Origin of the sequence: Intrasporangium sp. (assembly GCF_030452765.1) — a bacterium.
Taxonomy (GTDB): domain Bacteria; phylum Actinomycetota; class Actinomycetes; order Actinomycetales; family Dermatophilaceae; genus Intrasporangium_A.
The window spans coordinates 1-51,099 of record NZ_JAKDLO010000006.1 but is presented as its reverse complement, the minus strand read 5'-3'; the positions used below and the strand labels follow the sequence as shown (position 1 = coordinate 51,099).

At 71.0% G+C, this 51,099-nt stretch carries 37 protein-coding genes; 11 read left to right on the top strand and 26 right to left on the bottom strand.

Annotated features, from left to right (window positions below; genetic code table 11):
• The first annotated feature begins 90 nt into the window (after positions 1-90).
• The 4 genes from L0H79_RS01665 to L0H79_RS01650 all read left to right on the top strand — a co-directional run bounded on the left by L0H79_RS01665 (position 91) and on the right by L0H79_RS01650 (position 2,991).
• Positions 91-1,164, top strand: coding sequence for an alpha-ketoacid dehydrogenase subunit beta (locus L0H79_RS01665; protein ID WP_301482799.1), 1,074 nt, complete (start codon positions 91-93; stop codon positions 1,162-1,164).
• Positions 1,157-1,486 (top strand): biotin/lipoyl-containing protein, encoded by a 330-nt coding sequence (locus L0H79_RS01660; RefSeq protein WP_301482797.1) that lies wholly within the window; start codon positions 1,157-1,159, stop codon positions 1,484-1,486. The genes L0H79_RS01665 and L0H79_RS01660 overlap by 8 nt, the downstream gene beginning before the upstream one ends.
• Positions 1,479-2,291: an alpha/beta fold hydrolase gene (locus L0H79_RS01655; protein WP_301482796.1), complete on the top strand. Its 813-nt coding sequence runs from the start codon at positions 1,479-1,481 to the stop codon at positions 2,289-2,291. The genes L0H79_RS01660 and L0H79_RS01655 overlap by 8 nt, the downstream gene beginning before the upstream one ends.
• 175 nt (positions 2,292-2,466) lie before the next feature.
• Positions 2,467-2,991 (top strand): hypothetical protein, encoded by a 525-nt coding sequence (locus L0H79_RS01650; protein ID WP_301482795.1) that lies wholly within the window; start codon positions 2,467-2,469, stop codon positions 2,989-2,991.
• A gap of 99 nt (positions 2,992-3,090) precedes the next feature.
• Here L0H79_RS01650 and L0H79_RS01645 read toward each other — a convergent pair whose 3' ends face one another.
• Complete coding sequence (locus L0H79_RS01645) at positions 3,091-4,236, bottom strand: N(5)-(carboxyethyl)ornithine synthase (protein WP_301482794.1); 1,146 nt, start codon at positions 4,234-4,236, stop codon at positions 3,091-3,093.
• A 176-nt stretch (positions 4,237-4,412) separates the two neighbouring features.
• On the opposite strand from L0H79_RS01645, the gene L0H79_RS01640 reads away from it, so the two are divergent.
• Positions 4,413-6,386: an OPT family oligopeptide transporter gene (locus tag L0H79_RS01640; RefSeq protein WP_301482793.1), complete on the top strand. Its 1,974-nt coding sequence runs from the start codon at positions 4,413-4,415 to the stop codon at positions 6,384-6,386.
• 338 nt (positions 6,387-6,724) lie between these two features.
• Here L0H79_RS01640 and L0H79_RS01635 read toward each other — a convergent pair whose 3' ends face one another.
• The 3 genes from L0H79_RS01635 to L0H79_RS01625 form a co-directional block, all read right to left on the bottom strand.
• Positions 6,725-7,882 (bottom strand): class I SAM-dependent methyltransferase, encoded by a 1,158-nt coding sequence (locus L0H79_RS01635; RefSeq protein ID WP_301482792.1) that lies wholly within the window; start codon positions 7,880-7,882, stop codon positions 6,725-6,727.
• A 68-nt stretch (positions 7,883-7,950) separates the two neighbouring features.
• The gene (locus tag L0H79_RS01630) at positions 7,951-8,754 is read right to left on the bottom strand and encodes an AfsR/SARP family transcriptional regulator (protein ID WP_301482791.1); all 804 of its coding nucleotides are present in this window, start codon (positions 8,752-8,754) and stop codon (positions 7,951-7,953) included.
• A 30-nt stretch (positions 8,755-8,784) separates the two neighbouring features.
• Positions 8,785-10,056 (bottom strand): histidine kinase, encoded by a 1,272-nt coding sequence (locus L0H79_RS01625; protein WP_301482790.1) that lies wholly within the window; start codon positions 10,054-10,056, stop codon positions 8,785-8,787.
• A gap of 232 nt (positions 10,057-10,288) precedes the next feature.
• On the opposite strand from L0H79_RS01625, the gene L0H79_RS01620 reads away from it, so the two are divergent.
• Positions 10,289-10,933: a response regulator transcription factor gene (locus tag L0H79_RS01620; protein ID WP_301482789.1), complete on the top strand. Its 645-nt coding sequence runs from the start codon at positions 10,289-10,291 to the stop codon at positions 10,931-10,933.
• Here L0H79_RS01620 and L0H79_RS01615 read toward each other — a convergent pair.
• From L0H79_RS01615 to L0H79_RS01555, 13 genes are all read right to left on the bottom strand, one after another.
• A complete protein-coding gene (locus L0H79_RS01615) occupies positions 10,914-11,636 on the bottom strand; it encodes a 4'-phosphopantetheinyl transferase superfamily protein (protein ID WP_301482788.1) in 723 nt (240 codons plus the stop codon). The genes L0H79_RS01620 and L0H79_RS01615 overlap by 20 nt on opposite strands.
• 29 nt (positions 11,637-11,665) lie before the next feature.
• Positions 11,666-12,712 (bottom strand): ATP-binding cassette domain-containing protein, encoded by a 1,047-nt coding sequence (locus L0H79_RS01610; protein ID WP_301482787.1) that lies wholly within the window; start codon positions 12,710-12,712, stop codon positions 11,666-11,668.
• A 113-nt stretch (positions 12,713-12,825) separates the two neighbouring features.
• Positions 12,826-13,062 (bottom strand): MbtH family protein, encoded by a 237-nt coding sequence (locus L0H79_RS01605; RefSeq protein ID WP_301482786.1) that lies wholly within the window; start codon positions 13,060-13,062, stop codon positions 12,826-12,828.
• Between the two features lie 139 nt (positions 13,063-13,201).
• Complete coding sequence (locus L0H79_RS01600; protein ID WP_301482785.1) at positions 13,202-15,370, bottom strand: MMPL family transporter; 2,169 nt, start codon at positions 15,368-15,370, stop codon at positions 13,202-13,204.
• Between the two features lie 120 nt (positions 15,371-15,490).
• The gene (locus L0H79_RS01595) at positions 15,491-23,752 is read right to left on the bottom strand and encodes a non-ribosomal peptide synthetase (protein ID WP_301482784.1); all 8,262 of its coding nucleotides are present in this window, start codon (positions 23,750-23,752) and stop codon (positions 15,491-15,493) included.
• A complete protein-coding gene (locus tag L0H79_RS01590) occupies positions 23,749-30,459 on the bottom strand; it encodes a non-ribosomal peptide synthetase (protein ID WP_301482783.1) in 6,711 nt (2,236 codons plus the stop codon). Before L0H79_RS01590 ends, L0H79_RS01595 begins: the two co-directional genes overlap by 4 nt.
• On the bottom strand, positions 30,456-31,454 hold the full coding sequence (locus L0H79_RS01585; protein ID WP_301482782.1) for a pyridoxal-phosphate dependent enzyme: 999 nt from the start codon (positions 31,452-31,454) through the stop codon (positions 30,456-30,458). Before L0H79_RS01585 ends, L0H79_RS01590 begins: the two co-directional genes overlap by 4 nt.
• Entirely contained in the window at positions 31,451-32,509 is a 1,059-nt protein-coding gene (gene sbnB / locus L0H79_RS01580) for a 2,3-diaminopropionate biosynthesis protein SbnB (protein ID WP_301482781.1), read from the bottom strand. The genes L0H79_RS01585 and sbnB overlap by 4 nt, the downstream gene beginning before the upstream one ends.
• Positions 32,510-32,660: 151 nt before the next feature.
• Positions 32,661-33,860, bottom strand: a complete 1,200-nt coding sequence (locus tag L0H79_RS01575) for an acyl-CoA dehydrogenase family protein (protein ID WP_301482780.1) — start codon at positions 33,858-33,860, stop codon at positions 32,661-32,663.
• Positions 33,857-34,339 carry an acyl-CoA dehydrogenase family protein gene (locus tag L0H79_RS01570; protein WP_301482779.1) on the bottom strand — a complete coding sequence of 161 codons (483 nt, stop codon included), beginning with the start codon at positions 34,337-34,339 and terminating at the stop codon, positions 33,857-33,859. Before L0H79_RS01570 ends, L0H79_RS01575 begins: the two co-directional genes overlap by 4 nt.
• Before the next feature lie 9 nt (positions 34,340-34,348).
• A complete protein-coding gene (locus tag L0H79_RS01565; RefSeq protein ID WP_301482778.1) occupies positions 34,349-35,263 on the bottom strand; it encodes a hypothetical protein in 915 nt (304 codons plus the stop codon).
• A gap of 8 nt (positions 35,264-35,271) precedes the next feature.
• Positions 35,272-35,541 (bottom strand): acyl carrier protein, encoded by a 270-nt coding sequence (locus L0H79_RS01560; RefSeq protein WP_301482777.1) that lies wholly within the window; start codon positions 35,539-35,541, stop codon positions 35,272-35,274.
• A gap of 564 nt (positions 35,542-36,105) precedes the next feature.
• Positions 36,106-37,035 carry a 3-oxoacyl-[acyl-carrier-protein] synthase III C-terminal domain-containing protein gene (locus L0H79_RS01555; protein ID WP_301482776.1) on the bottom strand — a complete coding sequence of 310 codons (930 nt, stop codon included), beginning with the start codon at positions 37,033-37,035 and terminating at the stop codon, positions 36,106-36,108.
• A gap of 526 nt (positions 37,036-37,561) precedes the next feature.
• Between L0H79_RS01555 and L0H79_RS01550 the strand changes: the two genes are divergently transcribed.
• The 5 genes from L0H79_RS01550 (at position 37,562) to L0H79_RS01530 (ending at position 41,562) form a co-directional block, all read left to right on the top strand.
• A complete protein-coding gene (locus L0H79_RS01550) occupies positions 37,562-37,696 on the top strand; it encodes a hypothetical protein (protein WP_301482775.1) in 135 nt (44 codons plus the stop codon).
• Between the two features lie 156 nt (positions 37,697-37,852).
• A complete protein-coding gene (locus tag L0H79_RS01545; RefSeq protein WP_301482774.1) occupies positions 37,853-38,509 on the top strand; it encodes an ABC transporter permease in 657 nt (218 codons plus the stop codon).
• Positions 38,506-39,720, top strand: coding sequence for an ABC transporter ATP-binding protein (locus L0H79_RS01540; RefSeq protein ID WP_301482773.1), 1,215 nt, complete (start codon positions 38,506-38,508; stop codon positions 39,718-39,720). Before L0H79_RS01545 ends, L0H79_RS01540 begins: the two co-directional genes overlap by 4 nt.
• 104 nt (positions 39,721-39,824) lie before the next feature.
• Positions 39,825-40,520, top strand: a complete 696-nt coding sequence (locus tag L0H79_RS01535; RefSeq protein WP_301482772.1) for an ABC transporter permease — start codon at positions 39,825-39,827, stop codon at positions 40,518-40,520.
• Positions 40,521-40,584: 64 nt separating this feature from the next.
• Complete coding sequence (locus tag L0H79_RS01530) at positions 40,585-41,562, top strand: glycine betaine ABC transporter substrate-binding protein (RefSeq protein WP_301482771.1); 978 nt, start codon at positions 40,585-40,587, stop codon at positions 41,560-41,562.
• Positions 41,563-41,608: 46 nt separating this feature from the next.
• Here L0H79_RS01530 and L0H79_RS01525 read toward each other — a convergent pair whose 3' ends face one another.
• The 9 genes from L0H79_RS01525 to L0H79_RS01485 form a co-directional block, all read right to left on the bottom strand.
• A complete protein-coding gene (locus tag L0H79_RS01525; RefSeq protein WP_301482770.1) occupies positions 41,609-42,760 on the bottom strand; it encodes an AAA family ATPase in 1,152 nt (383 codons plus the stop codon).
• A 195-nt stretch (positions 42,761-42,955) separates the two neighbouring features.
• A complete protein-coding gene (locus L0H79_RS01520) occupies positions 42,956-44,353 on the bottom strand; it encodes an amidohydrolase family protein (RefSeq protein WP_301482769.1) in 1,398 nt (465 codons plus the stop codon).
• A complete protein-coding gene (locus L0H79_RS01515) occupies positions 44,338-45,168 on the bottom strand; it encodes a uracil-DNA glycosylase family protein (protein WP_301482768.1) in 831 nt (276 codons plus the stop codon). The genes L0H79_RS01520 and L0H79_RS01515 overlap by 16 nt, the downstream gene beginning before the upstream one ends.
• Positions 45,169-45,249: 81 nt before the next feature.
• Positions 45,250-46,461 carry an RNA polymerase sigma factor gene (locus L0H79_RS01510; protein ID WP_301482798.1) on the bottom strand — a complete coding sequence of 404 codons (1,212 nt, stop codon included), beginning with the start codon at positions 46,459-46,461 and terminating at the stop codon, positions 45,250-45,252.
• A gap of 52 nt (positions 46,462-46,513) precedes the next feature.
• The gene (locus L0H79_RS01505; protein ID WP_301482767.1) at positions 46,514-46,951 is read right to left on the bottom strand and encodes a YciI family protein; all 438 of its coding nucleotides are present in this window, start codon (positions 46,949-46,951) and stop codon (positions 46,514-46,516) included.
• Positions 46,952-46,990: 39 nt separating this feature from the next.
• Positions 46,991-47,965, bottom strand: coding sequence for a hypothetical protein (locus L0H79_RS01500; protein WP_301482766.1), 975 nt, complete (start codon positions 47,963-47,965; stop codon positions 46,991-46,993).
• Between the two features lie 14 nt (positions 47,966-47,979).
• Positions 47,980-48,837, bottom strand: coding sequence for an HAD family hydrolase (locus tag L0H79_RS01495; RefSeq protein WP_301482765.1), 858 nt, complete (start codon positions 48,835-48,837; stop codon positions 47,980-47,982).
• Positions 48,838-48,857: 20 nt separating this feature from the next.
• Positions 48,858-50,099 (bottom strand): ABC transporter permease, encoded by a 1,242-nt coding sequence (locus L0H79_RS01490; protein ID WP_301482764.1) that lies wholly within the window; start codon positions 50,097-50,099, stop codon positions 48,858-48,860.
• Positions 50,096-50,977, bottom strand: a complete 882-nt coding sequence (locus tag L0H79_RS01485) for an ABC transporter ATP-binding protein (RefSeq protein WP_301482763.1) — start codon at positions 50,975-50,977, stop codon at positions 50,096-50,098. Before L0H79_RS01485 ends, L0H79_RS01490 begins: the two co-directional genes overlap by 4 nt.
• Between the last annotated feature and the right edge of the window lie 122 nt (positions 50,978-51,099).

The following is a 51,099-nucleotide window of genomic DNA, read 5'->3' as shown; positions in this document are numbered from 1 at the left end:
AGCATGCCTGAGACCCTGACCCCAGACGCGATGACACCAGACGCGATGACACCCAAGGCCATGACACCAGACACAGTGACCCCCGAAGCCATGACCCCCGCCACCTCGGCCTCCCCGACCGACGCCGTGCCCGCCGAGGCGCGCAACCTGTCGCTGCAGGGCGCCCTCAACCTCGCCCTCGACGAGCTGCTCGCCGAGGACGAGAACGTCCTCGCACTCGGTGAGGACGTGGGCACCCTCGGCGGCGTCTTCCGCGTCACGAACGGCCTCGCCGCCGCCCATGGTTCCGACCGGGTATTCGACACCCCGCTGGCCGAGTCAGGCATCCTCGGGATGTCGATCGGGCTCGCCATGGCCGGCTTCCGGCCCGTCCCCGAGGTCCAGTTCGACGGCTTCAGCTACCCGGCCATGAACCAGATCGTCACGCAGCTGGGCCGCATGCACTACCGCTCGCGCGGCGCGCTGCCGATGCCGGTGACGCTGCGCGTCCCGAGCTTCGGCGGCATACGGGCCCCGGAGATGCACGGCGAGAGCCTCGAGGCGGTGTTCGCCCACGTCCCCGGGCTAAAGGTCGTCTCCCCTGCCGACCCACAGCAGGCCTACACGCTGCTCAAGACTGCGGTCCGGATGAACGACCCGGTCATCTTCATGGAGCCCAAGTCGCGCTACTGGCAGAGGGGCCCGGTCGTCACCGAGTCCGAGGGCGCCGAGTCCGAAGGCATCAAGCCTGCCGACTCCGCGGACGGCGCGACCCCATGGGGAGCGCGGATCGCCCGCGAAGGTCGCCACCTGACGCTCGTCGCGTGGGGCGCCATGGTCGCACGGTGCCTCCAGGTGGCCGAGCTCGCCGCCGAGGACGGCGTCGACATCGAGGTGCTCGACCTGCGCTGGCTCAAGCCCATCGACGCGGACACCCTCGCTGCATCCATCTCGAAGACCCGCCGCGCCGTCGTCGTGCACGAGGCGCCGCTCACCGCCGGCCTCGGCGCCGAGGTCGCCCAGCTGATCACCGAGCGCTGCTTCGGCACCCTCAAGGCCCCGGTCGAGCGTGTCACTGGCTTCGACGTGCCGTACCCCTCCGGTGACCTGGAGGATGAGTACGTCCCCAACGTCGACCGCATCCTGTTCGGCATCCAGCGAGTATTGGAGTACCAGCGTGGCTGAGCTGTCCTTCCCCCTGCCCGATCTCGGCGAAGGCCTCATCGAGGCAACCATCCTCGACTGGCTCGTCGCCGAGGGCGACCAGGTCGAACGCAACCAACCGATGGTCGAGGTCGAGACGACGAAGTCGACCCTCGAGCTGCCCTCACCGCAGGCCGGCGTCGTCAAGAAGACGTATGGCGCCCCCGGCGAGGTCATCAAGGTCGGCGACCCGCTCGTCGTCTTCGAGGTCGCCGACGACACCGCCGGGATCGTCGGGACCGTCCCGGCCGAGGGCGCACCGAAGCGGCGGGTCCGCCTGAGTGCCAACCTCGACGATGACTGAGGCCGCGGCGACGACAGGACGATCCGTGGTGCGGGTCGAGCACGGCCTCGTCGTGGTCGTCGCCGAGCCCGAGACCCCGGCTGCCCTGCCGCCGGTCCTGCTCGTCCACGGCTTCGGCTCGTCGGTCAAGCTCACCTGGGAGCAGACCGGGTGGTTCACGGCACTGCTCTCGGCGGGCCGTCGCGTCATCGCCGTCGACCTGCCCGGTCACGGCCGGAGCCCGGCCCCCGAGGATGTCGCGGCCTACGCGCCGAGCCGGATCCGCAGCGCGCTGCTGCGCATCGCGACCGACGCGGGCGCCCGGCCGATCGCGAACGGTGACCCGGTGAGCGGCCTCGACGTCGTCGGCTACTCGCTGGGCTCGCGACTGGCGTGGGAGCTCGGCTCGGCCCACCCGGAGACTGTACGGCGCATCGTGCTGGGCGGCCCGAGCCACGACGACCCGCTCGCCCAGCTCGACCTCGCCGCCGCGCAGCGCTTCCTCGCGGACGGGACGCCGGTCGAGGATGCCTCCACCGCAGCGCTCGTCACGATGATGCAGACCTCGCCCGGCTCGCCCGCGCAGACGCTGCTGCATCTGGTCGCCGCGGTCAAGCAGGAGCCGTACGACGCGGCCACCGCGGTGCCGTCCCAGCCCGTGCTCCTGGTGTCGGGCGAGAAGGACGACCTGGTGGACTCGCTCCCTCTTCTCGAGAAGCTCGTCCCGACGGTCGAGGTACTCACCCTGCCCGGCCGCACGCACGTCAACGCGGTGTCGGCCCGTGCCTTCAAGCAGGCCGCGGTCGAGTTCCTCGCGCGGGACTGAGTGGGCGCTACCTGACCGTAGCGTTCTCCCGGGTCGAGTACAGGCTGCCCTCGATGTCGTAGAACGGCTTGCTCATCTTCTTGCCCAGCCGAGAGCGCCACGGTCCGGACCACCCTGGCGGCAGGGGGCAGTGCCACCTCGGCCAGCCACCCGAGCATCTGGAGCACTGTGCACGGTGCCGTCGATCCTTGGGGATCCCGCCACCGGCGCTGAAAGTACTGGCCACAGTCGGTCCTGCGACGACCCGGAGCTCGCCACCGACATCCTCACGACCACGGCCCTCTCCCTGTGGCAGACGGGCCGGATCGACGAGGCGACCGCCCTGCTGGCCGCCCGAGCGCCGGCCCACCTGGTGACGCCGTGGGGAGCAGACCTGGTCGCCGTCCGCGGGATGCTGCGTCTCTACGCCGGCGACCTCCGTGACGCCCTCGCCGATCTCGACATCCGCGTGCAGCTCGCCTCGGTGTGGCAACCGTCGACCTTCGAGAGCCGCACCCACGTCCTGCGCGCCCGGGTGCGCGGCCTGCTGGGGGACTGGGACGGCGCCACGGTCGAGGCCGCTTGCGGCCCGTGCGTTGGCTGGACCGGGTCCGAGCGCGGCGCGTGGGAGCAGAGCTGTTCATCACGCCCAAGACGGTGGGGTTCCCACCTGCACAACATCTTCACGAAGCTCGACGTGCAGAGCCGACGAGAGCTGTAGCGAGTTGCGTCGCCGCCATCCATCCACCTGAAGGTATGCCGCTCAGCCGGCTGAGCGGCATACCTGCTGTTGGGCTGGTGGCGCAGTCGGGTTCGCGGGCTATCGGGTGACCGGGTGCGGGTACTCGGGCGAGCGGGACTGGAACGCAAGGATGTCCGCGTTGCGGATGACGCCGTCCTGGATCTCGATGGCACGGCTGACCGTCGGGTCGGCTGCCCACGCGTCGGGGCCGGCCAGCACCGTGCCCAGGTAGGGCAGCAGGGCCTGGCTGATCTCCCAGGTCGAGGAGTTCCACAGGTAGGAGGGGCTGTGGTCGACGGCGTAGTACCGGACGCGGTCGCCGACGGTGAACATGGGCTCGGCGAAGCTCGTCGGCCGTGCCCACGTGAAGCCCATCCCCGCGTCGCACGAGACGTCGACGACGAGGGTGCCCGGAGCGAGGCTGGGCAGATCCTGATCGGTGAGGAACATCATCGGGTTGTTCGGGTCCTGCAGGACACAGTTGACGATGAGGTCGTGGCCGGCGAGGAACTCTGGCAGCGCGACCTCACCGTGCGGCCGGACCACGACGCCTTCGGTACCGTCGCGCCGACCCGGCTCGAAGCGGCTCATCACCGCCGAGTGGATCGGCGCCGCGACCGCGCTCGGGTCGCGCTGGGTGAGCACGTCGACCTCGGTGATGCCGAGGGAACCGAGCGCGGTGACCGCCCCGCGTGACGTCGCCCCGAAGCCGAGGACAGCCGCCGTGAGCGGCCGGCCGTAGTGCCCGGTCGAGCCGACGAGCGTGAGGGCGTGCAGCACCGAGGCGTAGCCGGCGATCTCGTTGTTCTTGTGCAGCACGTGCAGCCCGTAGGACCCGTCGGCGTTCCAGTGGTTCATCGCCTCGAACGCGATGAGGGTCAGCCGCTTGTCGATGGCGAGCTGGCTGATCTCGGCGTCCTGGACGCAGTGCGGCCAGCCCCAGAGGATCTGCCCGTCGCGCAGGTCGGCGAGGTCGGCGGGAAGCGGCTTGGGCAGCATGACGACGTCGCACCGGTCGGCGAGCTCGTTACGCGAGCACAGCCCCGCCACATACGGTGCGAGGTCCGCGTCGGTGACGCCGAAGGGCTCCCCATAGCCGGTCTCGAGCCAGACCTGGGGCTGCAGATCGGCGTCTATCCGGGAGACCTGCGCCGGGTGGATGGGGAGGCGGTGCTCGTCGGGTTTGCGCGACGTCGCGACGATGCCGATGCTGAGCAGGTCCACGGTGAGGCCCCCTTCGGTTGTGCCCGTTTCTAGCACAGTGGCCCGCGCTCCCGCGTGCGGACGCTGCCCCGATGTGCGACCGTGGAGAGGCTTCACGTTGCCGAACTGCCGCGTTGTATCCCGACCGCGACTGCCGCGGTCGGGCAGATTGACCGCACGGGCAGGAGGTATCAGCGATGTCGAGCGTCACCCCCACCAAGGCCACGACTCCGCGCGAGCTGACCATCCGGGGCATCATCATCGGCGGCGTGATCACGCTCGTGTTCACGGCGGCCAACGTCTACCTCGGTCTCAAGGTCGGCCTGACGTTCGCCACCTCCATCCCCGCAGCCGTCATCTCCATGGCGGTCCTGCGTCGGGTACGGGACACGAGCGTGCAGGAGAACAACATCGTCCAGACGATCGCCTCGGCCGCAGGCACGCTCGCGGCGATCATCTTCGTGCTGCCCGGCCTCATCATCATCGGCTGGTGGCAGAACTTCCCCTACTGGACGACCTTGGCCATCTGCGTCATCGGCGGCGCGCTCGGGGTCATGTACACCGTGCCGCTGCGGCGGGCGCTGGTGACCACCTCCGACCTGCCCTACCCGGAGGGGCGAGCCGCCGCCGAGGTGCTCAAGGTCGGCGTGAAGTCGGGCGGCGAGAGCGACAAGGGCAGTCTGCGCACGATCATCGTGGGCGGCATCGTCTCCGCCGCGTTCGGGATCCTGACCAAGCTCAAGGTCCTCTCGGACGGCCTGTCCGCGGCCACCCGCATCGGCTCGGGCGCCATCGGCGGCTCGGTGAGCCTGTCGTTGGCGCTCGTCGGCATCGGGCACCTCGTCGGCCTGTCCGTCGGCATCGCAATGTTCGTCGGGCTGGCGATCGGCTGGGGCGTCCTCGTGCCGGTGATGAGCTGGGGCCAGGCCGGTGGCGCCACCAGCATCTCCGACCTGGTCGACACGACCTTCACCTCGGACGTGCGGTTCGTCGGGGCCGGCACGATGGCGATCGCGGCGATCTGGGCCCTCGTCAAGATCGTCGGCCCGATCGTGCGCGGCATCAAGGACGCCGCCGTCTCGTCGAAGTCCCGCCGCGCCGGCGAGTCGGTGAGCCTGCAGGAGCAGGACCTGCCGATCAGCATCGTGGGCGGCTGGATCCTCGTCTCCCTCGTGCCGATCGCCGCGCTGCTGTGGTCGTTCCTCAACGACACCCACCTGCAGGACGACAAGGCCGGCACGATCATCGTCACGGTCGTCTTCACGGTCGTCATCGGGGCCATCGTCGCCGCCATCTGCGGCTACATGGCCGGGCTCATCGGCTCCTCGAACAGCCCCATCTCCGGGGTCGGGATCCTCGTGACGCTCCTGCTGTCACTGGTCATGGTCATCCTGCACGGTGCCGGGGGCAGTCCGCAACGGATCACCGAGCTGGTGGCCTACACCCTCTTCGCGACGGCGATCATCTTCGCCATCGCGACGATCTCCAACGACAACCTGCAGGACCTCAAGACCGGGCAGCTCGTCGGCGCCACGCCGTGGAAGCAGCAGGTCTCGCTCGTCATCGGCGTCGTCTTCGGCGCCCTCGTCATCGCGCCGGTGCTCGACCTGCTGCAGGAGGCGTTCGGCTTCGTCGGCGGACCCGGGGCCGGACCGAACGCGTTGCCCGCCCCGCAGGCCGGCCTGATCTCGGCGCTCGCCGTGGGTGTCTTCGGCGGCCAGCTCGACTGGGGCATGGTCGGCCTCGGCATCCTCATCGGTGCGGTCGTCATCGGGGTCGACGAGTGGCTCGGCCGCATCGGCCATCACCGCCGGCTACCGCCGCTCGCCGTCGGGATGGGCATCTACCTGCCGATGTCCCTCACCGTCATGATCGCGGTCGGCGCCGTCCTCGGGCACCTCTACGACGGGTGGGCCGCCAAGCAGGCCAACCCGGACCGGGCCAAACGGCTCGGGGTGCTCATGGCGACCGGCCTGATCGTCGGCGACAGCCTGTGGGGCGTCGCCTACGCCGCCATCGTCGTCGCCTCCGGCAGCGGCGAGCCGCTGGCGATCGTCGGCGAAGGCTTCGCGCCGTGGGCCAACGCGCTCGGCGTCATCGTCTTCGTCGCCGTGCTCGTGTGGATGTACGGTGCGATCCGTCGCCGCGGCCGGGAGGGCGAGTCGGGGTGAGCGGCATGCTGCACGACGGTCGGGGTGTGTGGGCCGCCGGAACGCTCGCGGCATCGAGCGGCTGTGTGCACTCTTGGCTGTCACGGCGACGAAAAGTGCACACAGTCCAGTGGTAGCGGGGCCGGGTGGGTTCTCTCGACCCACGCCAGCCCACGTCGCTGAGCCGCGCGTCCGCCGTCCTGTCGAACGTCGGCTTCGCTGCGGTCTGCGCGGCGGCATCGTGGCTCGTCGCCATCGAGGTTGGTGTGTTGCTGCCGTGGCACGCAACCGTCGCTTCCCGCTGTACGAGCTGGGCGGCATACGGCATCTTCGGGGGGGGGCGCCGCGATCCAGTGCCCTCAACGAGAGTGTCGGGCGATCAGGATCCGGTGCATCGGCGCGTCGACCAGGCTCACTCGGGCCAAGCCGGCGTCGCGCAGCCAGCGGTCGTACTCGGCCAAGCGGTAGGTGTCCCCGCCGCCGGTCGCGAGCATCGATGCCGCGAAGAGCACCGCGAAGCGGTCCTGGGCCGACTCGCGCTCGGTATCGCCGACTCGGATCTGGTCGACGATGACAACGAGGCCGTCGTCGGCCAGCGCGTCGGAGGCGAGGCGAGCGAGCTGCTGGGCGCGGCCACGCGGCTCGAGGTGGAAGATGTTGCCGAAGAAGACGAGGTCCTGCTCGGCGGGCCATGGAGTGGACCAGAAGTCACCGTTCATCGGACTGAAGCGGTCTGCGACGCCGTACTCGTGCGCTGTTGTCGACGCGAGCCCGACGACGTCCTCGACGTCGAACCCGAGACCGCGCCACGTCGGGAAGCGGCCCAGCAGCAGGTGTGTGTAGATACCGGTACCGCACCCCACGTCAAGCATGCGACGTGGGCCGTCCACGTCCCAGCCGAGCACCTGCAGCTCATGGCTCAACAGCTCGACGACCGGCGGGGCCCAGAAGCTGATGCCCTTGGCGAGGGCGAGGTAGTCGTGGGAGCTGATCTGGTTCTCCGACCATCCGCCGTCGGCGCGATGCGCGCCGTGACGCACCGTCTCGGCGAGCCCACGCCAAGCCGGCCACGCGACGTGCCGGTCGTGGAGGAACTTGCCCACCAGGCTGAAGGCCCCCTCGTTCGTCGACACCTCCGCGAGGTGACTCGGCAGCGCGTAGGTGTGCCCGGTTCGCTCGGACCCGGTGCGGTCGAGCAGGCCATAGACGTGTAGGGCGTCGAGCAGCACCCGGGTCGCCTGTGTGTCCGTGCCGAGCGCTGAGCTCACCCCCGTGGCGGCAGCAGCCCCCAGCCGCAGCTCGGCAAAGACCCCGAGGTCGTGGGCCGCCTCGATGATCGCCGGCGCCCAGAGCCCCACGAGTAGCTCGTAGACCTCGTGAGCGCTGTGCACGGCGAGCGCGTCGCCCTGGATCCCCATCGGGATGCGGTTGAAGTCGACGAGCGGAGCACGCAGGGCTCGTACGCCGTCCTCGTCGGCACTCGTCGTCAGCTGGTCGGCCGCTATCTGCTGTGTCATGGCTGTGGTTCTCCCCGTTCTCGTGATATGCCCACGCTAGGGGCGCCACGTGACGGGACACTGACACGCTACTGACGAGTCGCCGACACCGTCGCCTGGCCGAACGCGACCGCCAGATCCAGTGTCCGGTCCTGCTCGAGGATGGCCTGCTGGATCGTCCGCAGAGACCGCGAGGGATACATGCCGAACTCCGTGTTCAACCTGGAGCGGAGCCGGTCGAAGGCGTCGAGGGCCTCGGTCTGCTGTCCTGAGCGATAGAGCGCAAGCATCAGCAGCTCGGTGAGCCGCTCCCGGTCCCCGTGGATCTCGACCAGGTGGCGCAGGTCGCCGACGACCCGTCGCGTGTGGCCCAGTCGCAGCCTGGCCTCCGCCACCCCCTCGAGGGCGGTGAGGCGCAGCTCGTCGAGGCGCACCTTCTCGGCGCGCAGCTCGGTGCACGAGGCCACGTCATCCAGGGCCGGCCCAGACCACAGGGCCAGCCCGGCCTCGAAGTACTCGAGCGACTGGAGCGGATGGGACGGCAAGGTGGTCTCGGCCTGACGCACCAACGAGCGAAAGGTGAGCGCGTCGACGCATCCGGGCGGCACGTCGAGTCGGTACCGTCCCCCGCTGGAGTGCAGCGTGACGCCCTCGCCCTTGGTCCCGACCTCGGCCAGGAAGCGGCGCAGGCGAGAGACGGTGGCATGAAGCGCGTTACGCGTATTCTTCAGCTCCTGGTCCGGCCAGAACTCCTGCTCGAGCGCAGCCGGAGACCGCGTCTCTCCCGAGGAGAGCGCCAGGACCGCGAGGAGCGCGCCCACCTGTCTGGACCTGAGGTAACACGGTCCCGTCTTGCCGAGGACGACCATCGGCCCCAGTAGGTTGATCTGCATGATCGACTGCCTTTGACGTGGCTCACTGCACTATGAGAGTGGCGCCAACGGCGCGCTGGCCGTCACCACCGTTGGACCTCCCGGCGTTTGCTGGATGCTCAGCGAGCCGTCGAAGACGGCTAGTCGTCGTTCCACACCGCGAAGGCCAGAACCGTGCGACGGCGCGACGCCCCCTCGCCCGTTGTCCTTGACCGTCAGGGACAACAGTCCATCAGCGTCGGTCACCATGACCTCGATGTGGTTTGCCCCCGAATGCTTCATAGCGTTACTGAGCAGTTCGGAGCCCGCAAAATACATGGCGGCCTCGATCGGCAGGGGAGCGCGCCCGGACATGTGGGCGATGACCTCCACGGTGGCGGGGGCTTCGAGCGCCAACGCCCTCATGGCTTCGGCCAGACCTCGGTCGGCGAGGACTGGCGGGTGGACCCCCCGCACCAGGTCGCGCAGCTCGGCCAGGGCGTCGGCCGAGGAGGCCCGTGCGGCGCGCAGCATCCGTCGAGCCGCCTCCGGGTCGCTCCCGATGAGCTGCTCGGCCGCGCCGATGTTCATCCCCATGGCCACCAGCCTCGCCTGGGCGCCGTCATGCAGGTCACGTTCGATTCGGCGCAGCTCGGCCGCCTGCATCTCGACGACGTCGGCACGCGAGTCGGTCAGCGCGACGACCCGGTCGTGCAGTTGCGTGACGGACACCCTGCCGAGGACCGCACGCACCCACCGTGCATGCAGATCCACGAACCGGCCGGCCAGCACGAAGGCGAGCACCACCTCGACCACCCCGAGGCCGGCCGCCATCACGGCCGAGGGGAGGCCGGTCAGTGGGATGACCGTGTACCAGCTGTTGTCCCAGTGCTGGACGACGGGCTGCCACAGCCAGAGCAGGAGGATGCCGAACACGCCATGCAGCGCGAGCACCAGCGGTGCCGCTGCGATGGCGCCACCGACGAGGGGGTTGACGACGACCCACAGCAGGTCGGCCCAGGCCCGCCGGTCGGAGAGCACGGTGCGCACCATGTTGAGTACGCCACGCACACCGGTCTGCCGATCCGGCCACGGCACATCGGTGCGATGGGTGTGGACACCCGAGTACTCGACGGCGAGGCGACGCTGCCGCAGCGACTCCGTCCGCACCACCCGCAGGCTGCCGAGGAGCGGCCAGAGTCCCAGGCCCGTGACGGCCAAGGTGACCCACAGGGCCGTCCACAGTGCGAGGACGGCGTCCCAGAGCGCCAACGCGAGGAGGGTGGCGCTCCGGCGCATGCCGCGCCACCGGCCGGCTGCGCTCGTGGGAGGTTGATTGGCCATGTTTGAATCCTGCAGGGCTGAGGTGGTCATGACATCCATGGTCGACGTGTCGGCACCGTAGCGCAGGGGCGCCAGCACCACTCTTGTCCGCGTATCCTCTCCGTCCGCGTATCCTCCCGTGCGCGACTCCCAGTGGCGGGCCTCGGGTCTGACGCACAGAATGGGAACCCTGCCGCTGCCGCCGAGTGTGCTTCTCCTCGACGGAACGGCCCGACGAGGAGGATCGAAGCACGTGCGGCTCGTTGTCGTGGAGGACCAGTACCTGCTCCGGGAGGGTCTGGTGCGCCTGTTGCAGGGCCACGGCATCGACGTCGTCGCGGCGCTCGCGGACAGTACCCAGGTGATCGAGACGGTCGAACGGCTCGAGCCGGATGTGACGGTCCTCGACATCCGACTGCCGCCGACCTACACGGACGAGGGCCTGCGCCTGGCCAGAGGGCTTCGCGGCCGCACGCCGGGGCGGCCGGTGCTGCTGCTTTCGCAGTATGTCGAGCTGCTCTATCTCGACGAGCTGCTCGAGGATGACCGCGGTGGGGTCGGCTACCTGCTCAAGGACCGTGTGCTCGACGATGCGCAGTTCGTCGACGCACTGCGCTCGGTGAGTGCCGGTGGCACCGTCGTCGACCCGGACGTCGTCAGGAGGCTCATCGCCAGACAACGTCAACGCGGGCTGACCGGGCGACTGTCCCCTCGCGAGACCGAGGTCCTCGCGCTGATGGCCGAGGGCGACTCCAACTCGGTCGTCGCCCGCAAGCTGTTCATCACCGACAAGGCTGTCGCCAAGCACATCAACAGCATCTTCACCAAGCTCGACCTGCCGCCGACGGTTGACTCGTCCCGGCGTGTCGCGGCCGTGCTCAGCTACCTGCGCTCCTGAGCCGAGGGCCCGCCCCGAGCCTGCTCTCCCACGGATCAGGCTGGAGGATGACCTCGACGACGACCCGCTGGGCACCGATGACGGCTACTGCGCCGACATAGTCCTCGCCGACGAACGCGGACGGGAGATCGGCGCAGCCTACCTGCTCGGGGCGTATCCCGGCAGGTGCGGCACAGGACCATGACCGCACCCCCGGGCGGTCGCCGACGTCGCTGATCCGAACGTCCACCGGCGGAGACGCCAGTCCCCACCCGGCCGCCTTCAGCACCGCCTCCTTGCGCACCCACCTGGTCGTCAGGGCGAGGTCGGGACGGGCGCTGCGCAGGTCTGCCGCGAGCTCGCCGGGGGCGCAGAACAGTGCGGCGGCCCGTGGCTCGTGGTGCCGCACTCGTTCGACGTCGACACCGACCCGAGCCTGATCGGACGCGGCGACGACGACCAGCTCATGACTGTGCGAGAGCGAGATGCCGAACCGGTCGTGCGGGGCAGCGATACGGGGGGCACCGTGCTGCGTCGAGCCGCAGGTAGAGCACCGACGCACGACGCGGGCTGACGGGTCGCCGCTCACAGCCCGAGCCACGAGGGCGAGCAGGCGCTGTCCGGTAGCCATGCGGGCGCGGTCCGCGGGCTGGCGCAGCCGCAGGCAGCGGGCGAGGCTCTGGCCCTGCAGATGGCGGACATCGTCCGGGTCCGGACGAGCCACCCAGACCTTGCAGGGAACGAGGGCCGCCGTCACGGACCCGCCCCGATGGCGGCGCGGTGCTCGGCGGCCCTGCTCCCGGCCGGCTCCTCGCCCACCGGAGCGGACGAGGTGAGGTGGGCGAACGCCTCCTCGAGGGAGGGCTCACGCAGGGTGACCGCGTGCACCGCCAGGTCGGCCGCGTCGAGGGCGGAGGCCACCGAGGCGACCGCCGCCAACGGGTCGGCGGGCGTGAATGACACCGTGCCACGCCGCGGGTCGACGACGGGTGCTTCCGTGGCGAGGCGGCCGAGCAGAGCGGCAGCACGCTCGGTCTCGGCTGGGTCGCTGACGGTCACCAGCAGCCGCTTGCCGCCCGCGAGGGCGGCGACGTCGCGGGCCGCGCCGGTGGCGATGACCCGGCCGTGATCAAGCACGACGACATGATCGGCGAGCGCCTCGGCCTCGTCGAGGTACTGCGTCGTCAGGAGCACGGCGACCCCCAGGTCGGTGAGGGACCTGACGGCATCCCAGAGCTCGGCGCGGGTGGTCGGGTCGACCCCCGTCGTGGGTTCGTCGAGGAAGAGCACGTCCGGTCGGGTGATGAGCGCGGCCGCAAGATCGAGACGTCGACGCATACCACCCGAGTACGTGTCCACTCGCCGGTCGGCGGCCTCGTCGAGCGCCAGGTCGGCGAGCAGCTCGGCCGCGCGGCGTGTCGCCGCGGCCCGGGTGAGGCCGGAGAGCCGGGCCAGCATGACCAGGTTGGCCCGCCCCGAGAGGAGCTCGTCGACGGCACTGGACTGACCGACCAGCGCGATCACCGATCGGACCCGTTCCGGCGCAGCCACGACGTCGTGTCCGCCCACCCGCACCATGCCCCCGTCGAGGCGTTGCAGCGTACTGAGCACGTGCACGAGGGTGGTCTTGCCGGCACCGTTGTGCCCGAGCAGGGCCAGCACCGACCCGGCCTCGACCGACAGGTCGACCCCGCGGAGCACCTCATGCTCGCCGTAGCGCTTGGTCAGCCCCCGCACCTCGACCGGGCGGCCGGCATCCCGGTCAGCGTGTCGATCGGCCCCCGGGCCCGGCTCGGGCACGGTCGCCCGCTCCGCACGAACCGCCGCACCGGTCAGCCTCCCCGATGGTCGACGCGTACTCGACCGATGCCTGCCCTTCGGTCGCCTCCCCGGTCGGGTGGTGCGGCGGACGGTCATCCGCTTGCCCTCTCGGCTTGGCGTGCGGCGCGCCGGGCGCCCTTGAGACCGTCCCGGCTCAGGGCAGTCCAGTGCGCTTCGACGTGCTCGAGCGCCTCGGTGCGCGACACGGAGCCGAGCACCCGGATCCAGCCGGCCGGCTCGGTGGCGAAGTCCGGCCACAGGCTGTACTCGCCGCTGGCGTTGACCAGGACGTGGAACCGTCCGTTCTCGTCGTCAAAGGGGTTGGACATGACCTCTGGCCTTCCGATCGGGTGCTGTCCGACAAGCGTGTCCACCCGGGCTGACCCGGCTCTGACGTGCACCTGACAGCAAGTCAGCGAGTCAGCGAGTGACCATGCTCGGCCGGGGCGAGGGCCCGGACCCACCTCGTCATCGCGCCGGCCACAGCCAGCGCCGACAGACGACCAGGAAGGCGGGCAGTGTGACGATCCGGATGACGGTCACGTCGATCACGATTCCGACGGCCAGTCCGACGCCGATCTGCTTGAGCTCGATGAAGGTCAGCGCACCGAAGATCGAGAACACGCCGATCATCACGGCGGCGGCGCCGGCGACGACCCCAGCCGTCCGCGCGATGCCGTCGCGCACCGCCTGCCGGATCGTCTGACCGTTGGCGACGTTCTCGCGGATCCGGCTGACGACGAAGACGTGGTAGTCCAGCGAGAGCCCGGCGAGCACCACGATGAGCAGCATCGGCACCCACGACACGACGTGGCCGGTCGACGTGAAGCCGAGCAGCCCTTCGGCCCACGTGTTCTGGAAGATCAGGACGAGCACTCCGAAGGTCGCGGTCAAGGACATCGCGTTGAGCACTACCGTGACGAGCGCCACGACCAGCGACCGGTAGGAGCGCCACATGACGACGAAGGTCATCAGCAGCACCATCGCGATGACGATCGGCAGCTTCTGCTCCAGGTTCCGCGTGTAGTCGAGGTCCGAGGCGATGTCACCGCTGACGCCGTAGGTGGCCCCGGGGATGGACCCGAACGCCTCCTGGACCATCCCGCCACGCAACAGCGCGACCGAGTCCCGTCCGGATGCCGAGTCAACGGCGTGGGGCACGGAGGCGACGATTCGGGCTGTGGTTCCGTCCGTCGACGTCCAGACGTGCGACACGTCGGCGAACACGTCGGGTCGCGCCGCGACGTCGGCCGTGAGCCGCTTGATCCCGGACGCGAGTTGGCCGCTGGAGCCTGCCGGTACCTGCGTGACGATGACGTCCGAGCTGGTGTCGCCGGGGAAGGCCGCGACGAGGCGGTCATAGGTCTGCATCGTGGTGAGGTTGCGCGGGAAGTCGGCGACCTGGGTGGCCTTGAGGCTGATCGACAGCAGCGGGAAGGACATGGCTGCGACGACGAGCGCGGACGCGATCGAGGAGATCACCGGATGCCGCACGACCCACCCGACAGTGGTGCCGACGGTGCGGGACCGCGACCCTGCCGACAGCCTCCAGACGATGGGCACGCGTGGCCGGTCGACCCAGCGGCCGAGCACCGACAGCAGGGCAGGAAGCACTGTCAGCGACGAGCCGAGCGCGACGATGACGACGAGCACAGCCCCGGCGGCCATGGCTTCGAAGACGGCGTCCTGAGTGATGAACAGCCCGGCCATGGCGCACACGACTGCGGCGCCGGAGACGATCACCGAGTGCCCAGCGGTGGCTGCGGCGACTCGAACCGCATCGACGGGAGCGGTGCCGTGGTGGCGCTCCTCGCGGTAGCGCCTCATGTAGAAGAGGGAGTAGTCGACGCCGACCGCCATGCCGACGAGCAGGATGATGTGGCCGACCATGCCGGGATCGGGGATCGCCTGGGAGACGACGGACCACAGGCCGAACGTCGCTGCCACGGCGGCGATGCCGAGGATGACTGGTGTCGCCGCCATGGCGAGCGCGCCGAAGGCGACGAGCAGGATCACCAGCGTCACCGGGAGACTGAGCATGGTCGCCCGCTGCAGGTCCTTGCCGAGCCAGTCCTGGAAGTCCGCGTGGATCGAGGCGTCGCCCACCTGCTCCACTCGCAGGTCCGGGTGCGCGTCTTGCACCGTCGCAACCACAGCCCGGATGTCGCCCAGCCGGCTCGCTGCCTCGTCCGACGTCGCCCGCAGCTGGGCTCGCACGAGCACCGCGCTGCCGTCCGCGGCGGCCACCGGGCCGGTCACGGTATCGACGACCGGCACCGCGCGTAGCGCCGTCGCCGCCGCCACCCCGACCGCCGTTGCGCTCGAAGGATCGAATGTCCCGCTCCCTGCGCTGATCAGGACGTTCTCGACGGCCCGGTCGACGTAGCCGGCGTTGGCCGCGACCCGGTCGGCGCGGCCGGACTCACCGACGCCGAGGTCGAGCTGGCTGGCCGTGCGGGGTGCGACGAGGACGCCGAGAGCCGCGGCCAGGGTCATCGCGAGCAGCCAGAGGGCGATCGCCCGTCCCGGACGTCGCGCGCTCCAGATGGCGACCCGGGTCGTGAGCCGTCGCGGGGACCGAGGTGGAGGGACTGAGGTACCCGCACGGCGCGCGGACCTGGTGACGTTCGTCGTCATGATCGCTCCTCGAGTCTTACGAGGCTTCTGCCCCGTGTGTCAATCGTGTTCGTCCCGGGTGGGTCGCCGCAGGGGTGCAGGTACCACTCTTTTCCCCGAGCTGCCGGCTGCGGGCCGGGCTCAGGGGGTCAGGCGCAGCCCCGCGAACCGGCGGGTCGCCGACCAGCAGAGCAGCACGAGGACGGCACCCAGGACGATCGCCACCATCCCGGGCGGGACGTCCACGGCGTACTCGGGGGGCAGCTGCATGCCCCACAGCCGCCGACACTGGTCGACGACGATGGAGATCGGGTTCCATTGGCTGATCGGTCGGATCCACGAGGGCAGTGCGGCAGGGGACAGCACGAGCGAGGAGAGGAACGAGCAGACGACGAGCAGTAGCGCACCGACGGCGTCGATCGACTCGGGGCGGTCCATCGACAGGCCCAGGTGCACGCCCACGAGGACCATGCACGCGACGAAGAGCGTGATGATCGCCAGTCCGGCGAGCACGGCGGCGACGCCGACAGGGCCGGCCGCAGGCGCCCACCCCACGACGAGGGCGACGAGCGCGACCAGGGCGAGTACCACGACGCCGATGAGGGTGTCGCCGATCACGTGGGAGACGACGACCGCGGAACGACGGATCGGCATCGTTCGGAGGCGGCCCATGAGTCCCTGCCGCACGTCCGAGCTCACCGTGATCGCGGACGGGCCGATGCTGGCCAGCCCGACCTGCAGCAGCACGCCCGGCACGAGGTAGGCGAGGTAGTCCGTGGCGCCGGGTGGGAGCTTCACCGCGTCGCGGAAGAGGTATCCGACGGCGAGGAGCATGACGAGCGGGTTCATCAGCACGCCGACGAGGCGTCCGGGTGCCGCCAGGACGTGATGCAGCCTTCTGCCGGTGAGTGTGCTCACCTGGTCCAGGGTGGCCAGGACACCCGTTCGCCGAGGCCCGCGCTCCGGCAGCCTGATCGGTCGGCGCGGTGTCGCGCGGCCGAGCGGGCGGTGGTCCCTGCGCGGCCGCTGTCCGAGGCCCGGCTCCGGCGTCGGAGGCGGGTCGGCCAGTGCCACCCGGACCGCGGCCGCTACGGTCGTGGACCCTTCGTCGTCGAGCAGGTCGTCGTGCGCCAGCGGCGACGTGAGCACGCTCGTGCCTCCCGCCGTGTAGGGCGCCCATCGCCTCGCGCGGCGCTGCGCGCCGTGCTCGCCGACCTCGCTGATCGAGGCGACGACCGTCAGTGGCGCGTTGACCTGGACCGGGCGGTAGCGGTGCACGAGCTCGGCGTGGCGCAGCATCAGCTCCACGATGCGGCGAGCGGCGGGTATGTCGACACCGCCGGGAAGTCGTCCGCGGCTGACCACGAGTTGCACGGCCTCGGCGATGTCAGCGACGGCGGGAGGGTCGGTGACGCCGGCGTGGACCAGTGCCGACGCGAGCAGGTCGGCCTCGGCGGGCACGGCGTCCAACGCCTCCTCGAGCTGCAGGTCGTCCGCAGGGTCCGGGACACGGTCGGGGTCGGGGTGGGGGTCAGGTTCGCGGAATGGCGGGAAGGCATCCACGACGACCGCCGCGCAGACCCGCTCACCCTCGGCCTCGAGCTGGGCCACCACGGCGTGCACGAGCAGCCCTCCGTACGACCACCCAGCCACGCGGTAGGGACCGTGTGGCTGGTTAGCGCGCATCAGGCGGACGCACTCGTCGGCGACCTGTTCGATGGAGTCGGGAAGGGGGCGGTCGGGGTCAAGCGCCAGCGACTGGATGCCGATGACCCGAAGGTCCGCATCGCGGTCTTCCGGATGCCCGGCCCGGCCGCGCAGGTGGGCGGCCAGTCGTACATACGGGAGCGCTGTGCCGAAACCGCTGTGCAGGCAGAACAGGGCCGGCCCGGTGGGCGGGCCGCCGAGTTCCACGACGGGCGCGAACGCCTCCTCGCGTGTTGCGTCACGGGCCGGCCGGCCGCGGACGGTGGTCTCGGCAGCCGAGGGTGCCCCCGGTGTGGGCGGGGGAGCCGGTGGCCCGTCCGTGCGGGACAGCTGGGCGCTCACTGCGGCCGCGGTACGCAGCTGCACGATGTCGGATACCGAGACGTGCATTCCCGAACTGCGTAGTGCAGCCGACAGCTCGACGGCGAGGATGGACGTACCCCCGAGGTCGAAGAAGTCCGCCTCGGGGTCGACGCCGTCGAACGCGAGGGCCGCGGCGAAGGCGTGACAGACCGTGGTCTCGACACCGGCGGATGCGGGTCGGCCCTGTGGGCAGTGGCGGGTCGGCGCGGGTAGCGCGGCGAAGTCCGTCTTGCCGTTGACCGTTACCGGGAGCTTGTCGAGGACGACGACAGCGGCGGGAACCATCGCACTGGGGAGCCGGTCGCGCAACCGCGCGGTGAGGTGGGCGCTGCCGACCTCACCGCCGGGGTCGGCTACGACATAGCCGACCAGTTCCGGCCGACCCGGGATGTCTTCGCGTGCCACGGCCACCGCCTGGCGCACGCCCGGCAGTGTGGCGAGCACAGCCTCGACCTCTCCCAGCTCGACGCGATGTCCTCTGATCTGCACCTGGCGGTCACAGCGCCCCACGTAGGCCAGCTGCCCGTCCGGGAGCCAGCGCACGAGGTCGCCGGTGCGGTACATGCGGCTGCCGTCGCTCGCGAAGGGGTCCGCCACGAACCTGCCGGCCGTGAGTCCCGGGCGGCCCAGGTAGCCGACGGCGAGACCGCTGCCGCCGACGTAGAGCTCTCCGATCGCGCCGGGCACCGCGAGCGTGAGGTGTCGGTCGAGGACGTAGAGCCGGTGACCGGCGCACGCCCGGCCGATCGGTGGGCGGACGCCCGGCACGAGTGGGTCGCTGAAGCTGACGCACACGGTCGCCTCGCTCGGTCCGTAGGCGTTGACCATGGTGCGGCCACGACCGAACCGCTCGGTCAAGGCCGTGGGGCACGCCTCGCCGGCCACGATGAGGGTGCCCGGCCCGGCCGCAGTCGGCTGCGCGACCCCTTCGCGCGGTTCGTCGGGTACCGCCTCGAGCGCGCCGTCGGGCAGGGTGGCCAGGGCGGCCGGCGGCAGAACGCAGAGGTCGACCTCGGCGGTCGTGAGCAGCTCGGCGAGCGGTGCACCGAGACGGGACCCCTCGGCCGCGATGACGGCGCTCGCACCGCTGAGCACCGAGACGGCCAGCTCCCAGAAGGCCGCGTCGAAGCCGATCGAGGCGAAGTGGAGGGCTCGGGTGCGCTCGTCGACGGCGAACCGCTCGGCACTGCTGACGACGAGCTCGAGCGCGCTGCGGTGTGACACGACGACCGACTTCGGCAGACCGGTCGACCCGGAGGTCTGGATGAGGTAGGCCGGATGGTCTGGTCCGGCGGGCTCGAGCAGTTCGACCCGGGGGTCGGTTCCCGAAGCCACCGGATCCTCGATGTCGGTGACGACGCTCGGCAGGTCGAGGTGCGACTCCACCTCGGAGCGAGACTCGCGAGTCGTGACGACGAGCGCGACCCCCGCCTCGTCGAAGGCCCCCTTGACGCGGTCGAGGGGGTGGGCGGGGTCGACCGGCAGGTAGGCGGCACCTGCGCGCAGGATGGCGAGCATCGCGACGACCGACTCCGCAGAGCGTGGGGCGACCAGTCCGATGATGTCACCGGGACCGATGCCGTGTGCGATCAGCCGGCGGGCCAGGGCTGCCGAGCGCTGCCGCAGCTGCCCGTAGGACAGCTCCCGATCGCCGGCGTCGTCTCGCCACCTGAGCGCTGCCCGGTCGGAGCGGGGCACGGAGACGGCGTCGAAGCGCTCGACCAGGGTGCGCGCCCCGCGCGGGTCCTCGCGCCGGTCCTGCGAGCGGGAGCGCCCTCGCAGTAGGTCTCTCTCGTCGTCCGCGAGCAGGGCCAGCTCGTCCAGTCGGGTGTCCGGGGCGTCCGTGGCCGCCCCGAGCAGCCGGACGAAACGGTCGACGAGCCCTTCGGCGGAGTCGGCGTCGAGCAGGTCGGTGTTGTACTCGAGCGCCAGCTCGAGTCCGTCGTCCCTGCCCGGTGGCGGACCGAGCTCGAAGCCGAGGTCGAGCTTGACAGCGCGGGTGTCGAGGCGTACCGCCTCGGTGGAGATTCCGTCGATGGTCAGCCGCGGGGCGCGGGCGTTCTGCAGCACGATGCCGACCTGGAAGAGCGGGTGCCGGCCGGCGGAGCGGGGCGGGGCCACCAGCTCGACGACCTCGTCGAAGGGGAGCCACTGGTGCTCCAGCGCCGCGAGGGTCCGTGCGTGGGTGCGCCGCAACAGGGTTGCGAAGGTCGGGTTCCCGGAGCAGTCCGTGCGCAGCACGACCGTGTTGGCGAGCAGGCCGACGGCCTGTTCGAGGTCGGGGTGGTCCCGCCCCGCGACGGCTGCGCCGAGCACGATGTCGTAGCCGGCGCCGTGCCGGGCCAGGGTCGCGGCTACCGCACTCTGGAGCACGACGAACGGCGTCACACCGTACTGGTGGGCCTGCTCGAGAACGCGCGCGGCGAGCGTGTCCGGCAGGCACCTGCTCACACAGGCGCCGCGGCCGCTCGACTGCTCGGGGCGGGGGCGGTCCCATGGCAGCTCGATCTCGACGGGGAGGTCTGCCAGCTCGTCCCGCCAGAACGCCCGCTCGCGTTCCCGAGCGCTGCCCGGTCCCTCGCCGAGTCGGACCCGCTGCCAGAACGTGACGTCGAGGTAGTCGAGGCTGGTCCCCGGCCAGGTGGGCGTCTCGCCGGCGTGTCGCTCGGCGTAGGCGAATCCCAGCTCGTCCCCGAGCACCCCGAGGGACCAGCCGTCAACCGCGATGTGGTGGATGACGAGCGCCAGGACGTGTTCGTCATCGGCCCACCGGGCCAGCACGGCCCGGACCGGCAGCTCGGTCTCGAGATCGAAGGTGCCGGCGGCGCGGTCGGTGAGGAGTTCGACGGCAGCGTCGATGCCGGCGACGTCGACGATCTCCAGCGGCCAGGTGACCGCCTGTGTGGGCCGAACGACCTGCGTCGGGACGTGCTCGACGCTCGGGTGCAGGGTGCGCAGCACGGCGTGCCGGGCCAGCAGGTCGCCCAGGGCGAGCCGGAGTGCCGCGACGTCGAGATCGCCCGACAGGCGCACCACGACGGGCACGTTGTACGCGCTGTTGGCCAGGACATGGGCGAGTACCCACATGCGTCGCTGCGCAGCCGACAGAGGCCCGAGCTCCAGACCCAGTCGAGGAATCCGTGCACCCGGACCGGCAGGCGGGAGGTCGGGACCGCCCGCCGAGCGGGCGCCCTCCAACGCCGCCGCGAGGGCGCCGACCGTCGGTGCCGCGAAGACCGCGCGCAGGTCGAGCGAGACCCCGAGGTCCCTGCGCAGCCGACTGATGAGAGTCACGGCCAGCAGCGAGTGGCCGCCCAGGCGGAAGAAGTCGTCGTGCACGGAGTCGACCTGGACACCGAGCACATCCGCGAACATGGCGGCGACCCGACGCTCGAGGGCGCTCGATGGGGCGAGGACCGAGCTGCGGGGGGCCGGCAGCGCGGTCCGGTCGATCTTCCCGCTCGCGGTGAGCGGCAGTGCGTCGAGCACTTCGACGACGGCAGGCACCATGTGAGCCGGCAGTCGTTCGGCCGCGAACGTCGTGAGCCGGGTCGGGTCGATCGGCTCCGGGCCGCCCTCGACATACGCGACGAGGGTCGGCTCCGCGTCCGGCCCGCGCCGATGCGGGAGCACCGCGGCGAGCCGCACCCCGGGGTGCTCGGCGAGTACCGACTCGATCTCGCCGACCTCGACCCGCAAGCCGCGGATCTTGATCTGGTGGTCGACCCGGCCGAGGAACTCCAGCTGTCCGTCGTCGGCCCATCGCACGAGATCCCCGGTGCGGTACATCCGGGTACCGACCGGACTGAACGGGTCGGCGACGAACCGGGTGGCGGTCAGTCCGGGCTGGCCGAGGTAACCGCGGGCCAGCGCCGCACCGCCGATGTAGAGCTCGCCGGGAACTCCCGGCGGGACCAGGTGCAGGACGTCGTCGAGCACCCGAAGGTCGTTGCCCGCCATCGGGCGCCCGATGAGCGGTGCGCCCCGGTCCCCCGGCCGGACGTCGGCGTGGGTGGACCAGATCGTCGTCTCGGTCGGACCGTAGAGGTTGAGCAGTCGGGTGACGCCGTGGCCGAGGAGCCGGTCGGCGAGCGAGCGGCTCAAGGCCTCCCCGCCGGTCACCGCCACGAGACCGCGCAGCGAGGTCGCCCGGCTCTGCTCGAGGGCCCGCCAGTGCACCGGGGTCGCTTGCAGGTGGGTCACCGCCTGGGCTCGGATCAGGCGGTCGATCGCCTCGGCATCCTTGGTCGTCGCCTCGTCGGCGAGCACGGTGCAGGCTCCGGCCAGCGGTGGCGCGAGCAGCTCCAGGGTGGCGATGTCGAACCCGAACGACGTGACGGCGCACAGCCGGTCGTCCGGTCTCAGCCCGATCCGGTGGACGTAGTCGAGAGCGACATTGACGAGGGACCGGTGCGTCACCACGACGACCTTCGGCCGCCCCGTCGACCCGGAGGTGAAGAGCAGGTATGCCGGGTGCTGCGGACGCAGCGGCGCCAGCCGTTCTGTGTCGGTCACCGGCGCAGGGTCGAGCGCGTCCAGCGACGCACGGACCGTCGGGTCCTCGAGACGGACCACGACCGTGTCGTCGAGCGTGGCGGCCCGGGCGAGACGCTCCAGTGTCTCCTCGACGCCAAGAATGACGGACGGGCGGCCGTCCGCGAGGCAGTGCGCCAGGCGCAGTGCGGGCTGGGTCGTGTCGAGCGGGAGGTACGCGCCGCCGGCCGTGAGCACGGCGGCCGCAGCGACGACGAGGTCGCTCGCGCGCAGGCAGGCGATGCCTACGACGCTCTCGGGACCGACCCCGTGCGCGAGGAGCAGGCGAGCCAGCCGGTTGACCCGAGCGGCGAGGTCGGCGCCGGTCAGGTGCTCGCCACCGGCAGCGAGGACGGTCCTGGCGGCGTGCCGGCCGAGGCTCTCGCCGAGCACGTCGGCAAAGGTCAGCCCCGCCCCGAGGGCAGGGGCGCCGGTGCCGGCCGACTGGGCGAAGCGGCGCTGCTCCGCTGTGGTGAGCTCGAGCGCGCCGACCGGCTGACCGGCGATCTCGGCACAGCCTCGGACCAGGCCGAGGACCTGGTGCAGCAGGTGACGCGCGACCTGCTCGGCGACGACGGCCGTCTGATAGTGCAGTCGCAGTCGAAGCCCGTCGGACGGCACGACGGTGAGCGTCGCGGCATATGCGGTGCCGGTGCGTACCTGCACGGACCGGAGCCCGACCTGGTCGCCCGTCCACTCTCCCGAGGTCGACTCGAAGTAGCCGAGCGAGGTGACGAGCGTGTCGAACAGGCCGCTCGCACCAGCGGCGTGCAGCACGTCGGCGAGGCTGAGGTGACGGTGCTCCATCAGGGCGATCTGGTCGGCGTGCACGCGGTCGAGGTGCTCGGCGCAGGTCTGGTCGGGGAGCAGCCGCACCCGGACGGGGACCGTGTTCGCGAAGAGCCCGACCGCCGTCTCGATGCCGGCGACCGGTACCGAGCGCCCGGAGTCGACCATGCCGAGCACGACGTCGTCACCGCCGGTGACGCGGCCCAGCACGATCGCCCAGGCGAGATGGACGAGATCGCTGAGCGTGCGGCCGCGCTCGCGTAGCCAGCGGGTCACCCGGACGAACTCCTCGGGTGAGAGGCCGTCCTCGATCTCGTCAGTCCCCCGCCGCGGTTGGTGCTCCGGGCGAGGCAGGGACGCGAGCATCGTCCGGGCCGGCACGTCGCCGAGCGCGCCGGACCAGGCGCTGCGGGCCTGGGTCGGGTCGATCGAGGCGTGCCAGGCGAGGAAGCTGCGGTGGGTGCCGTCCTCGGTGACGGGCTGGTCCGGGTGGAGGTAGCCCTGCGCGAGCTCGTTGACGAGCAGGCGCAACGACCAGCCGTCGACGACGACGTGGTGCAGGCTCAGCAGCAGACGGCTCGTGCCGTCGGGCCGCCGCAACACGGCGGCACGCACCGCAGGGCTCGTCGTGAGGTCGAACGGCGTGGTCCGGTCGGCCTCGGTGAGCTCCTCGACCCGGGAGTCGATGCAGGCGTCCGAGGCCGATGCGTCCGCTCCGCCGCCCGGCCCGGCCGGCAGGCCGATGTCGACGACCTGCCATGGCACCTGGGCGTCGGCAGGCACGACCTGCACCCACTGGCCGTTCGGCCGCTGACGGAAGCAGGCGCGAAGGTTCGGGAAGCGTCGCAGCAGTCGCTGGCAGGCCCGCCGCAGCCGTGGCAGATCGAGCTCGGCCCCGAAGTCGGCCACGACCTGCATGACGTAGGCATCGGAGGCCGCGCCGCCGATGTCGTCGATGAGGATCGCCTGTTGGAGCGGGGTCAACGGCAGGTAGTCATTCCTCGTGCTCACGGCGGGCCCTCCTGGTAGCCGAGTTCGGCGTCGAGCTGGTCGAGCTCCTCGGGGGACAGGTCGATCGACCTCGGCGGGTCTGGATCGACCGGTGGCCGCCCGTTGGAGGCGCGCAGCTCAGCACCGCTGGTTGCATCCGGGGCGGCTCCCGCCGACCCGTCCTGGTCTGCGGCACGGCGATGCGCGAGCTGCGCAGCACTGGGCGCCTCGAACAGGTCACGAGCGGTGATGTGCATGCCCTGGTCGCGCAGCCTGGCGACGGCGTGGATCGCCGCGACGGAGTCGCCCCCCAGGGCGAAGAAGCTCTCGTGGATCCCGACGGGGCCAGCACCGAGGACTCGCTCGAAGACGTCCGTGACGAGGCGCTGCGCCGGCGTCGGCGCGGGGTCGGCTCGCTCGACGAGCTCGTCGCACGCCGGCCCGGTCGCGGGCCCTGGGGCCGCCTGCCGGCTCCTTGCCACCTTCGGCGCGTGGACCGCCATCGCGGTGGGCAGCCGGCCGCGAACGAGCTGGTGCACGGCTGCGGCCAGCTCGGCGGCGATGCCGTGCGCGAGCTCGGGGTCCACCCGTTCGGGGTCGGTTTCGAGGCGCAGCCGCACCGTGCGGCCGCTCGTGTCGACGACGAGGCCGACGGGTTGGTGGCGGGCCTCGACAACGCGGCTCGCGCCGATGACGAGGCCACCGCGGGCGCGCCACCGGAAGTCCTGGCGAGGGAAGTTCTCGACGACGACGACCGAGTCGAACGGCTCACCACCGTCGCGTAGGTGCGAGGCGACGTCGAGCACCCGGGCCAGCCCGAGGTGCAGGCCGTCACGAAGTCCGGCGAGCTCCGTCTGGGCGCGGCGCAGGGTCGTCGACACGTCGTCGCCGGGATGCCGCAGGACGCGCACCGGCACGGTGTTGAGCATCGGGCCGATGACGGTCGCCATACCGTCGACCTCGTCCGGGCGTACCGTGACCACGAGGCCGAAGACGGGCGTGGGCCCGTGTCCCAGACCCGACAGGACGGCGGACCAGACAGTGGCGACGACCGTCGCAATGGTCACGTGGTGGCGGCGTGCCGTCTCGGCGAGGGCCGCACCGTCGACATCGATCCAGGCCTGATCCGGCCCGGAGCCCACCGACGCCGCCCGTCCGGCGGGACCGACTCGCGCCGGAAGGGACCGCGAGGACCTGGCGGGCCGGCCCACGATGGTCGGCCCCGGCACGTCGGCGAGGTAGTCGTGCCAGGTGCGCAGCGCGCTCTCGTCGTCCCGCCTGCGCAACCAGTCGAGGTATCCCGTGAAGGCGGTGTCCGGTGTCGCCGTGGCAGGGCGCGGCGCCCGCGTCGCGTAGGCGGTCAGCAGCTCGTCGACGAGCAACGGCATTGACCAGCCGTCGACGAGGATGTGGTGGATCGTCAGGACGAGCCTCGTCGGCACGCCCTCGCAACCCAGCACCACCCGGCACCGCACGAGCGGGCCGTCGTCCAGGGTGAAGGGGGTTTCCCGTTCGACGCGGGCGGCGTCCGCGGACGCTGCCGCCGCGGCTTCGCGCGGCAGCGCGCTGAGGTCGGTGGTGCCGATGGGCACCCCGTCATGCCTCCGGATGACCGCCACCGGCTCCCCGTCCAGGGGTAGCTGGAACTGTGCTCCGAGGTGGGGGTGCGCGTCGAGCACCCTCGCGAAGGCAGCCCGCAGCCGCTCGACGTCGACGCTCCCCTCGACGTCCGCCACGACCTGCAACACGTAAGGGTCGCGGCCTGGTGGCGCGAAGCGCGACTGCAGGTACATCCCGCGCTGCACCGGAGTGAGTGGGAGGACGTCGAGCACGCCTGGCCCGGCGGACCGGACTAGCTCGGCCAACTGGTCGGCGGTGAGCTCGACCAGAGGGAGGTCGGCGCTGGTCGGGACGAGGTTGTCCGGGTCGGCAGCGTCCTCGATGAGCCGGTTGAGCGCCCCGAGGAAGCCACGCGCGAGAGCCGCTACGTCACGGCCGCCCACGAGTTCGTCGGACCACAGCCAGTGGGTCACGAGCACCCGCCCGTCCGGACGGTCCTGCATGCTCGCGGTCAGCTCGAGCGGGTGACGCAGGTTGAGCTGCGGGTGCGAGACGGTCGCGATGGGGCCGTGGCTCGCGACGAGCGTGGTCTCGGTCTGGCCCGGAGAGAATGAGCCGGTTGACGGGGTCAGAGAGGTGAACGACCACCCGTCGGCCGCGTCGGCGGCGAACCGGCCGAGGTAGTTGACGCCCACGAGTGGCCTCTGCACCGGCCCGAGCAGCCGGTCGGCGCTGGGGTGCAGACGGGTCAGCAGGCCGAAGCCCAGACCGTGGCGCGGCAGGGCGCGCAGCGTCGCGTGGACGTCCTTGACCGCGGCCCGCAGCGCGGTGGGTCCGGCGCGATGGCAGCCGGTCGGCACGGGCACGGGGAACGTCGAGGTGAACCACCCCACCGTGCGCGACACGTCCAGCCCATCCACGCCGTCGAGGGCCTCACGACCGTGTCCTTCGAGCTCGACCATCACGGCTTCGGGCTCCGTGGGCCCGGCACCGCCCTCCGTCGCAGGCTCGGCGAGCCAACGCCCCATGGAGTGGCCGAGCGCGCCGAGGAGCAGGTCGTTCAGCTCGACCCGGTAGGCGGCGGGACAGCAGAGCAGGGCGCTCGTCGCGGCGGGGGGCAGTTCGAGCGTCAGCTGGCTCGAGCTTCCCACCGTGTGTCGCCCGGCTCGCGGTTCGGCGAACGGGCGGGAGGTGGGACGGGCGAGTAGCGCGCGCCACGCCGCGAGCTCGTCTCGGACCACGTCGGCACGTCGAGCGAACCGTCCGAGCTCGTGGCTCCACTCGGCGAAGCCGGTCGTCTCGCTCGGCACCGGCGCGTCGCCGAGCAGGAGGCGCAGGTCGTCCGCGATCACCCGCCAGGAGACCCCGTCGACGACCAGGTGATGGATGACGATGATCAGGTGCGACGGGTCGCCCTCCTCGAGCACCGCTGCGCACAGTCGCCCCTCGTCGGGCGAGAGCCGGACCGCCGCGTGCCGGACGGACTCCGCGACGTCGGTGCCCGAGGCCACTGTGGCCAGTGGCGGCTGGGCGGTCCTGGACCCGTCCTCCCCCCGCGTCGGACCGGCCGGCGGGGTGCACGAGTCGGCAGGGATGGATGGGGCCCAAACGCCGGGGGCGAGCTGGCCGAACCGTAGGGCGAGCGAGGGGTGCGCCTGGACCAGGCCACGCAGCGCGTCGCGGACCTCGTCGGACCCCAGCTGTCGGCCGGCGCGCAGCCGCACCGCCTGGGCGTAGCAGCGCGCCGGACCGCTGAGCTGCTCCTCGTCCTCGGCGAGCTGCAGCGCGATCGGTGTCGGGTCCGGGGGCGAGCGCCTTGGCCCGCTCCGTGCGATGCCGGCCGTCGGCCCGGCCGCGGGTTCCGCCGTCACCGGCGCGAGCGCCGGCGTCAGCGCCGTCGGCGTGCCGAGCGCGAGGACGTCACTGGCGCGCAGGACCCAGCCGCGTGAGCGGAGCCTGGCGACGAGCTGGATCGCACTGATGGAGTCGCCGCCGAGGCCGAAGAAGTCGTCGTCCCCGGCGACCTGGGCCATCCCGAGGACGGCGGCGAACTCTTCCTGCAGGACGGTGCGTCGTTCGTCGGACGCCGTCCGGGCTCCGGCCGCGGTCGAGGAATCGGGCCCGGTGTCCCGGGAGGGAGTGTGGGCTTCCCGGGCGAGCAGCATGGTCGGCGCCGCCGCAAGCGCCGCCCGGTCGACCTTGCCGTGCGCGGTGAGCGGCAGGCCGGGCACGCTCGCCCACCGGGTCGGGATCATGTGCTCCGGCAGCACCTTGGCGGCAGACCTCCGGATCTCGAACAGCCATGCCGTGGCGTCCGCGGCGTCGCTGTCCACGCCGGCGTCATCCACGGCCACGTCGTCTGCGCCCCCACTGCCTGTGTCCTCGGAGACGCGGGGGCTGCGTACCAGGTGGGCGGAGACGGTCGTTCGGCCCTCGGCGACCCCCGCGGTCACCGTGGCCTCGGCGACCGTCGGGAGGCTCCGCAGGGCGGACTCGATCTCGCCGAGCTCGACCCGCTGGCCGCGGATCTTGACCTGGTGGTCGAGCCGGCCGACGAACTCCAGCTGGCCGTCGGGACGCCAGCGCACCTGGTCACCGGTACGGTACATCCGGCCGCCGGGCGGACCGTACGGGTCCGCGACGAAGGTCGTCGCGGTGCGACCGGGCGCACCGAGGTAGCCCAGCCCGAGGCAGGTACCGGCCACGTGCAGCTCACCGACGCCGCCGGAGGGCACCGGCATCAGGTCCGGGCCGAGCACGCGCAGGCGAGTGTTGCGGATGGGGACGCCGATGGGTGTACCCGCGCCGGGCTGGGGGGCGGTGGTCAGCACGGCGTGGGCGACATCGTCGGAGCACTCGGTCGGGCCGTACGCGTTGACGACCGGGATCGCCGGATGCCGGGTCAGCCAGTCGGCGACGAGCGCGCCAGGCAACGACTCCCCGGTCACCATCAGGTGCCGTAGCCCGGCGAGCGACCGGTGCGCCTGGTCACCCCAGAGGGCGAGAGCCGCCCCGAGCAGCGACGGGACGACCTCGAGCACCGTGACGGCGGCGGCGGCGGCCACGCGCGCGAGCGCATCCGGATCGGCTGCCTGAGTCCGCGTCACCACCCGGACCCGGCCGCCGACGATCAACGGCGCCAGCATCTGCCAGATCGACACGTCGAAGGTCACCGGCGCGTTCTGGACCACGACCGCATCACGGTCCAGGCCCAGCAGCTCGACCTTGCACAGCAGGTGGTTGAGCAGCCCCACGTGTCGCACGACCGCAGCCTTGGGTCGCCCGGTCGAGCCGGACGTGAACAGCACGTAGGCAGGGTCCTCCGCGCGGTCGCGTGGCCACCCCGGTCCGATGTGCTCGTCCCGAGTGGCCGGGAGCTCTGCCTCCTGGCTGGGCCGGTCGATGTCCACGACGTGCGGCCCTGGCCGGTCCGGCAGCCGCGCGAGCAGGTCCGCGACGACCTCTCGTCCGCGAGCGTCGACGAGGACGATGTCCGCCGTGCAGTCGCTCAGCAGGCGCGCGGTGCGTTCGGCCGGCGCGTCCACGTCGAGTGGCACGAAGGCGCCTCCCGCACCCAGGACGGCGAGCACCGCAGTGACGAACGCCGACCCCGGTTCGGCGAGGACGGCCACGACAGCACTGGCTCGAAGACGCCGGTCCAGTGCGCGTGCACCGGCCACGAGGGCGGTGTACGTCGTGGCGCCGTGCTCGTCGACGACCGCGATGGCGCTGCCCGCACGTTCGGCCTGCGCCGTGATGCGTTCCACGACGCCGTCCTCGCCGTTCGGTCGCTCGGCGCCACGACCAGGGTCGGCGGTACCGGGCTCCGGTCGCGCCGTTCGGCGGCCCAGCGGGGCGGTGGGGGTGGCAGTCGCCAGCCAGTCGAGCTCCTCGAGAAGGCCGGCGAGGTGGCGATCGAGCTCCCCGGGCAGGTATCGGGCCGGGTTGCCGTTCAGGTGCAGCTCGACAGTGCCGTCGGGACCATCGAGGACGGTGACCATGAGGTCGTCGACGATTCCGGTGGCCAGGTTGACGAGCGTCGCCGTAGCGGTGCCGAGGTCGATCGCCGCGGGCTGCGGGAGGACGTTGACGTACGGTCCGAACGAAGAGCGGTCCAGCCGACCCAGTCCCGCGGCGCGGCGCACCAGCTCGCCCCGGTAACGCTGATGGCGCATCGTGCGCAGGAGCGCGGAGCCAGTGGCGCGAAGCAGCTCGGACCGAGTGACCCACGGCCCGACGGACACACAGAGCGGGAGGTAGTTCGCGACCATGCCCGGCACCCGCCGCTCGATGGCGGTCGTCCGCGCGGTGAGCGGGATCGTGAGGACCGCGTCGGTGCGACCGGCTGCCCGGGCGGTGTATGTCGCCGTCGCGGCGATCGCGAACGTCGCCCAGCTGACCCCTGCCGCAGCGGCCGCCTGGCGCCACCGGCGGGCCGTGTCCGCGTCGACGATCTGGCTACGGCGCAGGTGCCGCGACGCGGGGCAGGCCGGGCGGTCCGTCAGGGTGAGCGGGCCCGGCAGGGCGACGACGGTCGCGTTCCAGTAGCGCCGGTCCCGCTCGTGGGCCGGTGAGGACCGGTAGGCGAGCTCTGCCTCGGTGAGGACGCTGAGCGAGGGCAGGCGCCCGCCGCACGCGCCGTCGACCGAGCCCGCCGTCATGGCGCGATAGAGCGCGGAGAGCCGCTCGTAGAGCGGGACCCGGCTGTAGCCGTCGACGAGGACATGGTGCATGGCGAGGTAGCACAGGGTGTGCGCGTCACTGATCCGGAACAGGCGCATCCGGACGAGGGGGTGGGCGTGGACGTCGAACGGCTGCTGCTGGTCCTCGTCCATGGCGGCCATCGCCAGGCCTACGGCGCGTTCGCCGTCCGACCGGCCCGCGGCTCGCAGGTCGACGACATCGACGTCGATGCGGTCAGGCGCCTCGATGACCTGGACCACCGCACCGTCCTGCTCGACGAACCTCGCCCGCAGCGCTTCGGCCTCCGCGACGAGCTGGTGCATCGCTTCGACGAGCAGCTCGAGATCGAGCTCGCCGCTGATGTCGAGACAGTCGCCCATCGTGTGCAGGACAGGTCCCGACGCGAGCACCTCGTCGTGGTAGATGCTGAGCTGCGCCGCTGTGGGTGGGATTCGCAGGGGTGTGGTCGGGCCGTGGCCGGTCATGCCGTCGCCTCTGCCGGGACGGTCGCTCCGAGACCCGGATCGAGCGACTCGGCCCCGAAGTGAGCGAGCACCCAGTCATCGCAGAACACGGTCGACAGGTATCGCTCACCGAGGTCGGGCGACACCCCTATCAGGGTCGCGCCACAAGGCTGCGGATGATCCGCGAGCCAATGTCGGGCGCCGGCCACGATCGACCCGGTCGAACCCCCCGCCACCAGTCCGCCTCGCGCCATGGATCGGCACGCAGCGACGCTCTCGACCTCGGTCACCTCGATGACATCGTCGAGGATGGTGAGGTCGAGCAGGGGTGGACGCACGCTCGACCCGATGCCGGGAATGTGCCGAGGCCCGGGCGACCCACCGAAGGTCACCGACCCGGCGACGTCGACGCCGACGAGGGTCGTCGCCGGGCTGTACCGGCGGAAGTATCGGGCGACCCCCATCGCGGTGCCCGACGTGCCGACACCGAGGAAGACCACGTCGACCCGGGAGAACTCGGCCAGGATCTCCGGACCCGTGGTGTCGAAGTGCGCACGCGGGTTCGCCCCGTTGGTGTACTGGTTGAGCCACACCGCCCGCGGGTTCGTGCGCACGATGGCGCCCACCCGGTCGAGGCGCGCCCCGAGCAGGCCGCGCTCGGGGTGGGGCGTGGTGATGACGTCGACCGTCGCACCCATCGCTCTCATCAGGCTGATCGAGGCAAGGTTGCACCGGAGGTCGGTGACGCAGGTGAAGTCGTAACCGCGGCTGGCTGCCGCCAGGGCCAAGCCGATGCCGAGGTTGCCGGAGGAGCTCTCCACGAGCAGGCTCTCCCCGGGGACCGCCTGGCCGCGCAGCTCGGCTCGATCGAGCAGCCCCACGGCGGTCTTGAGCTTGATCGAGCCGGCGAAGTTCAACGCCTCGCACTTGAGCAGGAGACGGTCGCCGGTGACCCCGTCGAGGTCGATGAACAGGTCAGGGACGTTGAACTCGTCCAGCCTGCGCACCACGGTCATGACCGGAACTCCGCGGTGTCCGGGCCGAAGAAGCCGTCCACCTGGCGCAGCGCGCCCTGCGCCTGCAGCGTGTCGTGCACGTGCCGGGCCACGGCGAGGTCGAGCACGCCGAGCCCGAAGGGTGAGAAGACCACCGTCCCGCGCTCGGGAACGGTCAGCGAACCGGACAGCACCTGGCCGATCGTGCCTGCGACGAAACCCCGGTGGCCGACCTGCTGCTCGGCCAGGTGCGGGGAGGTACCGGCCCGGAGGCAGTGCTCGATGTCGTCGACCACGTTGAAGCTCGACAGGACGACCTTCGGCCCGAGGTCACGCAACGAGACGTTCAGCACCACAGGTCCGTGCCCGACGAGAGCCGGGTCGGTCAGGTAGGGCGACGCCGCGGCCGTCGTGAGCACCACGAGGTCATGCGAGCGCACGGCGTCCTCGGCGTCTGCGTGGACGGTCGACTCGGTCACCGCGTCGAGGCATCCCGCGTCACTGGCCAGCCTCGCGGCGCGAGCGTTCATCAGGTCGTGTACACCCACTCGCTCGAAGGTCCATCCGCTACCGAGGAGGTGAGCGAGGATCGCCCGGGCGATGACACCGGCACCGACGATGCCGACCGTCCTCGGACGAGGCCGCCCTGCTGTCAGCACGGTGGCCGCGAGGGCCGCCGATGCGGCGGTCCGCACGGCCGAGATCGTGGCGGCCTCGAGGCAGGCGAACGGGTACCCGGTCTCGGGGTCGTTGAGGATGGCGACCGCCGAGGCACGCGGGAGACCCCGGTCGAGATTGCGTGGCACGCTCGAGATCCACTTGATCCCGTCGACGCCCGGCTGCCCGTCCCGCCCGGCCAACGACGCCGGCAGCGCGATGATGCGGTTCTCGGGCCGGTCCTCGAAGCGCAGGAACGATGACGGCGGGTTCGTCGTCAGGCCGTCCTCATGCTCGAGGTAGGTGCGCCGGACCACGTTGATGACCTCGGCCTCGCGCCCACGCAGGACGCGCATCACCTCGTCGTGCCCGATCACCGCGAAGCGCGGTGGGGTGGCACTGGTCGTTGGTCTACACATGGTCACGGGGTCCCCTTGCCTCGCTCGGTCGGGTGTCGCGTCTGGCCATTAGCAGCCTGCCGCCGCCGACTGATCGGGCCCTGACCCTGCTCTGACCACGGTCTGATCTCCCCGCCGCCCGGGCAACGGGCGGCCGCTGTCCGTGGCCCGATCACCGGGGCGGGCGCTCGCCCCGCGAGCCGGAAGTGTCGACGAGCCGGTGGAAGGTGGTGAGCAGCTGGACGTTGCGGGTGCCCTCCATGAACTCGACTCCACGTGCCGCCCGGATGAGCACGTCGAGTGCGGGCACATCCGTGCGCGCGGTCGGGCCGAGCTGGTCCGCGATGTCGAGGGTCACCTGCTCGGCCAGCCAGCAGGCCCGCAGCTTGGCCATCGAGGCGAGGGAGCCGGTGCCGTCGAGGTCCGCGTCCGCCGCCGCGTCGTGCACGAGTCGGGCCGTGGCGGCGCACTCGGCGTGCCATTGCTCCCGCACCTCCGCGGCAGGGGCGCCCGGGCGGGCATCCACCTCGCCGGCGATCGCCAGGGCCCCCCGAGCGATGCCCAGCGCGAGGGCGGCCACGCCGGGGCGCAGCTGGTTGAAGACGCCCAGGAACGCGCGGACACCACGTCGTGACGCCGGCAGGTGCCCGCCGATGAGCCGGTCCGGGTCGATGATGACGCGGTCGAAGGCGAGCTCGCTGAGCTGCACCGGGCGCATCCCGACCGTCTGGAGCGTCCGGGCGCGCAGCCCCGGGGCGGGCGCGTCCACGAGGTAGGCACCGATGCCGAGTGGGCCGGCGGAGGATCTGGCGAAGACGACGCCGAGACGGGCGCGCGCCCCGTTGCCGATGTAGCGTTTGGTCCCGCAGATCGACAGGGAGCCGTCTGGGCGGCGTTCGACCGCGGTCTGGATCGAGCTCGCATCGGAGCCCTGGCCGGGCTCGGTGAGCGCGAAGAAGGTCCAGGTCGGCGCGGCCAGCAGCCGGTCGTGGAAGATCCGCCGCTGATCGCGCGAGCCGAGTTGACGCACGAGCACGCCGGCCATCGACGGTCCCGGGCTTGCGACGACCAGGGCGGGATTGACCCGCGCCAGCTCCTCCATGACCACGACCTGCTCGACGGCGAGTCCAGCCTCGTAACGATGGCCGTCCACCTCGAGCGGTCGTCCGCCCTCGTCCTGCGGGATCCCTGCTGTCGCGAGCCAGCGGGGTGCCTCGTGGTCCAACAGCGACGACACGTCCTCAGGGGTGGCTTCGATCCGCGCGCTCGCGTCGACGAGTTCGCCCGCCCAGCCGCGTGCCTGAGCCCGCAGGGGCGCCAGGTGCGCACCCAGGTCGTCGCAGCAGGCGAGCTTCGGTGCGAGCATGGTCATGCTCGCGCTCCGGCCGGAGGCGCTCCGGCGAACCCGATCGCCTCCGAGGCCATCGCCAGCCCACCGGGACCGTCCTCCAGGTAGCCTCGCGCCCCGAGCAAGCGCAGCAGGGCCCGATCAGCGTCGGTGATGCGGCGGTGCAGACGCACCCAGGTCGGCGGCTCCGCCGCTGCGTCGATGCCCTCCAGGTGGGCCTCGACCATCCGTTGCTCGACGAGGATCTCGGCGAGCTGCCCGCGCACGAGTGGGTTGGCCAGCAGCGGACCGTCCCCGACGCGCCGAGACCGCGCGTGGGCGGTCGTCACGGACAACAGCCATTCGCTGGCGCCGAGCCGCACGGCCAGCAGCAGCGCGGGCGGCAGCTCCCCGGCCGTCTCCCGGGTCGCGCCCGCGGCCGCCAGGCCGGCATCCAGGCCGTCCCGTAGGGCGGTCGCCCGCGCTGCGGACCTCCGCTCCGCGGCCTCCGTGCGCTCGGGCATGCCGACGCCTCAGAGCAGGGCACCGGCGACGTCGCCGGTGCCGGGATCGACATCGAGGACGAGGATCGCTCCGCGCCCGGGCACCGCCGTGGCCGCGGCGACCACCGCCCACAGCGCGGCCGCGGGTCGCCCGACAGCCACACGGCGCACGTCGGTCGGACCTGGCGGCACCCAGCCTGCACAGCCCGGTCCGAGCACCGCCAGCGACGGCGGTCGCTCGGCTCCCACGGCCTCCTCGTAAGCCGACGTGAGTACCTCCGCTGTGCTGCGCGATGGCGAGGCCGCTCTCCAGACGGTGCGGACCGCGGGCAGGCTCGCAGCGCGCTCGGCGGTTCCGTCGTCGGTCCTGTGGAGCAGGAGCGCAGCGGCGACGCCGACGTTGTCCTGCCTCCGCAGCGACGTGGCGGGGGCGGAGTCGGCGCCGGCCGGCTGAGCGGAGACGGCCGCGAGCGGGTGATAGGGCAGTCGGAACTGGTCAACGGCGACGATGACCACGTGCGCCAGGTCCTGGCGGTCCGCGAAGAGCGTTGCGAGGCGCAGGGCAGCGAAGGGAGCCGCGGGTCCGGCGTCGGTGACGGTGAACATCGTCGGCGCACCGGCCGTTGCCGCTGCGGCCGTGATCCCGGCGACCTGCTCGAGCACGAAGTCGGGCATCTCGTGCGCGAGGACGGTCAGATCCACTGGCGTCCCCGCGGCGAGGTCGGCGACGAACTGCTCGACCATCCTCCCGTAACCGGTCCCGCTGACCTGGTCGAGGCAGCGGGTGGAGCGACCGGTCGCCGCGAGCTGGTGGCTGAGGAACTCCCGCGAGTCCGGGCTGAGCGGCTGGAGCGGCCCGCTGAAGGTGGCGCCGGCGGCACGTGCGACCCGGTAGGACCGTGTGGCCGGTGCTTGAGCGGCACGGGCAGGCGACATGGCATACATGTCAGCCCTCATTGATCCAGCGACTCGATGTGTGCCGCCAGCGAGGCGACGGTGGCGAAGTGTTCGACCCGGAGCTCGGCTGCGTCGAACTCCACCCCGAGGCGGTCCTCCAAGGCCATCAACAGGTCGAGGACGCCGGTCGAGTCGAGACCGATGTCGGCGACCAGCGAGGTCTGCTCGTCGATCGGCCCCGACTCCCAACCGAGGACCTCGGTCAGGGAGGCGGCGATCGCCTCGACGACGGCGGTGCGGTGCGTAGCGGCGGTGAGCTCGGTCATGACGTACTCCTGGTGATGATGGCGGCGGGCCGGTCGCGGGTCGGACGTGGCACCAGCTGCTGGCCACGCAAGATGTCCTCGACCCGGTCCGGGCCCGGACGAGGTGGTCCACGCCACCATCGGCGAGGACTTAGCCGGGGGCGCCGTGGCTGAGGAAGTTGATAGCCGCACGAGGTACCGGCCGAATCCCAGTCGGTCTGGCATCCGGTGGCCGCGTGGCGTGCCACCCTCGGTGAGGGCGATCTTGACCCGTGTCGAGCGTGCCGCGGCCGGCCCCGTCGAGCATTCGTGGTCAGCGGGTCCGCGGCGGCATCGGTGGTGACCGACCGGTCGGGCTGGGGTGACGCCACGACGTGCCCGGCCGGGACGTCGCGGACGTCGCGGACGTCGCGGACGAGCGAGGCGACGTGCCGGACAAAGCCGGCCAGTACCAGCGGCTTGTCGGGTCGGCCGGTCGTCGCCCGTCGCAGGCGTCGGCTCAGGGTGTCCTCACCCGTGCCGGCGTGCGAGGAGGCGACCCGGCCGGCGGTGATGGTGTGGGCCAGCGTCGACGAGCAGTCCATGTCAGTGCTCCACCACCATCGCCGCGAAGGTCGCCCCCATGCCGACCGACGTCATCAGGTAGCGGTCGCCGGTGCGCAAGCGGCCAAGGTCGATCGCGTGGCGGGCGTTGTAGAAGGGATCCGCGCCCCAGCAGTGCGCGATCTCGCCGATCGTGTCGGTCACGACCTGCTCGGGCGCGAGCCCGATTGCCGCGCCGGTCTCGAGACACAGCCGCTGGCTGACGTTGTGCGGCAGGTAGAGGCACAGGTCCTCGGGACGCGTGCGAGCCGCCTGCAGCGCGCCGGTGATGACCCGTCCCAGCGTTCGGCCATAGACGGCACCGAAGGCGCGGACGGCATCGGGCTCCATCGTGAGGCCCCCGCCGGGGATCGGCTCGACGACGGCGGCATACCCGAGCACCCGGTCGTGCTCGTCGTCGAGCGACACGAGGATCGCTACCGTCGCCTCTCCGAGGACCGCCATGCCAGGGATGACTTGGCTGATCCGGCACGAGGCCTTCTCGCCGATGAGAACCAGGGCGAGGGCATCCGGGTTGCCGTCCTGCGCCAGCAGCGCCCCCGCCATGTCGATCGCCAGCAGGCCTCCAGCACAAGCCTGGTCGACGAGGGCGAAGGACTGCGCGTGCTGCAGGCCGAACGTCTCGCGTACCGTGCGCAGCGCACTGTCCGGATGCAGCTCCGGCCAGCGGACCGTACGCGGCCGCAGCACGTAGTGGACCCGCTGCTCTGCGCCGCGCAGCGTCACGAGCTTCGAGGCAGCGCCGACGAGGAGGTCAGCCTCGGACTGCCGAGGATCGAAGGCGATGCGGTCGTAGCCGAACGCCCGCTCGTAGCGGCGCAGCTCGACATCGGTCAGGCCGAACTCATGCTGTCGGTCCCGCAGCCGTGTCTGCCCCGGCGAATAGGTCGCGATCTCCGCGATGGATGTCATCTGCAGCCTCCCGTCCAAGTCGATGTGAACCGTTCACGGCCTCTACCGCTCCTGCGACTCAACGCTAGGAATCCGGGATGACACGGCTCTGACGGCGGCCTGACGCGCGTCCGTTCCGCTGGCTCGGCCGCAGACGGAACCGTCGCTGCCATAGCGTTTCGGATGCCGCTCAGCTGCCTTCCGGCGCAGGCGCAGGGTCGGCCTCACCTTGTTCCCGCTCAGATGGGGTCGTCGTGGTGGTGGCCCGATGTTCCCGCACCCGGCACTGGGCCACATCTCGCGCAGAGTGGCGACGAAGGCCGGCAGCCGCACGCCGTCGGCGGCTGTGTGCACTCTTGGTCGTCCTGACGACGAATAGTGCACACGGCTCGGCGGCCCCTGCAGGCCGCGCTGCTGCCCGGGGCCGGTGTCGTCCTCGTCGTCCGGGCGTGGCACCACCTCGCCGCGGCCGGGGGTTCGGCCGATTCACCCTCCGCGTGGAACCACGTGATCACGACCGAGGTGTCGATCAGCAGGTGGGTCACCGGTGCGCGTCCCGGTGAGCGCGGACGAGGTCCGCGAAGCGGCTGCGCGGCCTGCGCCCCTGATGGACCACGGCAGCATCGACCAGCCCATGGCTGCGCAAGGCGGCACCGTCGAACCGGATCGGCTCGCCACCTGACGTACGGGGGGCTCCGGGCGGCCGGAAGGTGCGCCGCTACACTGATAGAACACGCCAGCGCTGCGAACTCGTCCGCCCGAACTCGACCGACCGAGGGATACCGATGACTGCGCCAGCAGCCGCCCATACGTCCGAACCGTCGACCTACACGTCCTCGTGAGCTGGCTGTCCAAGTTCTGGAGCTACCTCCAGTTCGCTTGGGAGGACATCCTCGAGCTCGCCGTCCAGCACGTCATCATCGTCGTCGAGGCGGTGGCGATCGCCACCGTCCTGGGGATCGTGCTGGGCTTGGCGACCTATCACACGCAACGACCACGCGAGCTCGTGCTGGCGACCACCGGCGCGTTCCTCACCATCCCCTCCCTGGCCCTGTTCCCATTGTTCATCCCGGTGTTCGGGCTCGGCTGGACCCCGGTGCTCGTGGGGCTGGTCATGTATGCGCTGCTGCCGATCGTCCGCAACACGATCGTGGGGCTGCGTGAGGTGGATCCGGCGGTGATCGAATCGGCCCGCGGCATGGGCATGGGGCGCATCCAGGTGCTGCTGCGGATCGAGCTGCCGCTGGCCTGGCCGGTGGTGCTCACCGGGATGCGCGTGTCCACCGTCGTCCTGGTCGGCATCGCCGCCATCGGCGCCTACGTGAACGGCCCCGGGCTGGGCAACCTCATCTTCGGTGGGCTGGCCCAGTTCGGTAGCGCCAGCGCCCTCAACCTGGTGCTCGGGGGGACCCTGGGCATCGTGGTCCTGGCGATCGCGTTCGACTTGGCCTATGCCATCTTCTTCCGCCTGACCACCGCGCGAGGTATCCGATGACAGCAGCTCACCAGGACGGCACGGCGAACGATCGCCGGATCAAGATCCGTTTGGAAGGCCTCACCAAACGCTTCCCCGGGCAGGACCAGCCCGCGGTCGACGACCTGTCCCTGGAGATTCCCGAGGGCGAGATCGTCATCTTCGTGGGGCCCTCCGGCTGTGGCAAGACCACCACCATGAAGATGGTCAACCGCCTGATCGAGCCGACCTCGGGTCGCATCTTCCTTGATGACGACGACGTGACCGACGTCAACGCCGACCGGCTGCGGCGCCGGATGGGCTACGTGATCCAGCAGATCGGACTCTTCCCACACCACACGATCGCGGAGAACATCGCCACCGTTCCCAAGCTGCTCGGCTGGGACAGGAAGCGGATCGCGGCCCGCGTGGACGAGCTACTGGAGACGGTCGGGATGGACCCTGACACCTACCGCAATAGGTACCCGAAAGAACTGTCCGGAGGCCAGCGCCAGCGGGTCGGGGTGGCCCGGGCGATGAGCGCCGACCCAGAGGTGATGCTGATGGACGAGCCGTTCGGTGCGATCGACCCCATCACGCGCGACCGGCTGCAGAACGAGTTTCTGCGCCTCCAGGAGCAGATGAAGAAGACCATCGTCTTCGTCACCCACGACATCGACGAGGCCATCAAGATGGGGGATCGGATCGCAATCCTCCGGGTCGGGTCGAAGATTGCCCAGTACGACACCCCGGAGCGGATTCTGGTCGCTCCCGCCGACGACTTCGTCTCCGACTTCATCGGTCGTGGGGCCTCCCTGAAGCGGATCGGACTGAGCCGCGTGCGCGACATCGAGTTGCAGCAGTGGCCCACTGTCACCGAACAGACCACCCGTGACGACGCGCAACGGATCCTGGCAGAGAGCGACCGAAGCGCCCTCTTGGTGCTCGATGATCGCCAGCAGCCCCAACGGTGGGTCAACTCCGACCACTTGCGGCGACTCGAGGCCAGTCGGTCGCTGACCGGGACCGGCCTGCCGGCCGACGCAGTGGTCCAGCCGAACGCGACCCTCAGCGACACCCTCAACGAGATGCTCACGGCCAGGTACAGCGTGGCGATCGTCGTCGACTCCGCACATCGATACCAGGGTGTCGTCGACATCGACACCATCAACGAGGCGCTGCGCACCATGCGGCGGGCCGAACAGGGCCGACTCCGCGAAGGCGCCGTGGTCGAGGGGGCGTCCCCGACATGACGACGGTGGCAGAGCCGGAACACCCTTCAGCACCAACTCCTTCACCGGACGACGCCGGGCGGGACCAGGGCTCCGCCGGGCGGTCGATCGGCAGCTATCTGTTCATGCCGCTGCTGCTGGGGGCGGTGCTGCTCGCGCTCTTCTGGTGGCTGCGCGGAGAAGACCTCAGTTCCACCGCGCGTCAGCGGGTGCACCTGAACTTCATCCTCGCCAGCACGATGGACCACCTCGTCCTGACCGTGGTGTCGACGGTGCTCGTGCTGCTGATCGCGATTCCGCTGGGCGTCATCCTCACCAGGTCGTTCGCGCGTCGGATCACTCCGGCCACGATCGCGGTGTTCAACGTCGGGCAGGGGATCCCGTCGATCGGCCTGCTCGCCCTGTTCGCACTGGCCTGGGCGATCGGGTTCTGGCCGGTGGTGGTCGGCTTGGTCGTGTACACGGTGCTGCCGGTGCTGCGCAACACCATGGTCGGGTTGCAGCAGGTGGATACCTCGGTGATCGAGTCCGCCCGAGGCATGGGGATGACCAAGTTCGGAGTGTTGGCCCGGATAGAACTGCCACTGGCGGTGCCGGTGATGATGGCCGGCGTTCGCACGGCTCTCGTGATCAACGTCGGCACCGCCACGCTGGGCACTTTCTTCGCAGCCGGCGGGCTGGGCGACATCATCAACACGGGGATCACCCGCTCCGACGAGCTGATCACCGTCACCGGCAGCGTGCTGGTGGCCGTCCTGGCTCTCCTCATCGACTACCTCGGCGGCATCGCCGAGGATCTGCTCCGCCCGCGAGGCATGTGATGAGCAGCTCCCCAGCCACCAAGGTGACATTCGGGAAAGACAACCCAGGAAAGGTGACACTGTCATGCGAATTGTGAAGAGAAGAATTGCCCTGCTGGCAGCTCTATTGGCGACGACGCTGTCAGTATCTGCCTGCGGCGGCGGCGGAGGCGAAGGTGGGGGCGACGGCGCCGGCGCGACCGGGAACGTCGAGTTGCAGGACGCCACGCTGACTGTGGGCTCGAAGGAGTTCACCGAGCAGCTCATCCTCGGCCAGATGGCCATCCAGGTCCTGGAGAACGCTGGCGCACAGGTCAAGGACGAGACCGGAATCGTGGGCACCGACACGGTCCGCACCGCCCTCACGTCCGGCCAGATCGACCTGTACTGGGACTACACCGGGACCGGCTGGACCAGCTTCCTCGACCACAAGGCGACAGGTGCACCGTCCGACCCGCAGGAGCTCTTCCAGAAGGTGGCACAGGAGGACCTGGCGAAGAACAAGATCAAGTGGTTCGCGCTCTCGCCGGTGAACAACAGCTACGCGATCGCCACCACCGCCGACCGTGCGAAGCAGCTGGGCATCGCCACCCTGTCCGACTATGCCGAGCTGGCCAAGACGAAGCCTCAAGACGCCTCGCTGTGTGCCGCGACCGAGTTCCTCACCCGGTCAGACGGTTGGCCCGGCGTCGAGAAGGCCTACGGCTTCACGCTGCCGAAGCAGTACGTCTCCGAGGTCGACCTCGGCATCATCTTCACCCAGGTGCCCTCCGGTGACCGATGCAAGTTCGGCGAGGTGTTCAGCACCGACGGTCGGATCGCCGCCAACGACATGTTGGTGCTGGAGGACGACAAGGACTTCTTCGTGAAGTACAACCTGGCGATGACCACCAGGGAAGAGGTGTTCGACAAGTATCCCCAGCTGGAGAAGCTCTTCACCCCGCTCGCCGAGAAGCTCACGACCGAGACGATGCAGAAGCTGAACGCCCAGGTGGACGCCGAGGGCTTGCCCGCCAAGCAGGTCGCGCAGAAATGGCTGGAGGACAACGGGTTCCTCGACTGAGGTGGAACGGCCGGCCCGGGCATGCTGCCGGAGCCGGCTCCCTTGATCAGTGCTTCATGACCCACTCGGCCATGCCCGGCGTGAGGAAGAGCAGGCGGGGGCCCTCGGCATAGAGGGTGCCCTTCTTGAGGAGCCGGTCACGCAGGTAGGAGACCCTGCTCTGCGCTGCGCCCAGCTCGGCCGCCGCCAGTGGTCCCGTCGCCTCACCCGTTCGGACGATGAGCGCCGCGACCGCTGCGAGGTACTCCTGTTCCTTCGGCGAGGCGTCGTTCCAACGCGAGGCGTAGAGGCCCTCCTCGAGCTCACGACGGGCCGCGTCGAGCGCCGTGCGGGCGTGGTCGGTGGTAATGTGTCGGCTCCCGTCCGATGCCCGCCACGCGTGGTGGCCGTAGAGCTGGACGGCATACGGGTAGCCCCCAGACGCCCCGACGAGGATGTCGGCCGCCGCGTCGTCCATGGGACGTCCGGCCGTGGCAGCGGGCTCGACCAAAGCCTGCCGCACGTCGTCCGGGTCGAGCAGGCCGAGCTCCTGCCATTCGCCGCGCTCGAGGTAGGTGACCGAGCGGTTCGGGTCGCGTAGCGACGGGAGGCCAGCGACGAGCACGACGAGGGGCCAGTCGTCACCCATGTGCTCCTGCAGGACCGCAGTGAAGGCGGCGAGCTCGCCCCGGGTGGCCAGCTGTGCCTCGTCGAGCGTGAGGACGAGACCCGCGCCGGCACGCATCGCGGCGAGCATCGTCGCCGTGAGCGCCCGCCCGATCGGGTCGGCCGGGATGGTGCTGACCGGGTCGGCGCCCCGCTCGATCATGACCTCCGCTCCGACTCCGAGGGCCGTGGCGGAGAGCTTGCCGCCGGTGACGTGCGTGCTCCGGCCGGCCTTCCTCGTCGTGTGCTCGAGAGCGTCCCGGGCTGCTGCCAACCGTTCGACGAGCAGCGGGGTGAAGGGCCGTTTGGGCCGGACCTCGACGTGCACCGTCGGCCAGCCGAGCCGCTCGGCCGCGAGCGCGGCGGCCTCGCCGAGCGCGACCGTCTTGCCGACACCTCGCGTGCCGGTGAGGATGAGCGGGCGTGGGGTGCGGCCGTCGAGGGCGGCTACGTCGAGTCCCTCGGAGACGGAGGCCAGCACGCCGTCGCGCCCGACGAAGATCGGCGGTGGCGCGTTGAAGCCGGGACGGTACGGGTTCGGCATCCGATCCATGTGCAGAGTATGGCGCGTATAGCGGATTGTGCATTGCGCGCGGGAAAGCGAGGGCCGACCACCACGACAGCCGCATTCGGTGTCAGTTCTCGTGGCCGCCTGGCTGCGAGCACCACGGCAACTGCATTCGGTGTCTCTTCTCGTGAGCAGTCGGCTGACCGCAGGAGGAGGGACCTGACGCGATGACGATGCTTGCTACGCGAAGATCGGGCCGACAGGCGGGTAGGCCTGCACGAGCGCGGCCCGCACCTCGCTGAGAGCCGGCACGTCGCTCCCACCCTGGAACCCTGTGTCGAGCCGCATCGGCTTGCCCCAGGCCACCAGGTCCTCGATCGTGTGCCCGACCGCGGCAGCAGAGAGCCGGTCGAACCAGTCGGGCCGTCCGTAGGTGATGTCGCCGCCGATGGTGACGAGCTCGACCCACGACGGGTCCGCGAGGCACACGTTCTCGTAGGGGTCCTTGTGGTGCCGCTCGAGCACGAGCAGGTCCGCGGGACGTCCCACCGCGACCGAGCCCAGGTGCTCGTCGAGACCCGCGACCTGGGCGGCGACCGAGGTCACCATCGCCACGAGCTCGGCCGCCGCAACTTCGCGCCCCTGCAGGGCGAGCTGCCGTCGGGCGACCTTCATCTCGGCGAGCAGGCTCGTCGAGCCGGACGGCAGCCAGTCGGCGCCGAGCGCGACCGGCATCCCGGCCGCGAGCGCGTCGCCGACCAGCGTCGTCTCGCCGTAGAGGCGCAGGTTCGACTGAGGTGACCAGACGAGCCGGCACCCGGCCTCTGCGACGGTGTGCAGGTCGTCGTCGGTCAGGGAGGTCGCGTGGATGAGGTTCGTCGCCGGCGTGGCGCCGCCGAGATCGAGGAAGTGCCGGAACTCCTTGGTGCTGACCCGGTCTCCCCGGGCCCCTTCCGACAGGTGCAGGTAGAACGCGGTGACGTCCCCGGCGGTGATGCGTTCGAGGATTCGGTTGAAGCCGGGCAGCCCGAACGACCCGGAAGGCAGGTCGATGAGCGAGCGGGCCCGGTGGGCGCCGAAGACCCATTTGTCGAGGTTGCGGACCAGCGGCTCCGACGTCGAGGTGCTGGCCTCGGAGGCACCCTGGATCCCGGTGACACCGCCCACGAGCGCCCGCACCTCGGCGTAGCGGGTCTGGGTGTGGGTCGGCAGCTGCTTGAGCAGCCGGTTCTGGGGGTCACGCACGAGCGCTTGGTACTCCTTGGACCGGCGCCACGCGTAACGGTTCGTGTACCGCTTCGGCGGCTCCCACGCGGCGAAGACGTTGAACTCGGGGTGACCGTGCAGGTCGAGCAGCCCGGGCAGGATGACCCCGTCCGTCTCGAGGACCTCACCCGACGACGGCTTGCGTCGGCTGACCCGGTCGATCAGGCCACTGGCCACCGTCACATAGCCGCTCGACCACGCCCCCTCCGGGGTGATGACCGCGCCGTGCAGCACGAAAGGCCTTGGCGGCAGGGCACGGTCACGCGTGGCCGGCGGTGGGGGCAGCTCCTCGGTGAGGCCGCGGGTGTAGGCCCGCTCGAACGGGTCCTCGACCAGGTCGCGGTCACCGTCGCGGATCAGGTCTGTTGCCATGGTCTCGCCCCCTTCGGTACGGCGACCCGGATCGTCGCCCGCTTCTCCTCGGGGTCAGCACCGGCCCGCACCGCCCAGGACTCGACCGATCGCCACCACGGCGGCACGCCGGCCGGCAGGTCGCGCTCCGGGATCTCGACGAGCTCTGTCTCGGACCATGTCTGCCCGTAGGGCGTGGCGTCGACGTCACCCTCGGGCTCGACCGCGGACCGCAGCCCGTCGAGATGGGCGTTCCAGTCGGACAGCTGCCTGGCCGTCGTCACGGCGAGCGGCTGCCCGCTCCCCCTCGCGGCGCCCTCCGCGTACGTCGGATGCTTGACGGCGGCGACATGGAGCCGGCCGGCCGCCTCGGGGCGCACCGCCGCCCAGAGCCCGAAGGCACGCTGGGCGAGCTGCCCGAACGCGACCACCGCGGTCACCGCCGAGTCGACGAGCAGTGCGTCGAGCCACTGGTTGCGATAGCCGACGATGTCCGGGTCGGCGACGTGCCGGTTGCCGGCCGCCTGACCGTAGACGCTGTAGAGGTAGACGTTGACCATGACGTAGCTCGACGTGATGCCGACCTTGCGCAGCAGCCCCTGGGCGCGCTGGCCGGCCTCGCCGACGAGGATGCGTCGGGCGATCGCCTCGTGCGCGGCCGGGTCCTGTCCGAGCAGGAGCACCCGGGCAGACCTGTCGAGGCGTCCCCGGTGGAAGACCGGCCCCCACTCGACGCGGAAGTCACTTGGTGCATAAGCGTCCTCGCCCGGGTAGCCCGCGACGAGCGACGCGAACGGCTCCTTGGGGTAGCCGGGACAGCTCTCGTGGATGACCATCCGCCCTCCTGCCTCTGTAGCAGAGTGTGCCAGCCGGTCGCGCTGATACCTCCCGACACGCACCGATGCGCCGGCAGGCTGCTACCGTCCCGAAGCCCGGCGCCGCAGCAGCGCCTGCTCCGCCTCGTTCTGGGTCAACTGGGCAGCCCGGGCGAACTCGACGCGGGCCTCCTCGCGCCGGCCCAGCCGCTCGAGCAGGTCACCGCGGACGCTCGGCAGCAGGTGGTAGTCCGAGAGGGCACCCGACTCGACCACCGTGTCGACCACGGCGAGAGCGGCAGCCGGCTCAGCGGCATACGACAGGGCGACGGCGCGGTTGAGGTCGATGATGGGAGACGGCGCGATGGCCCCGAGCCGCTCGTAGAGCGAGACGATTCGCGCCCAGTCCGTCTCGCCGGCGCGGGCGGCGCGCGCGTGGCACGCCGCGATCTGCGCCTGCAGGACATACGGGCCCCGTATGCCGCTGAGCCGGCTCGCGCGTTCGAGCGCGGCGAGTGCGTGGCGGATCAGCGTCCAGTCCCAGCGGGTTCGGTCCTGGTCGAGCAGCAGGACTGGCGAGCCGTCGGCGGCGATGCGAGCCCGGGTGCGCGAGGCCTGGATCTCCATGAGCGCCAGCAGACCGAGCACCTCCGGCTCGGTCGGGGCGAGGGCACCGAGCACGCGACCGAGCCGGATCGCCTCCTCCATGAGGTCGCTGCGGACCCAGTCTCGCCCGGAGGTGGCGGCGTACCCCTCGTTGAAGATGAGGTAGACGACCTCGAGCACGGAGGCGAGCCGCACGCCGAGCTCCGCGCCCGCGGGGATCTCCAGTGTGTTGCCGTCGGCAGCGAGGGTCCGCTTCGCCCGGGAGATGCGCTGCCCGACCGTCCTCTCCTGCGCCATCAGGGCCCTCGCGATCTCACGCGTGGTGAGGCCACCGATCATCCTCAGGGTCAGGGCGATTCGCGACTCGGCGGGCAGAGCCGGATGGCAGGTGGCGAAGATGAGCGCGAGGACGTCGTCCTTGACGTCGCGCAGGGCCAGGTCGAAGTCGTCCTCGGTCGTCTCGGCCGCTCGTAGCTGCTCGGCGTGCCCGACCTGCTGGAGCTTGCCGGCGAGGTTGATGTCACGACGGATCCGGTCGATGGCCCTGCGCCGGGCGGTCGCGGTGAGCCAGGCCCCGGGGCGCTCGGGCACGCCGTCGCGAGGCCACTGCTCGAGGGCCTGGACGAAGGCGTCCTGGGCGAGGTCCTCGGCCAGCCCGATGTCACCGACGAGGCGGGCGACGACGGCGGTGACCTTGGCCGCCTCCATGCGCCACACCGCCTCGACGGTGCGCCGGGCCTGTGCGGCTGGGGCGGTGGGCTCAGCCCTGGGCTGCGGCACGGGCGGCCTGCTCGCGCATCCGGGCCTCGCGTTCCTGCAGCTCCGGGGTGAACGCCTCGCCGAAGTCGGCGTCGTCGAAGACCTGGCGCAGCTCGAGGGTGAAGTCGTCGGCCGTCGACCGCGGCCACTTCCTGAGCCACTCGATGGCCTCCTCCTTCGAGCTGACGTCGATGATGCTGAAGCCGGCGACGATCTCCTTCGCCTCGGTGAACGGACCGTCGGTGACCGTGACGGCGCCGTCCGGTGTGTAGTGCACCCGGGCGCCACGGCTCGTCGGGTGCAGGCCCTCGCCGGTGACGAAGACGCCCGCCGCCAGCATCGCCTCGTTGTAGGCAGTCATGTCGGCGAGCTGCCGCTCGGTAGGCATGGCGCCGCCTTCGGTCTCGGCCCCGCCGGGGACGATGATCATGAATCGCATGGTGATCTCCTGGGTGTTGTGGACGCCCGTGGTGGCGCCTCACTCCTGCGTCGAACGGGGCTGCCGGTCTTCGACATTGGTCCGCCACCACCGTGCCCCCGGGTCGGACTCGAGGCTGACGCGGACCTTCTCGGCGAGCGTCCGGTAGACCTCGGGGTGGTCGAGGTAGTGGTTGTGGTCGGTGGCCAGGGTGCCGGCCGCGAAGAACGGGGTGTCGTCGACGCCGTCGAAGATGCCCCCGGCTCGGAAGCTGAGCAGGTCGGCATAGTCCCAGACGTTCCACCAGCCGCCGAGCTGCTCGGGTGAGGGGCACGGCGTGAGCAGACCCGCCTCCTCGCCGTGGCTGGGGCCGCTCTCGAGGAAGAGCCCGAGCTCCTCGAAGAAGCCCACCTGCGAGCCGAGCGCGCACCAGAAGTCGACCCTGATGTGCCGCAGCCGCGGCGTCCTCGGGATGAAGTGGGTCAGCGCGTCGTAGAGGATCTGGCCGCCCATGCTGTGCGTCACGACGACCAGCGGTTCCTCGCGGGATGCCGCGGTTGCGGCGGCGGCCTCGAGGCCCGCGAGGACCCGCTGTGGGATCGACCCCGGAGCCGCGGCGGTTCCTCGGCCCGCGACATAGGTGAGCACGTCGCCGATGAACGTCGGCAGGAAGTCCTCGACCGGCCGGCGGATCGCCGCGACCGTCCCGCGAATCGTGCGGCGGCTCGTCTCACGCAGCACCCGCGTCGCTCGGGACCGCATCCCCCTTGACAGCTCGGGAGTCGCGGCCAGCTCCTCGTCGAGGGGTCGCGAGACGAGCGAGCGGCCACCCCAGGCGAACCGGGCACCGAGATCGCCCCAGTAGACCCGCATGATCGGCACTCCTGCGGCGTCGTCCGCCAGGACCGGGGCGACATACTCACGCAGCAGGCTCGCGATCGTCGGCCATGGCACCTCACGGAACCGCTTGGCAGCCTTGGCCAAGGTCTCGTCGTCCTCCCGGATGGCGACCCCGTGGATGTAGACGATCGGCATGCCTCGACCTCGGCTCAGGCGGAGAATCGGTGGGTGGCTTGGGACTTGGTCCCCTCACGGAACGGCACCCCGGCACGGATCGAGTCGGCGAGCCCCTCGAGGATCGGTACGAGCCCGTCGTCGTCGACGTCGCCGCCGACCTCGTCGGCCACGGCCTTCACCTCGTCGGGGGCGTTGCCCATGGCGACCCCCCAGGCGGCCCAGTAGAGCATCTCGAGATCGTTGCGTTGGTCACCGCAGGCGACGGTGTGTCGTGGCTCGACCCCGATCCGGCGGCGGACCAGCTCGAGCGCCGAGGCCTTCGAGACTCCCTCGGGGTTGATGTCGAGCCACGCCGACCAGCCGACGGCATACGCAACGCCGTGCAGGCCGGCCCGCTCGACCATCGCCATGAACTCCTCGGGAGTCGACTCCGGCTGGCGCAGGGTGACGCGGGTGACCGGATCGCTGACGAGCTCCTCCCAGGACACCTCTCGGGTGAGTCCCATGAGCTCGCCGTCCGGAAACTGGCGGGAGACCTTGAAGCCGACACCCAGGTCCTCGACGGCTATCAGGGCTTCCGGTAGGGCCTCGCGCAGCCGCTCGAGGACGGGGCGGGGGTCGAACGTCACCGTGTCGGCGACCGAGTAGCCGCCCGGAGGGTCGGGGTTGACCTCCAACGTCACGGCGCCGTTGGAACAGACCGCGAAACCACTCCGGAGCCCGAGCTGCTCGATGATCGGCGTCGTCGCGATGATCGACCGGCCCGTCGCGACGACCACCTCGACCTCGTCCGGCAGTGCCCGGACTGCGGCACGGACGGGCTCGGTGAGCTCGCCCGTGTGCAGCAGGGTCGTGCCGTCGAGGTCGAGGCAGAGCATCCGCTTGGTCATGCGGGCTACCGTACCTGCGCTCACCCCTGCAGCTTCATCGCCTGACGCAACGTCAGCCGGGAGCCGGTCTGCATGACGGAGCGGCTGTAGATGCGGGCCGCGAGGCGGACGAGGACGGCCGCGAGCGCGACGGTGATGCCGATCGAGAGGACAGGCTCCCACCATGCTGCCGTGCCCGACGCGAGCCGGATCGGCATCGCGACGACCGACATGAGCGGCAGGTAAGAGGCGATGACCTGCCAGGTGCCGGTCAGGAAGATGCCACCGAAGAGGATGACCATGGTCAGTGTCGTCACCGGCGTCGAGGTCGACTGGAGGTCCTCGTGCCGGGTCGCGAGCGAGCCGGCCACGGCCCACAGTGCGGCGAGGACGGCGAAGCCGACGAGGAAGAAGACGAGGAACCACCCGGCTGCGCCGGCGATCGGCCCGAGCATGGACGACCACGGGCTCAGCGAGAGCCCGACCATCCCGACGCCGATGAAGAGGGCCAGCTGGGTGAGCGCCATGACGACGTTGCCGACGATCTTGCCGAGGAGCAGGTGTCTGATCGGGATCGCGGCAGAGAGGATCTCGACGATGCGCGACTGCTTCTCCTCCACGACGCTCTGCGCGATCTGCATGCCGAAGATGAGCGCAGCCATGTAGAAGAGGAAGGCGAAGATGAGTCCGACGGCCTTGACGAACCCGGGACTGCCGGCGTCCGTGTCGAGCAGGTCGTAGTTCACCGCCGATCCGGCCTTGAGCTGGTCGACCGTCGTGCCGAGCGAGGCGGCGTGCTCGGCCAGCACGTGGTGGGTGACGGCCTCGCCGACCCACGTCGCGACGGTGTCGTCCTTGTCCCGGTTGCTGACCAGCCGCCAGCCGTCGCCGTCCGACGCCGCGAGGAGTGCGACGTCCGCGTCACCGGATCGGACCAGCCCGAGGGCCGCGGAGTCGTCGGCGACGGTCCTCGTCGTCCACTCGAGGTTGGCGTCGGCGGCCGCCCCGGCGTCTTCGGCCTGGGTGACGACCGCGGCCCCGGCCCGGCTGGTCACCGCGATCGTGGCCTCGTGGGGCTTGCTGGCGAAGAAGGCCTGCACTCCGAAGACCGCCGCGATGATGACCATCGTGAAGAAGGTCGACATGAGGAAGTTCTTGTCGTGCAGCTTGACCCAGATCTCGCGGGCCGCCACGGTCTGCCAGGCCCGGTCGACGTGCTGGGCGGACTCCGGTCCCGGAGCGGGGCTCTTGGTAGGTGTGCTGGTGTCGGGCGTGAGGGTCATGCGGTCACCTCGCGGTAGATCTCGGACACGGTTGGGATGACGGGTGCGAACTCCTGGACGGTCCCGCGGCGCAGTGCCTCGGTGAGCAGCCTGGTGCCGACGGACTCGTCCGGCAGCTCGAGCAGGGCGGTCGACCCGTCGACGTCGACGACGGTGACCTCGCTCAGGTCGCGGACCCAGCCGGCGTCGCCGCCGACGACGAGCCGGTGCCGGATGCGCCCGGACCGCCGTAGCTGCTCGGCCGTGCCGCTCGCGACGACGCGACCGGCGGACAGGATGACGAGAGAGTCGCAGAGCCGCTCGACGAGGTCGAGCTGGTGCGAGGAGAACAGGACCGGGACGCCGCGGTGTGCGTACTCGCGCAGCAGGTCGGCCATCGAGTCGACCGCGAGCGGGTCGAGGCCCGAGAAGGGTTCGTCGAGCACGAGCGCGATCGGGTCGGCGATGACGGCCGCCGCGATCTGGACCCGCTGCTGGTTGCCGAGCGAGAGCGACTCGACCTTGTCCTTGGCGCGGTCGGCGAGCCCGAACCGCTCGAGCAGGGCCGTCGCGGCGGCACGTGCCGCAGCAGTCGACCTGCCGTGCAACCGGCCCAGGTAGACGAGCTGCTCCAGGACGGGCTGCTTGGGGTAGAGCCCGCGCTCTTCGGGCATGTAGCCGAAGGAGCGGCGGTCCTCGGTGGTGATGGGCCGCCCGTCCCAGCGGACCTCGCCGCCATGGATCGCGAGGACGCCCATGATCATTCGCATCGTCGTTGTCTTGCCGGCGCCGTTGCCGCCGACGAAGCCGGTGAGCCGGCCGTCCGCGACGTCGAAGCTCACGCCGTCGACGGCGACGTGGTCGCCGAAGCGTCTGGTCAGGTCCTTCACCTCGAGCACGGGAACCCCTTCCGGTGGTGCGTGTGTGATGGTGTCGTCAGTGATGGTGTCGTTCGTAGATCTTCCAGTCTGGTATGCGGCCCACCTCCCCCGGATCCCCCGCCGGGTTGATCTTCGGCTGG

Bases quoted from the DNA above. Each gene is read 5' to 3' on its own strand.
- L0H79_RS01665 (WP_301482799.1), top strand. From the start codon at position 91: ATGACCCCCGCCACCTCGGCCTCCCCGACCGACGCCGTGCCCGCCGAG.
- L0H79_RS01655 (WP_301482796.1), top strand. From the start codon at position 1,479: ATGACTGAGGCCGCGGCGACGACAGGACGATCCGTGGTGCGGGTCGAG.
- L0H79_RS01640 (WP_301482793.1), top strand. From the start codon at position 4,413: ATGTCGAGCGTCACCCCCACCAAGGCCACGACTCCGCGCGAGCTGACC.
- L0H79_RS01635 (WP_301482792.1), bottom strand. From the start codon at position 7,882: ATGACACAGCAGATAGCGGCCGACCAGCTGACGACGAGTGCCGACGAG.
- L0H79_RS01630 (WP_301482791.1), bottom strand. From the start codon at position 8,754: ATGCAGATCAACCTACTGGGGCCGATGGTCGTCCTCGGCAAGACGGGA.
- L0H79_RS01625 (WP_301482790.1), bottom strand. From the start codon at position 10,056: ATGGCCAATCAACCTCCCACGAGCGCAGCCGGCCGGTGGCGCGGCATG.
- L0H79_RS01605 (WP_301482786.1), bottom strand. From the start codon at position 13,062: ATGTCCAACCCCTTTGACGACGAGAACGGACGGTTCCACGTCCTGGTC.
- L0H79_RS01600 (WP_301482785.1), bottom strand. From the start codon at position 15,370: ATGACGACGAACGTCACCAGGTCCGCGCGCCGTGCGGGTACCTCAGTC.
- L0H79_RS01590 (WP_301482783.1), bottom strand. From the start codon at position 30,459: ATGACCGGCCACGGCCCGACCACACCCCTGCGAATCCCACCCACAGCG.
- L0H79_RS01585 (WP_301482782.1), bottom strand. From the start codon at position 31,454: ATGACCGTGGTGCGCAGGCTGGACGAGTTCAACGTCCCTGACCTGTTC.
- sbnB (WP_301482781.1), bottom strand. From the start codon at position 32,509: ATGTGTAGACCAACGACCAGTGCCACCCCACCGCGCTTCGCGGTGATC.
- L0H79_RS01575 (WP_301482780.1), bottom strand. From the start codon at position 33,860: ATGACCATGCTCGCACCGAAGCTCGCCTGCTGCGACGACCTGGGTGCG.
- L0H79_RS01570 (WP_301482779.1), bottom strand. From the start codon at position 34,339: ATGCCCGAGCGCACGGAGGCCGCGGAGCGGAGGTCCGCAGCGCGGGCG.
- L0H79_RS01565 (WP_301482778.1), bottom strand. From the start codon at position 35,263: ATGTATGCCATGTCGCCTGCCCGTGCCGCTCAAGCACCGGCCACACGG.
- L0H79_RS01560 (WP_301482777.1), bottom strand. From the start codon at position 35,541: ATGACCGAGCTCACCGCCGCTACGCACCGCACCGCCGTCGTCGAGGCG.
- L0H79_RS01555 (WP_301482776.1), bottom strand. From the start codon at position 37,035: ATGACATCCATCGCGGAGATCGCGACCTATTCGCCGGGGCAGACACGG.
- L0H79_RS01540 (WP_301482773.1), top strand. From the start codon at position 38,506: ATGACAGCAGCTCACCAGGACGGCACGGCGAACGATCGCCGGATCAAG.
- L0H79_RS01535 (WP_301482772.1), top strand. From the start codon at position 39,825: ATGCCGCTGCTGCTGGGGGCGGTGCTGCTCGCGCTCTTCTGGTGGCTG.
- L0H79_RS01530 (WP_301482771.1), top strand. From the start codon at position 40,585: ATGCGAATTGTGAAGAGAAGAATTGCCCTGCTGGCAGCTCTATTGGCG.
- L0H79_RS01525 (WP_301482770.1), bottom strand. From the start codon at position 42,760: ATGGATCGGATGCCGAACCCGTACCGTCCCGGCTTCAACGCGCCACCG.
- L0H79_RS01520 (WP_301482769.1), bottom strand. From the start codon at position 44,353: ATGGCAACAGACCTGATCCGCGACGGTGACCGCGACCTGGTCGAGGAC.
- L0H79_RS01515 (WP_301482768.1), bottom strand. From the start codon at position 45,168: ATGGTCATCCACGAGAGCTGTCCCGGCTACCCCAAGGAGCCGTTCGCG.
- L0H79_RS01510 (WP_301482798.1), bottom strand. From the start codon at position 46,461: ATGGAGGCGGCCAAGGTCACCGCCGTCGTCGCCCGCCTCGTCGGTGAC.
- L0H79_RS01505 (WP_301482767.1), bottom strand. From the start codon at position 46,951: ATGCGATTCATGATCATCGTCCCCGGCGGGGCCGAGACCGAAGGCGGC.
- L0H79_RS01500 (WP_301482766.1), bottom strand. From the start codon at position 47,965: ATGCCGATCGTCTACATCCACGGGGTCGCCATCCGGGAGGACGACGAG.
- L0H79_RS01495 (WP_301482765.1), bottom strand. From the start codon at position 48,837: ATGACCAAGCGGATGCTCTGCCTCGACCTCGACGGCACGACCCTGCTG.
- L0H79_RS01490 (WP_301482764.1), bottom strand. From the start codon at position 50,099: ATGACCCTCACGCCCGACACCAGCACACCTACCAAGAGCCCCGCTCCG.